52 protein-coding genes, 1 tRNA gene and 2 riboswitches (2 of these 55 cut by a window edge) are annotated in these 57,671 nt (G+C 42.2%); of the genes, 30 read left to right on the top strand and 23 right to left on the bottom strand.

Annotated features, from left to right (window positions below):
* The 7 genes from HC965_RS24685 to HC965_RS24655 form a co-directional block, all read left to right on the top strand.
* Positions 1-5, top strand: partial view of a GNAT family N-acetyltransferase gene (locus tag HC965_RS24685; RefSeq protein WP_191033989.1) — the 3' end only. The gene continues 466 nt to the left of window position 1, outside the view; only the last 5 of its 471 coding nucleotides appear in the window; its start codon lies off the left edge, out of view; its stop codon occupies positions 3-5.
* Positions 2-379 carry a DUF3795 domain-containing protein gene (locus HC965_RS24680; RefSeq protein WP_223855015.1) on the top strand — a complete coding sequence of 126 codons (378 nt, stop codon included), beginning with the start codon at positions 2-4 and terminating at the stop codon, positions 377-379. The genes HC965_RS24685 and HC965_RS24680 overlap by 4 nt, the downstream gene beginning before the upstream one ends.
* The gene (locus HC965_RS24675; protein WP_191033988.1) at positions 363-1,346 is read left to right on the top strand and encodes a hypothetical protein; all 984 of its coding nucleotides are present in this window, start codon (positions 363-365) and stop codon (positions 1,344-1,346) included. Before HC965_RS24680 ends, HC965_RS24675 begins: the two co-directional genes overlap by 17 nt.
* Positions 1,343-1,660 (top strand): hypothetical protein, encoded by a 318-nt coding sequence (locus HC965_RS24670; RefSeq protein WP_191033987.1) that lies wholly within the window; start codon positions 1,343-1,345, stop codon positions 1,658-1,660. Before HC965_RS24675 ends, HC965_RS24670 begins: the two co-directional genes overlap by 4 nt.
* Before the next feature lie 533 nt (positions 1,661-2,193).
* Positions 2,194-2,652 carry a DUF2262 domain-containing protein gene (locus tag HC965_RS24665; protein WP_191033986.1) on the top strand — a complete coding sequence of 153 codons (459 nt, stop codon included), beginning with the start codon at positions 2,194-2,196 and terminating at the stop codon, positions 2,650-2,652.
* A 63-nt stretch (positions 2,653-2,715) separates the two neighbouring features.
* Positions 2,716-3,300, top strand: a complete 585-nt coding sequence (locus tag HC965_RS24660) for a hypothetical protein (RefSeq protein ID WP_191033985.1) — start codon at positions 2,716-2,718, stop codon at positions 3,298-3,300.
* A gap of 24 nt (positions 3,301-3,324) precedes the next feature.
* Complete coding sequence (locus HC965_RS24655) at positions 3,325-3,726, top strand: DUF6578 domain-containing protein (RefSeq protein WP_223855014.1); 402 nt, start codon at positions 3,325-3,327, stop codon at positions 3,724-3,726.
* Positions 3,727-3,795: 69 nt separating this feature from the next.
* On the opposite strand, the gene HC965_RS24650 is transcribed toward HC965_RS24655, so the two are convergent.
* Complete coding sequence (locus HC965_RS24650; protein ID WP_191033984.1) at positions 3,796-4,959, bottom strand: exo-beta-N-acetylmuramidase NamZ domain-containing protein; 1,164 nt, start codon at positions 4,957-4,959, stop codon at positions 3,796-3,798.
* Positions 4,960-5,026: 67 nt separating this feature from the next.
* Here HC965_RS24650 and HC965_RS24645 point away from each other — a divergent pair, with 67 nt between their 5' ends.
* Both HC965_RS24645 and HC965_RS24640 read left to right on the top strand, forming a co-directional pair.
* Positions 5,027-5,563, top strand: coding sequence for an HDIG domain-containing metalloprotein (locus HC965_RS24645; protein WP_191033983.1), 537 nt, complete (start codon positions 5,027-5,029; stop codon positions 5,561-5,563).
* Between the two features lie 89 nt (positions 5,564-5,652).
* Positions 5,653-8,370, top strand: coding sequence for a putative LPS assembly protein LptD (locus HC965_RS24640; protein WP_191033982.1), 2,718 nt, complete (start codon positions 5,653-5,655; stop codon positions 8,368-8,370).
* A 100-nt stretch (positions 8,371-8,470) separates the two neighbouring features.
* Here the strand turns inward: HC965_RS24640 and ung are convergent, their stop codons facing one another.
* Together ung and asnA are read right to left on the bottom strand one after the other, a co-directional pair.
* A complete protein-coding gene (gene ung, locus HC965_RS24635; protein ID WP_191033981.1) occupies positions 8,471-9,133 on the bottom strand; it encodes a uracil-DNA glycosylase in 663 nt (220 codons plus the stop codon).
* A gap of 5 nt (positions 9,134-9,138) precedes the next feature.
* Complete coding sequence (gene asnA, locus HC965_RS24630; protein WP_191033980.1) at positions 9,139-10,176, bottom strand: aspartate--ammonia ligase; 1,038 nt, start codon at positions 10,174-10,176, stop codon at positions 9,139-9,141.
* A 275-nt stretch (positions 10,177-10,451) separates the two neighbouring features.
* On the opposite strand from asnA, the gene HC965_RS24625 reads away from it, so the two are divergent.
* A tRNA-Arg gene (locus HC965_RS24625) sits at positions 10,452-10,523 on the top strand.
* A gap of 91 nt (positions 10,524-10,614) precedes the next feature.
* Here the strand turns inward: HC965_RS24625 and HC965_RS24620 are convergent.
* From HC965_RS24620 to HC965_RS24600, 5 genes are all read right to left on the bottom strand, one after another.
* Positions 10,615-11,475 (bottom strand): Bro-N domain-containing protein, encoded by an 861-nt coding sequence (locus HC965_RS24620; protein ID WP_191033979.1) that lies wholly within the window; start codon positions 11,473-11,475, stop codon positions 10,615-10,617.
* A 25-nt stretch (positions 11,476-11,500) separates the two neighbouring features.
* The gene (locus HC965_RS24615) at positions 11,501-11,929 is read right to left on the bottom strand and encodes a hypothetical protein (protein WP_191033978.1); all 429 of its coding nucleotides are present in this window, start codon (positions 11,927-11,929) and stop codon (positions 11,501-11,503) included.
* Between the two features lie 601 nt (positions 11,930-12,530).
* Entirely contained in the window at positions 12,531-15,407 is a 2,877-nt protein-coding gene (locus HC965_RS24610; RefSeq protein WP_370539995.1) for a bifunctional fucokinase/fucose-1-phosphate guanylyltransferase, read from the bottom strand.
* Between the two features lie 26 nt (positions 15,408-15,433).
* The gene (locus tag HC965_RS24605; RefSeq protein WP_191033976.1) at positions 15,434-16,108 is read right to left on the bottom strand and encodes an HAD family hydrolase; all 675 of its coding nucleotides are present in this window, start codon (positions 16,106-16,108) and stop codon (positions 15,434-15,436) included.
* Positions 16,109-16,129: 21 nt separating this feature from the next.
* Positions 16,130-16,942 carry a hypothetical protein gene (locus HC965_RS24600; protein WP_191033975.1) on the bottom strand — a complete coding sequence of 271 codons (813 nt, stop codon included), beginning with the start codon at positions 16,940-16,942 and terminating at the stop codon, positions 16,130-16,132.
* 191 nt (positions 16,943-17,133) lie between these two features.
* On the opposite strand from HC965_RS24600, the gene HC965_RS24595 reads away from it, so the two are divergent.
* Positions 17,134-17,643 (top strand): DUF5035 domain-containing protein, encoded by a 510-nt coding sequence (locus HC965_RS24595; RefSeq protein ID WP_191033974.1) that lies wholly within the window; start codon positions 17,134-17,136, stop codon positions 17,641-17,643.
* 84 nt (positions 17,644-17,727) lie between these two features.
* Here the strand turns inward: HC965_RS24595 and HC965_RS24590 are convergent, their stop codons facing one another.
* From HC965_RS24590 to lysS, 3 genes are read right to left on the bottom strand one after another with little or no spacing between them, the layout of a single operon-like run.
* Positions 17,728-19,065, bottom strand: a complete 1,338-nt coding sequence (locus HC965_RS24590; protein ID WP_191033973.1) for a glucose-6-phosphate isomerase — start codon at positions 19,063-19,065, stop codon at positions 17,728-17,730.
* Between the two features lie 18 nt (positions 19,066-19,083).
* On the bottom strand, positions 19,084-20,079 hold the full coding sequence (locus HC965_RS24585) for an NAD(P)H-dependent glycerol-3-phosphate dehydrogenase (protein WP_191033972.1): 996 nt from the start codon (positions 20,077-20,079) through the stop codon (positions 19,084-19,086).
* Positions 20,080-20,102: 23 nt separating this feature from the next.
* Positions 20,103-21,833, bottom strand: a complete 1,731-nt coding sequence (gene lysS / locus HC965_RS24580; RefSeq protein WP_191033971.1) for a lysine--tRNA ligase — start codon at positions 21,831-21,833, stop codon at positions 20,103-20,105.
* A gap of 75 nt (positions 21,834-21,908) precedes the next feature.
* On the opposite strand from lysS, the gene HC965_RS24575 reads away from it, so the two are divergent.
* Positions 21,909-23,297 (top strand): MATE family efflux transporter, encoded by a 1,389-nt coding sequence (locus HC965_RS24575; RefSeq protein ID WP_191033970.1) that lies wholly within the window; start codon positions 21,909-21,911, stop codon positions 23,295-23,297.
* Positions 23,298-23,435: 138 nt separating this feature from the next.
* Here the strand turns inward: HC965_RS24575 and HC965_RS24570 are convergent, their stop codons facing one another.
* The 3 genes from HC965_RS24570 to HC965_RS24560 form a co-directional block, all read right to left on the bottom strand.
* A complete protein-coding gene (locus tag HC965_RS24570) occupies positions 23,436-23,678 on the bottom strand; it encodes a DUF4248 domain-containing protein (RefSeq protein ID WP_191033969.1) in 243 nt (80 codons plus the stop codon).
* A gap of 157 nt (positions 23,679-23,835) precedes the next feature.
* Positions 23,836-24,306 carry an HU family DNA-binding protein gene (locus tag HC965_RS24565; protein WP_191033968.1) on the bottom strand — a complete coding sequence of 157 codons (471 nt, stop codon included), beginning with the start codon at positions 24,304-24,306 and terminating at the stop codon, positions 23,836-23,838.
* Positions 24,307-24,548: 242 nt separating this feature from the next.
* Positions 24,549-25,148, bottom strand: coding sequence for a DNA-binding protein (locus tag HC965_RS24560; RefSeq protein ID WP_191033967.1), 600 nt, complete (start codon positions 25,146-25,148; stop codon positions 24,549-24,551).
* Positions 25,149-25,433: 285 nt separating this feature from the next.
* On the opposite strand from HC965_RS24560, the gene HC965_RS24555 reads away from it, so the two are divergent.
* The 3 genes from HC965_RS24555 to HC965_RS24545 all read left to right on the top strand — a co-directional run bounded on the left by HC965_RS24555 (position 25,434) and on the right by HC965_RS24545 (position 27,393).
* Positions 25,434-25,586 carry a hypothetical protein gene (locus tag HC965_RS24555; protein ID WP_191033966.1) on the top strand — a complete coding sequence of 51 codons (153 nt, stop codon included), beginning with the start codon at positions 25,434-25,436 and terminating at the stop codon, positions 25,584-25,586.
* 3 nt (positions 25,587-25,589) lie between these two features.
* Entirely contained in the window at positions 25,590-26,141 is a 552-nt protein-coding gene (locus HC965_RS24550) for a GNAT family N-acetyltransferase (RefSeq protein ID WP_191033965.1), read from the top strand.
* Between the two features lie 475 nt (positions 26,142-26,616).
* Positions 26,617-27,393, top strand: coding sequence for a hypothetical protein (locus HC965_RS24545; RefSeq protein WP_191033964.1), 777 nt, complete (start codon positions 26,617-26,619; stop codon positions 27,391-27,393).
* 3 nt (positions 27,394-27,396) lie between these two features.
* Here the strand turns inward: HC965_RS24545 and HC965_RS24540 are convergent, their stop codons facing one another.
* Positions 27,397-27,984 carry a Crp/Fnr family transcriptional regulator gene (locus HC965_RS24540; RefSeq protein ID WP_191033963.1) on the bottom strand — a complete coding sequence of 196 codons (588 nt, stop codon included), beginning with the start codon at positions 27,982-27,984 and terminating at the stop codon, positions 27,397-27,399.
* Between the two features lie 13 nt (positions 27,985-27,997).
* Positions 27,998-29,353: an MATE family efflux transporter gene (locus tag HC965_RS24535; protein WP_191033962.1), complete on the bottom strand. Its 1,356-nt coding sequence runs from the start codon at positions 29,351-29,353 to the stop codon at positions 27,998-28,000.
* Positions 29,354-29,506: 153 nt separating this feature from the next.
* On the opposite strand from HC965_RS24535, the gene HC965_RS24530 reads away from it, so the two are divergent.
* On the top strand, positions 29,507-30,214 hold the full coding sequence (locus HC965_RS24530) for an adenine nucleotide alpha hydrolase (RefSeq protein WP_191033961.1): 708 nt from the start codon (positions 29,507-29,509) through the stop codon (positions 30,212-30,214).
* On the opposite strand, the gene HC965_RS24525 is transcribed toward HC965_RS24530, so the two are convergent.
* The 6 genes from HC965_RS24525 to HC965_RS24500 form a co-directional block, all read right to left on the bottom strand.
* Positions 30,184-30,756: a DUF2284 domain-containing protein gene (locus HC965_RS24525; RefSeq protein WP_191033960.1), complete on the bottom strand. Its 573-nt coding sequence runs from the start codon at positions 30,754-30,756 to the stop codon at positions 30,184-30,186. The two genes, HC965_RS24530 and HC965_RS24525, sit on opposite strands and share 31 nt — an antisense overlap.
* A 63-nt stretch (positions 30,757-30,819) precedes the next feature.
* Positions 30,820-32,505 (bottom strand): putative transporter, encoded by a 1,686-nt coding sequence (locus tag HC965_RS24520; RefSeq protein ID WP_191033959.1) that lies wholly within the window; start codon positions 32,503-32,505, stop codon positions 30,820-30,822.
* 117 nt (positions 32,506-32,622) lie between these two features.
* On the bottom strand, positions 32,623-32,763 hold the full coding sequence (locus tag HC965_RS24515) for a hypothetical protein (RefSeq protein WP_191033958.1): 141 nt from the start codon (positions 32,761-32,763) through the stop codon (positions 32,623-32,625).
* A 52-nt stretch (positions 32,764-32,815) separates the two neighbouring features.
* Positions 32,816-33,026: riboswitch (cobalamin riboswitch) on the bottom strand.
* Between the two features lie 36 nt (positions 33,027-33,062).
* Positions 33,063-33,818, bottom strand: a complete 756-nt coding sequence (locus HC965_RS24510; protein WP_191033957.1) for an ABC transporter ATP-binding protein — start codon at positions 33,816-33,818, stop codon at positions 33,063-33,065.
* Positions 33,815-34,831: an iron ABC transporter permease gene (locus HC965_RS24505; protein ID WP_191033956.1), complete on the bottom strand. Its 1,017-nt coding sequence runs from the start codon at positions 34,829-34,831 to the stop codon at positions 33,815-33,817. Before HC965_RS24505 ends, HC965_RS24510 begins: the two co-directional genes overlap by 4 nt.
* A complete protein-coding gene (locus HC965_RS24500; protein ID WP_191033955.1) occupies positions 34,828-35,961 on the bottom strand; it encodes an ABC transporter substrate-binding protein in 1,134 nt (377 codons plus the stop codon). The genes HC965_RS24505 and HC965_RS24500 overlap by 4 nt, the downstream gene beginning before the upstream one ends.
* A 129-nt stretch (positions 35,962-36,090) precedes the next feature.
* A riboswitch (cobalamin riboswitch) is annotated at positions 36,091-36,303 on the top strand.
* 202 nt (positions 36,304-36,505) lie between these two features.
* Here HC965_RS24500 and HC965_RS24495 point away from each other — a divergent pair.
* From HC965_RS24495 to HC965_RS24460, 8 genes are all read left to right on the top strand, one after another.
* The gene (locus HC965_RS24495) at positions 36,506-38,566 is read left to right on the top strand and encodes a TonB-dependent receptor (RefSeq protein WP_191033954.1); all 2,061 of its coding nucleotides are present in this window, start codon (positions 36,506-36,508) and stop codon (positions 38,564-38,566) included.
* Positions 38,563-39,711: a DUF5074 domain-containing protein gene (locus HC965_RS24490; RefSeq protein WP_191033953.1), complete on the top strand. Its 1,149-nt coding sequence runs from the start codon at positions 38,563-38,565 to the stop codon at positions 39,709-39,711. Before HC965_RS24495 ends, HC965_RS24490 begins: the two co-directional genes overlap by 4 nt.
* Positions 39,712-39,965: 254 nt before the next feature.
* The gene (locus tag HC965_RS24485) at positions 39,966-40,370 is read left to right on the top strand and encodes a hypothetical protein (RefSeq protein ID WP_191033952.1); all 405 of its coding nucleotides are present in this window, start codon (positions 39,966-39,968) and stop codon (positions 40,368-40,370) included.
* A gap of 11 nt (positions 40,371-40,381) precedes the next feature.
* Complete coding sequence (locus tag HC965_RS24480) at positions 40,382-42,052, top strand: MAC/perforin domain-containing protein (protein WP_191033951.1); 1,671 nt, start codon at positions 40,382-40,384, stop codon at positions 42,050-42,052.
* 94 nt (positions 42,053-42,146) lie between these two features.
* The gene (locus HC965_RS24475; protein ID WP_191033950.1) at positions 42,147-43,148 is read left to right on the top strand and encodes a PKD domain-containing protein; all 1,002 of its coding nucleotides are present in this window, start codon (positions 42,147-42,149) and stop codon (positions 43,146-43,148) included.
* Between the two features lie 30 nt (positions 43,149-43,178).
* Entirely contained in the window at positions 43,179-44,582 is a 1,404-nt protein-coding gene (locus HC965_RS24470) for a DUF5074 domain-containing protein (RefSeq protein WP_191033949.1), read from the top strand.
* 242 nt (positions 44,583-44,824) lie between these two features.
* Positions 44,825-47,584: an outer membrane beta-barrel protein gene (locus HC965_RS24465; protein ID WP_191033948.1), complete on the top strand. Its 2,760-nt coding sequence runs from the start codon at positions 44,825-44,827 to the stop codon at positions 47,582-47,584.
* Positions 47,585-47,636: 52 nt separating this feature from the next.
* On the top strand, positions 47,637-48,272 hold the full coding sequence (locus tag HC965_RS24460; RefSeq protein ID WP_191033947.1) for an AAA family ATPase: 636 nt from the start codon (positions 47,637-47,639) through the stop codon (positions 48,270-48,272).
* A gap of 104 nt (positions 48,273-48,376) precedes the next feature.
* Here the strand turns inward: HC965_RS24460 and HC965_RS24455 are convergent, their stop codons facing one another.
* On the bottom strand, positions 48,377-50,041 hold the full coding sequence (locus tag HC965_RS24455; RefSeq protein ID WP_191033946.1) for a putative transporter: 1,665 nt from the start codon (positions 50,039-50,041) through the stop codon (positions 48,377-48,379).
* A gap of 256 nt (positions 50,042-50,297) precedes the next feature.
* On the opposite strand from HC965_RS24455, the gene mutA reads away from it, so the two are divergent.
* From mutA to HC965_RS24425, 6 genes are all read left to right on the top strand, one after another.
* Positions 50,298-52,199, top strand: coding sequence for a methylmalonyl-CoA mutase small subunit (mutA, locus tag HC965_RS24450; RefSeq protein WP_191033945.1), 1,902 nt, complete (start codon positions 50,298-50,300; stop codon positions 52,197-52,199).
* Between the two features lies 1 nt (position 52,200).
* The gene (gene scpA / locus HC965_RS24445) at positions 52,201-54,348 is read left to right on the top strand and encodes a methylmalonyl-CoA mutase (RefSeq protein WP_191033944.1); all 2,148 of its coding nucleotides are present in this window, start codon (positions 52,201-52,203) and stop codon (positions 54,346-54,348) included.
* Between the two features lie 216 nt (positions 54,349-54,564).
* A complete protein-coding gene (locus HC965_RS24440; RefSeq protein WP_191033943.1) occupies positions 54,565-55,185 on the top strand; it encodes an RNA polymerase sigma-70 factor in 621 nt (206 codons plus the stop codon).
* A gap of 118 nt (positions 55,186-55,303) precedes the next feature.
* On the top strand, positions 55,304-56,287 hold the full coding sequence (locus HC965_RS24435) for a FecR family protein (RefSeq protein ID WP_191033942.1): 984 nt from the start codon (positions 55,304-55,306) through the stop codon (positions 56,285-56,287).
* Between the two features lie 32 nt (positions 56,288-56,319).
* Positions 56,320-57,465 (top strand): peptidase M26, encoded by a 1,146-nt coding sequence (locus HC965_RS24430; protein WP_191033941.1) that lies wholly within the window; start codon positions 56,320-56,322, stop codon positions 57,463-57,465.
* 179 nt (positions 57,466-57,644) lie between these two features.
* A protein-coding gene (locus HC965_RS24425) for a SusC/RagA family TonB-linked outer membrane protein (RefSeq protein ID WP_191033940.1) crosses the window boundary here: on the top strand, positions 57,645-57,671 show its 5' end (the start). Its footprint extends 3,495 nt past the window's final position; only the first 27 of its 3,522 coding nucleotides appear in the window; the start codon lies at positions 57,645-57,647; its stop codon lies off the right edge, out of view.

Genomic DNA, 57,671 nt, shown 5'->3' with positions numbered 1-57,671 from the left:
TATGATAAAAGTATATAATGGTCGTATTCCCGCTTGTGGTGTGTTTTGTGGTGGATGTCCTACCTATACACGACAGAAAAATCCTTGTCCGGGAGCGCAATTAAATAGTGCCCGTTGTGAAAAATGCAAGACATTCCATTTGTGTTGTGTGGAAAAAGGGATAACGCATTGTTTTCAGTGCGATAAATTTCCCTGTGCTAAGTTTAAAGGTTTTGCTAAACGTTGGCTGAAGTATGGTCAGAACTTTATTGAGAATCAGAAACTCTTAAAGCAGGTAGGTGAAATCGAGTTTTTGAAAAAATATAATGATAAAGCTACGGACTTCTGCATAGTCTCAACACAGGATATTGAAAATGAAAACGATGGAAAGAATATTTGAAATAAAAGACCTGAAAGCTCTGGACGATTTTTTGCAATCCCAAACAGGAACAGAACAGTTGCGTGAACGCTTGTTTGCAGAGTTTCTGAAATATGCGAATTATAAAAATGCGGAAGATTGGAACAAGGCTGTTCGTCTTTGTGAGTGCCTGGCGATTATTGGTTGGGGAACTCATGAACCTCTCGAAGCATTGAGAGGGCAGTTCTTTAATGGAAATCCTATGACCTGTTTTTTTAATAAATTTGGAGAAGCTCGTTTTGTTGATGCCATTTGGTCGAAACGAATCAAGGGCTTCACTATGGAACAAGGAAGAACGGGGTATTGGTTCAGTCCTGACGCCCCGGAGCAAAAACAATCCGTATCTAGGGAATACGAGGTGAAAGAAGATATCCAAGATTTGAAACTTGAAAGCCAAAGAAACTGGATTCCTAAAAATCCAGTTTGGATTAATCGAACCATCAGTAATTGTTATGAAAACTCGAAGGCTGTGATTGAGAGTATTAAGAAGGAACTACAACCGGAACTGAACAGGAGGATGCGTCCCGAAAAGTACGGGCGAGCTATTAATCGAATTATAATAAACTGTTCGTATAGCTATTATGATCACGATCATTGCAAAACAAATTACATCATTGCGGATGAAAAGTTGAAGTTGAAACAAAAAGACTTCTATCCGACATTGCTCACCATGTTTACTAAGCAAGAGATTGAAAAGAATGGATATTATCTTCGAAATCGTTTTGAGTTCGGACCATTCAGGGCAGATACCGGAAAGATTAGGATAGGGCTGAAGCTTGAGAAAGAATTTAGTGAGTTAAGTCATGCACAGCAGAAATTGAAATTGAGCGAATATATTCTGTTTGCCTTAAATTATATAATCGGCAAATTGAAAAAGAAGAAGTTAGATTATGATTTTGATTTGATGCTTGAGGATTTCAATTCAATATTAACCGAATGGAAAGTATGAAAGACATTATAGAATTATTGCAAAACGAGAGAATAAAAACGGTCGATGCTTTAAAGCAGGGCGAACAGGATAAACTAGCTTATCTTCAGCAGATAGACAAGGCTTTAGGTTGGCTGAAAGTAATTGAAGATAATGACTTGGAAACAGTAGGCAAGTATAAAATTCATAGGTTGCCCGATCCTAACTTTGGCTTTTCTTATTACCATTTAATGGTAGATTACGAAAGTGGTGATCCGAAGGACTGGAGAGAGTATAAGCCCGATAACCAATCAATGGAGCTTTGCTTTGATGATATTATTATAACACGAAAATAGTAAATGTCAATCGTCAGAGCGTTTGAATTCATTTCTCACTAACTGTAACTATTGCTTCTATGTGCTATAATTATTCCGGGGTCATACTAAATATAATAACTTCGGATACACAGTTTTATTCGTCGGACTATAGTGCGACGAAAGAGAGACTATAGTCAACGTTTCGTAGCACTATAGTCCGACGAAAGAAAGAGTATAGTCCGACGAATTAATTTTTGCATATGAAGATGTTATTTTCTACAGGACTGGCATATAAATTTAGTAGTTGAATTCCTTGCTTGAAACTTTTGATTCATGTCCGTAGTAAATGGAGTTATTAACTGTATTGAAGAATGAGAATCGTAAATGAGAATTATCTCTTGTGGTTTAAGACGATTGAATTTGTTTGTATGTGTGAAAAGTGTAGTTAATAATTCATTGTATATTATACTTTTCTTATATTTGTATAGAATGTACAGGTAGAAAAAGAATAGTGGATACTTAATGTGTTGTTAGCTATATCTTATAAGCCACCGTAAAAAACAGCAAATACTATGAAAACGATAGAACAACTTACAATAACTGATTTGAATAACGTTACAGAAGATAAAACGGTATCTATTATTGTATGGGAAGAAGAATGTATCCTTAGCAGTGCTTATTTCTATAAAGAAAACAAACAAATTGCTCCTTTTTTCGATAAAATCAAAGAATTGTTGTCATGGTTTGATAAGAGTAAGGCGGAAATAGTTCAATCAATTAACGATAAATTCATAGGAACAGTACAGGAATGGGTGGCAGAAAATAATCTCCAGGATACTATTTCTGAGGATGATTTTTGTAATAGTCTTAGCTTGTCTGAAATAGATTTCTGCATCGGGGATATAGATGACGAACCTTTAATCAATATTTACTTAGTTTGTACTCCTGACTATTTTTTAGGACATGCCATTTGTTGTTACTTGAAAAAAGAAAACGATGAAATAAAGTGTAACTTCGTATTGGAAGGATGAAAGGGAGACTAATTATTTGGTAAATTGTACTCGAAGTGATTTTAGTTTAAAAACAATATAAATATGAAAACTGAAAAAATAAGTGATGTCCTGCAAGGGATGGATGTGAATACAGAAGATGCTATTGTTACTTTGTCGGATAAGATATGGGAGCTTGGTAATATTGGAACAATAAAGGAAAAAGTTTCTGATGTTGTATTTACATTTCATGTTGTAGCAAATGTGATTGGTAATTATAAAGGCGATGGCTGGCAAAGTATCATCGAAGAAAACAGGGAACTATTACCGTATATTTCCCAAGCTATGTATGAAATAGGCTTGCCAACTGTTGGTGAAGCTACGAAAAATATTGCATATATTTTCCCACTAAAAATGAATGTTTTGTCTCTTGATGAAAAGAAGTTTTGTGAGGTCGTAAACTTCTTGCGTGGCATAAGTGAAGGGAAGTATTTTACTATAACAATAGATGAGTTAAAAGGCTATACAGAGACAGAAAGAGAACATCTGACATCTTTATATTTGGCAGAACAGGAAAAAATAAATGCTGTTACTGAAAAAATGTGGAATTATGATAGCCCTGATAATGAGGGATGGGGTGTTGTCTGCAGATATTTGGAGAAGCACTTGCAGGATAATTTTTGGAAATAAATACGAAATTTCTTTATTATCATTATGAATGAATATACTGTGCTTTATGAGATTTGGCAAATGCAATGCTGTGGTCAGCCATTCCGTATAGGTGATGTCGTGGAATGGTCGGTTTTTGTTTTTGGGAAAGGTGTTGTCGGTACTGATAAAGAGATTGATTATATATACGACGCACACTATGAAACAGATGAAGGATTGTATATTCTTCGAGGAACTGTATGTCGAATAGAAGCACTTTTTACTATTTATAAACCATCTGCTGATAATCCCATAGTACAGATTCCCGATTCGGGTTTTCTAAGAAATATAGAAAAAGCAGATGGGCGGGAAAAAGTAATTGATGGAGCGATTGGCAGTGATTATTTAGTAGTATTGAAAGATGCTGATATTCAACAGTCTGCTAAGAATCTTATAAGAGAAAAGTAGGTTTATGAAATGGAAAATTAAAACATATTGTATCTTTTTGGTGGGCTAACATGAATAGTAAAACAGTGCTCAATAAAGCAGATACTTCGCTCTCATCTCCCGGTAAGCTTGCAACTCTTTTTGCCAGCTATTCCGTATCGTCTCTTCAGATTCACCTTTGAGGATAGCTTTACGCACGCTATCCGTTCCCATGAGCAAATCGAACCATCGGGGACGGGAAAAGAAAGCAGCACCCTCACCGGACAAGCGATAAAAACGCAAAAAATAACGAAGTGTGAAACCATTGACATCTGTAGTGTTTCGCAGGTCTTCTCCGTAGCAGGCTATTCCTTTATGCATCGGATTCTTGTCGAAGCCGGGTAAGGAGCGGGGAGTGAACGCGAAACTGCCATATTTCTTGTTGGGTGCACCCAATACCTGGAAAGGAGAAGTGGTTCCTCGTCCTACGCTGACGCAGGTTGCTTCGAATGGACAAAGAGACGCGTACAATCGGATGGACTGGTCATTCGGCAAGTTGGGAGAGGGCTTGATGGGAAGCGAGTAAGGCTCTCCATGTTTCCACCCCGTCATGGGTATGACTTTCAATGAACAGGCATTTTTCTTGTTGGCAATCCATCCTTCTCCATTTATCATTTGAGCCAGTTCGCCGATGGTGCATCCGTGAAGTACAGGAATGGGGAGCATGCCGACAAAACTCTTGTAACCCGGCTTGAGTATCGGGCCATCCACGTAGTCGCATGGATTAGGACGATCCAGTACAATCACTTCCTTCTTGTTTTCTGCGCAGGCTTCCATCATATAATACATCGTACTGATATAAGTATAAAAGCGTGCTCCTACGTCCTGGATATCAAAAAGAACTACATCAACGTCCTTCAGTTGGGCAGCAGTCGGTTTCTTATTGTTGCCATAAAGCGAGACGATAGGTGTACCGGTACGGGAATCCTTTCCGTCTTTCACTGTTTCGCCTGCATCCGCATTGCCACGGAAGCCATGTTCGGGGGCGAATACTTTGACTATCTGCACGTTCAGCTTTAGCAAAGTATCAAGTAGGTGGGTCTGCTCCATCCCTACAATGGAAGTGTGGTTGACTACCATTCCGACACGTTTGCCCTGAAGGAGTGGAAGATATTGTTCGATACGTTCAGCACCTGTGGTAACTTTGCCACCAGCGTGTGCGGAGAAGAATGTAGCGAACAGAAATAAAAGAATGAGGAAACTTCTAGCTTGCATGTCGGTAATTTTTAGTAATATTGCACAAAAATATTAATTTCTCCTCGAGAGAACAAAAAACAAGCACATGAATCCATACGAAATCATTGACAAGTATTATCCGGAGAACACAGAGCAGCGACAAATTTTAGTAATACACAGTCTTTCTGTATCCGGAAAGGCAATGAAAATACTGGATGCACATCCTGAATTACGCCTGAACCGTAGCTTTGTGAAAGAAGCTGCTCTCCTGCACGATATTGGTATCTTTCAGACGGATGCCCCGGCCATTCAGTGCTTTGGCCCGAATCCATATATCGCTCACGGATATTTGGGAGCTGAAATCTTGCGGGCGGAAGGTTTCCCACAACACGCACTTGTCTGCGAACGTCATACGGGAGCAGGACTTTCCTTACAGGATATTATCGCACAGCAGCTCCCTATCCCTCATTATGAGATGCTGCCTGTCACTATGGAAGAACAACTGATTTGTTTTGCCGATAAATTCTTTTCTAAAACTCATTTGGACGAAGAAAAGACAGTGGAAAAGGCGCGGAAAAGTATTGCAAAATATGGTGAAGAAGGCCTAAGCCGCTTTGATAGATGGTGCTCTCTCTTTTTATAGCACTAAAAAATAATTAAATAACGAAGATTCTAACTCATAATTGGTGAAGTTTGTGTACTTTTGCCACTTCAAGCGTAAACTATTAGTTAATGGCGCCATTGAAAGCAAAAATACTTATATCATTTATACTGCTGATTGTCTTACTGATGCTTCCCGATGAGGCTGTGTCTCAGCGTCGAAGACGAGGAATGATAACGTCCAATACTGCACAAAAGGACTCCCTGCAAGGGAATGATTCATTGAAAGCAGATACGGTTACGGTACGCATCGATTCCATCGCACCTGTTCAGAAGAAACAACCGCTTGATGCCCCGGTTGTATATGAATCTAACGACTCCACTGTATTCACTTTGGGCGGAGCTGCTACGCTTTATGGTAGCGGAAAGGTCAATTATCAGAATATCGAACTGGCTGCCGAGGTTATTTCGATGAACTTGGACAGCAGTACTGTTCATGCTTATGGTATCAAAGACTCCACCGGAGTGGAAAAAGGTAAGCCGGTATTTAAGGAAGGGGATACCTCTTATGATACGGAAACTATCCGTTATAACTTCAAAACCAAGAAGGCGGGAATCACGGACATCGTCACCCAGCAGGGAGAAGGATATGTGACCGGTAGTAAAGCAAAGAAAGGCGCGAATGATGAAATCTTTATGGAGCACGGACGTTATACGACCTGCGACCATCACGATCATCCTCACTTCTATATGCAGTTGACACGTGCGAAAGTGCGTCCCAAAAAGAATGTGGTAACGGGTCCTGCCTATTTGGTAGTGGAAGATGTTCCCTTGCCGTTGGCCGTTCCGTTCTTCTTCTTCCCGTTCTCCAGCAGCTATTCTTCCGGTTTTATTATGCCGACTTATATGGACGACTCTAGCCGTGGATTTGGTTTGGCCAACGGAGGATATTATTTCGCTATCAGTGATATCATGGACTTGAAGTTGACGGCGGATATTTTCACGAAAGGTTCATGGAGACTTTCCGGTTTGACAAACTATAATAAACGCTATAAATACTCCGGTACGCTGCAAGCAGACTATCAGGTCACCAAGACGGGTGATAAAGGTATGCCGGACTATGCAGTCGCCAAGGACTTCAAGGTGGTTTGGAATCATCGTCAGGATGCTAAAGCCAGCCCGAACAGCACTTTCTCTGCCAGCGTAAACTTTTCAACCAGTAGTTATGAACGCTCTAATATCAACAACCTTTACAATTCCCAGTTGTTGACTCAAAATACCAAGACATCAAGTATCAGTTATTCACGCAGTTTCCCCGACATCGGTCTGACATTATCAGGAACGACCAATATCGCCCAAACAATGCGTGATTCTTCTATCGCTGTTACATTGCCTGACCTTAATATCTCATTAAGCCGCCTGTATCCGTTCAAACGTAAGAAAGCGGCTGGTGCCGAGCGTTGGTATGAGAAGATTTCTCTCAGCTATACTGGGCGTCTGACGAACAGTATCCGTACGAAAGACGATCGTCTGTTTAAAGCTGGGCTAAGCGAATGGGAGAATGCGATGAATCATAATATTCCTATCAGTGCTACTTTTACGCTATTCAAGTATTTACAGGTTAATCCTTCAGTCAATTATACGGAACGTTGGTACACTCGTAAAATTAATCAGCAGTATAACGAAGATACTCACAAACTAGAAGCATTACCAGGTGATTCACTCAATGGTTTTTATCGTGTATCCAATTACTCGGCAAGTTTGAGTCTGAGCACAAAGTTATATGGTATGTATAAACCACTTTTTGCAAAGAAGAAGGAGATACAGATTCGTCACGTTTTCACTCCGCAAGTGAGTTTAAGTGGTGCTCCTGGATTTAGTAAATACTGGGAAGAATACACCGATTATAATGGTAATACACAATATTATTCTCCTTTCACCGGTCAGCCTTATGGCGTGCCTTCTCGTGAAGGATCTGGGACAGTAAGCTTTTCAATTGCTAATAACCTGGAGATGAAATATTATGATGCAAAGAAAGATACCGTTAAGAAAGTGAGCCTTATTGATGATTTAAGTGCGAATATGTCCTATAATATGGCTGCTAAAGAACGACCGTGGAGTGACTTGAGCATGAACCTGCGTCTGAAGTTGACCAAGAACTATACTTTCAATATGAACGCTTCGTTTGCTACGTATGCCTATACATTTGATAAGAGTGGTAATGTTGTGACAAGTAATCGCACTGAATGGTCTTACGGACGTTTTGGACGTTTCCAGGGTTATGGTTCTTCTTTCAATTATACCTTCAATAATGATACATGGAAGAAATGGTTCGGTCCGAAAGAGGATGCCGAACAGGGGAAGGATAAGAAGAAAGGAGACGGCGAAGACGATGATTCGGAAGGAACTGACGGAGAAGATGGCACTGTGACCAAAAAGGTCGAGAAGGCTGCGGCTGACGCGGACGGTTATCAAGTGTTCAAGATGCCGTGGTCATTGAGTCTTAGTTATTCGTTCAATATTCGTGAGGACAGGACGAAACCTATCAACCGCTATTCTATGAGATATCCTTATACGTATACGCATAATATCAACGCGAACGGAAATGTGAAGATTTCCAATAACTGGTCGTTGTCCTTCAATTCGGGTTATGACTTCCAAGCAAAAGAGATTACGCAGACTTCCTGTACTATCTCTCGTGATTTGCACTGTTTCAACTTGTCTGCCAGCCTTTCTCCTTTCGGACGTTGGAAATATTACAATGTAACTATCCGTGCGAATGCAAGTATCCTGCAAGACTTGAAGTATGAGCAGAGAAGTCAGACGCAAAGTAATATTCAATGGTACTAGGATAAATTGAGAATTAAAAATTGAGAAATGGCTGCGCTATCACTTCATTGAAGAAAGAATAGCGCAGCCATTTCTCAATTTTTAATTCTCAATTCTCAATTTACCAAACGATTTCCGTTTCTCCGTGTGCTTTCAGATAATCGTTTGCCCGGCTGAAATGTTTGTTTCCAAAGAAGCCGTTGTAGGCAGAAAGGGGAGATGGATGGGCGGAAGTAAGTACCAGGTGTTTGTTGCGGTCGATAAAAGCTCCTTTCTTTTGAGCATATGATCCCCACAGGATAAATACCAGGTTTTCTTTTCCTTCTGCCAATGCGCGGATGGCTGCGTCGGTAAATGCTTCCCAACCACGGTTTTGGTGTGAGCCTGCCTGGTGGGCACGTACGGTCAAGGTGGCGTTGAGTAACAATACTCCTTGTTCCGCCCAACGTGTCAGGTTTCCCGTTGTGGGGGCATCGACGCCTATGTCTGCTTTAATCTCTTTGAAGATGTTCACCAATGAAGGGGGAAAGGGGACTCCGTCGTTCACAGAAAAACAGAGACCGTGTGCTTGTCCCGGTCCATGATAAGGATCTTGTCCGATGATTACAACTTTCACTTTGTCGAAAGGGCAAAGATTGAAAGCATTGAATATCAGTTTTCCCGGAGGAAATATCTGATACTGGCTATATTCGCTTTTGACGAAATCGGTCAGTGTGCGAAAGTAGTCTTTTTCAAATTCTGGTTCTAAATGTGCTTTCCAGCTTTCTTCAATCTGTACGTTCATGGTAATTATATAAGGTGTATTTCAAGTTCCTCACATTCTTTGCGCATATCTTCGGGCCAGATGCTGGCTTGTATTTCTCCGATATGGGCTTTGCGAAGGTAGAACATACACAGGCGGGATTGTCCGATACCACCACCAATGGATAAGGGGAGAGTGTCGTTTATCAGTCGCTTGTGGAAATAAAGTTCCAGTCTTTTCTCTTCATTCTCTTCTTTCACCTGGCGTTGCAGGGCTTCTTTGTCTACACGGATGCCCATAGATGATAGTTCGATGGAGCGTTGCAGTACATCGTCCCATAGTAAGAGGTCGCCGTTCAGTCCGGGTAGGTCGTTCAGACCTTTGGTTGTATAGTCATCGTAGTCAGGTGCACGTCCGTCATGCTTCTTGCCGTCGCTTAATTTGCAACCTATACCAATGATAAATACAGCTCCGTATTTCTCACAGATAGCATGTTCGCGACATTTGGGTTCCAAGTCGGGATAAAGCTGGCGTAGCTCTTCGGAATGAATAAAATGTAGCTTTTGTGGCAAGCATGGCTTGATTTGGGGATACATTTCATATACCATATATTCCGTGCGGATCATGGCCGCATAGATGCGGTTTACAATTTCCTTCAGGAAGTTTACGTTTCTGTCTTCATTGGTGATGACACGTTCCCAGTCCCATTGGTCTACGTAGAGGGAGTGGAGATTACCCAGTTCTTCGTCCGAGCGGATGGCGTTCATATCCGTATAAATGCCATATCCGGGTTCGATACAATAATCAGCTAATGTCAGTCTTTTCCATTTAGCCAATGAATGAACCACTTCTGCTTGTGCGTCGCCCAGGTCTTTGATAGGGAAAGAAACAGGACGTTCTATTCCATTCAAGTCATCATTGATACCCATTCCTTTCAACACAAACAGGGGGGCAGTCACACGTCGGAGACGCAATTCGGATGATAAGTTTAACTGGAAGAACTCTTTTATTTGTTTGATTCCCAGCTCGGTCTGTTTGAGGTCGAGTAGTGGGTTATAGTTCTTAGGTTTTATCAAGTAACTCATAGGTTTGTTGAATGTTAATTGTCGGCAAAGATAGGAATAAAATTGATATATGTAACGGATATTCTCTAAAAGATTGTCAAATTGATAAAGTAAATGCTCTAAAGCATTTCAAAATAACAGAGCCCTTGTAAGGGTGACTACCTTAACAACTATAAAAAAAGAAGAATCATTAGGAAGATGAGAACTTTTTTTATACTTTTGCCATCGCATTCAGAAAGAATGGCTTTGTTATTGAATGAATAGAGCGTCTTTTCTGATTGAATTAAAACGTATATGCACCTGTAGTTCAATGGATAGAATGGAGGTTTCCGGTACCTCAGATAAGGGTTCGATTCCCTTCGGGTGTACTTTGAAGTCGTACTCTTAGAGGGTGCGACTTTTTTGTATCATTTGTACGTCTTTTAAATAGAAGAAAACTCTTCTGTATATTCTTCGGGTCTATTCATCGTCCTTTATGTTTTCTTCTTTCTTCTGATTATTGTCTATCTGTAAAATCCGTTTCGCATTGAGTGAAGATACTACTTTTTGTCCGGTTTCAGCTTCTAATTTTAGTCTGGCTTCACGGGCAACACCGCCACCACGTCGTGCGATGTCTTTGTGGTCGTCAAATGTTTCGGGTTGGCTTACTTCGGAGATTTCTTTGGTTGAGAGTTCGGCAAGCATGTTTAATACAAGCTCTTTGTTCGTCATATTATCCCGCAGGCTCTCCTTTTTCAAACCTTTTAATTGCTTATACTCTTTAGTCGTATTTCCCGACCAGGATTTCGTGATAATATCCGTAAGGGTAGCAAATTGAACACCTTCCTCCAGACCACGTGCTTTCCATTCATCGGTGAGTTCTTTCCGGATCTCGATGCTTTTTAATCGCTGATTTATCCAACTATCAGAGTAGCCAAGTGCTTTATATTCCATCATTGCCCGGTCGATAGTCAATTCAGGGTCTTGTATTTCGTCCAGGCGTTCTTTGGCAATGTGTGCCATCCAAAGCTTGAAAGGTTCAGCTTTTGGGGAAGGAATGGACTGAATGAGACGGAAGAGTTGTTCGGTAGTTGCTACATCGGTCTTATATAGTTTGCCGTCGGAGGAAGGTAATTTCAGTTGGTGACAATTTGTCACCAACTCACTTCCTTCGGCTTTGAGCCGTTGCTTTAACTTATTCCAATATTTACGTCCATCTACGCTATCGGTGAGTACGCTAACAACATCTACAATAGAGAAATACCACTCTTCTTTCATATCGTCCCATACGGCACGAATCTTTTTGTTCTCGAATATTTTTATAGCATCTTTTTTTGTCATGATATTTTGTGTCTTAAAATCTTTTTTATTTATTTTCTTCTTTTATACGTGATTTGCAAACTAATTTCTTGTCAGTGATTTCTGGATTATATGTATCATAATACTCCCAATTCCTTTCAAGTCTTTTAGCCACATCTATTTCTACTGTAAAGTAGAGAGGCTTATTCTTCGCTACATCAAAAATCGTATAAGTAAGAACTTCTTTTTCTTTTTGGTCTTTATCTTTGTATTTGCTTTTGGTCAGTAATATCTTATACTTACCATCTTCTCGAACACCATATTCTCTGTTATTTTCGAGAATATAAGTGCCAGTGACATCTGTTAAATTATTTGGCACATTAGTTTTTTCCATTTCTACGACAATTGGTTTGGGTTCTCCTGTTTCCTGAGTTTCTTTTGAATCATCACTGCAAGAGAATAGCAGAGCAACGAGTAATAATCTGAATAGTTTCATATTTGTATTTTATAGGTTTTATATTTTTTTTCTTAGATTAGTATTTGGGTCTGTTTTATTTAACAGACTTACAAATGTACTACTTTTACATAATATATCAACAGTAATCTGCTAAATAAATCTGTTTTATATTGTTGATATTTAGATTGATAATCAAATTGATGAATGGTGAAGTTTTTCGTATTATGCGACTAAAGTCCCAAGACATAGGTTTCTGTTTATAGTTGCATAATTTAGCCTAAATTGAATAAAAAGTTGTTCTGGATGGTTAGTTTTCCGTGGAAAATGATAACTTTGTAGGTGTGGGCAGGTGAATGAATGCTGATTGAGATTCTATGTTTATAACCTTGCGGAAGTAGACATTTGATGATAATTACATTAATCCCCTAACTAGAATCAGTATCATGGAAGAAGCAAGAAAGAAGAAATGGACTAGTGTTGTACTGGTTGTTGGCGCTATCGGCTTTATCATTGCTTTGATTTACTTTACGGTTATCTCAAGTATTAACATGTAAAAGCAATCATTATGGAGCTTGAAAATTAGAGCTTGGACATAGAATCAATTACGGTCATCTATGTCCAAGCTCGTTTTTTGAGGTTTTTAGCTTCTTGAAACCTGAAGCCCCTTGTCGGAAAGCGTCATGTCTACGAAGCGGGCACGCGGATTAGGAGCTTGCTCCGTCAGTATCCGGCGGATTTGTCCTGCGGCTTGCGGGTCTTTGGCTACCATGTATAAGTAACCGCCTCCACCTGCGCCGGGGAGTTTGTATCCTAGTGTGTAATCCTTAATTTTCTCGATAATAGCTGCTACTGCCGGTGGGTTCGTTCCGCAGTCCAATGCCTGGTTCTGTATCCAGGTCTTACCTACCAGATTGGCGAAACTATTGAAATTACTGCGTAGAATAGCTTCACTCATATCCATGGCATGCGCTTTCATCTCGGCCAATAAGCTTAGATGTGCCCCTGAATTGAGGAACATGGAACTTACAATTTCAGCCAAGATACCTTTCGCTGTGCGGGTGATTCCTGTGTAATATAACAGATGACAGTCACGATAATCAGGATGAACAAAGAGCTGGTCGGGTAACCAGCGTACCAACGGATTTTGCTCAAAGCCAGCTTCCGATTGAAGTAACTTGACACCGGAGAATACACCGCCGTATTGGTCCTGCCAACCGCCGCCGGTAGTCAGAAGCTGTTCCAGTACCAATGTATAACTGCAAATATCATTCTTATCCCAAGCCAGTCCGCAGAAGTCGTTGATAGCTCCGAGAACAGTAGATGCCAAAATAGAACTGGTACCCAAGCCGGAACCTGCCGGAATAGCAGCCAATAAAGTAAGCTCCAGTCCTGAACCGAATGCTTTTAGATGTTCTTCCAGTGAAGCGTAAGATTCGGCGGAGAATGACGGCCCAAAACCGGCAAGGGAGAGCGCTGCTTTTGGGATAGAGAACGGAGAACCGACTTTCTTGTAGTCTTGCAATTCCTCGTAGTTTCTGATAATTTCCATAGCACCCATATCAATAGAACGGAGCATGATATGATATTCTTTGCAAGGCTTCACATATACTTGTAATGGCGGCTGACCATTCAATTCGATAGCGAGATTAACGACACTTCCGCCTGAATAAAGAGAGTAGGGCGGAGTATCCGTCCATCCTCCAGCTACATCAATACGTACAGGGCTGCGCCCCCATACTATTTGGTCGGAAAAGACGCTGAGTACAGGACGATTTTTATGTTCTGCCATAGCTCCCAGTAAACCGTCACGAAGCAAATGGAAAGCTGCCTGTTCTTCCTTTTGGCAAGCATCCTCTCCGCGTAACTTCATAATCCGTGCACGAAGCATACGGTTATGTATCCGAACCATTGGCGCGGCATCCTCTTTCAAGGCATCGGGAGTCTCTAACCCTAAACGTGCAAATTCATTAGCCGCATCCTGCAAATCTAATTGATAGAATACACTCTTTTCATAGTTGGCAGCCAAGCCCTTCCAATTCTCCTTGCGGAAACTGCTGCGTTGTGCATAAAGCCGTTTCAGATTGGCACCTGCCGAAATCTCGTCAGCAGAAACTTTCTCAGCTTTCAGCCAAAGTTCTTTTCCTTTCTCCAATTGCGGTTCCGACGTCATCCAACGTACTAATATCCCTAATTCCTCTACGGAAGATACTTTAGGGAAAATAGAAGCCGCTTGCAAATCATCCGTGCGACCTTTTATATCATCCCACGTAATCCCTCTTTCTTCCATCCATTGTGAGAACGGGATATTGAGATAAGTAGTCGTAGCTTTTTCCAACGCTCCTTTGAATACATCATCCAAACCATACGGACGAGCTATAAAATCATGTTCACCAACAGGAATAATATCTATACAAATACCATCCGGCACACAGATGTCCCACTGATTTTCAGGAACTCCTGTAATAATTTGGCGGGAACCCAATTTCCAGCCCTTTCCTATATAACTGTTTTCTATCCAAAGATTAGCATTATCGGCAGAAAGAGCCACCTGCGTGATGGAATTTTGAATAAAAATAGCCGGATTCGGTTTTACTTTCCGGTGCATGATTTTTCTTTGGTCGCGTACCTTGTCCTGTATAGACAGCGTCGAAGAAATCAGTTCATGGCTTGTACCATAATGATAAAATTCTCCACCGGGCAAAGGCAATATGGCTACGGACAATTGGTTGATTTCTTCATCTTTAGTTTTAGGATGCTTTCCTAAAGCCAACCCATAGTCCGAATATAAATCATAATAATTAATATCGTCTGTTCCTTCTTTTAAAGAACGTTTCATCAATACTTCTACGGCACGGTCACTTAGAATCCAAATACCGATGTCCATCAAGAAAAGATGCGTCCTGGATAAACCCTCCAATTCCTCAAGCGAAGGCTTTTGTAACATAAAGTCGAGAACTTCCGGACTTTTCCGGTCGGACACAAACACGCCGTGGTGTGTTGCTAATGAAGGATTCACCCACAAACCGTAGCACACGACATCTACATTAGGAATATCCTGCAATGGCTTTTCCGAACGGATATACACATCCCCACTGGCTATCAGAGTATTCATTCCGGCAGGTGCCTGCTTCATAATTCTTTCGTATAGCGGAAGCTGCAATGACAACAGATTCTGTCCCAGCTTTTGTCCCCGTTCCCAACTAAAAATAGGAATAGGAGTTAATATCTTGCCGGAAGGCCCGTAACTTGGGAGACGGCGGCTTTGTCCGCCTGCATGAAGCAATATTCTCTTCTCACGCCCTATCCAATTGCTGAAACTATCTTGGGGCGCAAACTCCTGATGACAGGCTTGCAACAACCACGTTGTTCCGCCGCCGGAACCCAGCTTGCTTCCGATAGGGTCTGACGTACAAAACCAGTCGGCATGATTCACTTCTTCCAGTTCGTGAAAACAATGGATTAAGTTTGGTGGCAAGGATAATAACTTTTGCATAGTAGAATCGATGTTTTTAAAGATAAAAATAATTTGAATGAAACAGATGCCTATATATCCAATTTATCCCAGGCTTCGCAAAGCGCTTGCATGGAAGGGAACAGTAAATCAGCTCCCGCGTCCAGCAATACCTGTCCGTCCAGTGGCCCCGTGTTGACGGCAATGGTAAAGATGCCCGCCTTATGCCCGGCTTCCACTCCCAACGGAGCGTTTTCTATAACAACGGCTTCATCCGCTTTCAATCCGCCTTTTTTTAGCGCCATCAGATAAGGTTCAGGATGCGGTTTTCCGTATTTCACGTCAAAAGCCGTAACCATCAACTCCTTTTTGAACATTCCCGGAAAGTTGTGCTCCAACCGTTCGAGCAACGAAAGCTGTCCCGAGCCGGTCACGACCATCGGAACCAATCCTTCACTCTTTATTTTTTGCAATAACTCCCATGCGCCGGGCATACGCTCCGCTTCCGCATACGAATTGAACAGGACACTCTTCTCCTGATAAATACTTTCTATTTCTTCCTGGGTAGCTTCCTTGCCCAGTTCACGTTGAAATACGATATTGATAGTGGCAGCTCCCGTCCGTCCTTCGTGCATATACGCTTCTTCGCGGCTGAGAGTGAGCCCGTGAGATTTCATCACTTTATGCCAGGCTTCCGAATGATAGGGCATAGAGTTGAAAAGTACGCCGTCCATGTCGAACAGGACGGCTTTCAGTTTCTTTTTCATACTTAGTACGTCGTAGAATCTTTATTTCTTTTTTACAATCATTTTCTTCAGTTCGGGCAGGGTGATTACTACATCATACTGCGCGCCGGACTGCTTACCGGTATATCTGTAAGTAACATTCTTATCACAATTAATGCAAGTTTGCAGGAACAACTGCGTTGCAGCGTCAGTCTGTCCAGCCAATGTGGCTACGATTCCTTTTTTCACCTCTACGGCGTTTGCTTCAATCTGATTTACGGGGCATAAATCTTCGTCCACCACACACAGATAAGTCACTGCATCATCAATAATCTCTATTTTCTCTACAACGATTTCGTCACTGGCTTGCATCGGAAATTGCAGATTAGCCATTTTTACTTGCGCTTCGAGTTTGGCAGATTCGCTCTGTGACGGGTCAGCATCCGATTTGAGAGTTTCTTTCAACTCTTCGGTAGTAAGTCCGCAAACAGCCTGTTCACCCGAATCCTTCCCTACGAATCTCATTTCCAATCCTGCGTTGCATTCAGCTACCAGTTCAAGCAATTGTTTTACTTCCTTTGACGGATTTCCGAACATGATTTTTATTGACTCTTTCATGCTTTCCGGATTGTCCTTCAATACCGAAATATCCGTAAAGTTCTCATTCATATTGAGCGTGTACACTACGTTATCCCCGTCATAAGTGATACTGGTAACCGTTCCGACTTCTCCCATATCCATAGGACATTGTTTGTTTGCGACGGCAATTACCGCTTTGAGTTTGCTCTGCTGGCAACTGCTGACTAACACCATCAATAATGACAAGCTACATAGTAGCGCCAATTCGTAGGATTTCTTTACTAAATTCCGTTCCATTCTATTATCTTTTAAAGTTTGATTCGTATTGAATTACTACCATATACGAGACAAAGATAACGATAAAAAATGAGAGAAGAGACAGAATGGTAAGATAGTTGTAAACAATACTGTGGAACGATTAACTATACAAATATTTGCTGTTTAGAAGATTATGTGTATTTTTGTAGCATTATAAACTCGACGATAGCATGAAAAAGAGAGTATTATTGTTGCTACCATTGTTTTTAGGCGCTTGTTCCAATAGTGGGGAAAGTCCTGTGATTAAGATCGAAAAGCTATATGTAAAGGCTGATTCGGACACTGATAGCGCTAAGGAAGAAGATTATGCCAACAAGATGGACGAACTGCCGGCTCTGAAAGTAGGAGATAAGGTTAATGCATTTCTGCTACTGGACGGAAATGGGGCTGAACTGAAAACTTTTAAGCTTCAAAAGGATAACGATGAGACATTGGCTACCAAACTCGTCTATCAGAAAACTGAAGTTTCTACCGAAGGAAACCTGACGGATGAAGAAAAAGGTCAACTTCGTTTTAAGGATGGTGTGACGCAAACCAGAGTAATGGTGCACGCTACCATCGAGCACGTAGACAAAAACGGTGACGTAAGACTGGAATTCTATCTTTCCTCTAAAGCGGAATGTGAAGGAGCGCAGGAAGAAATCGGTCTGAAAACCAAAGTCGATGATGAAAAAGAATAAATCAAACTAAAACCTGAATACAGGGCATAAAAAAAGAAGCGGTTTACAGAAAACCGCTTCTTTTTTTATGTATAGATAAATCTATTACAATTTAGCACGAATCGCCTTAGACTCTTCTTCATAACCCGGTTTGTCAAGCAAAGCAAACATATTCTTCTTGTATGCTTCTACACCCGGCTGATTGAACGGATTCACGCCCAGCAGATAACCGCTGATACCGCAAGCCTTTTCAAAGAAATAAAGCAGGCCGCCGATGTTGTATTCGCTCAATTCGGGAAGAACAATGCGCATATTGGGTACACCACCGTCTACGTGAGCCAGTTGAGTTCCCAGTTCAGCCATCTTGTTCACTTCGTCCACACGCTTGCCGGCAAGGAAATTCAAGCCGTCCAAGTTAGCCTTGTCAGAAGGAACTTCCAGTTTGTGATTTACTTTCTCTACTGAAATTACAGTTTCGAAGATAGAACGTTCACCTTCCTGAATCCATTGACCCATAGAGTGAAGGTCGGTAGAGAAGTCTACTGATGCAGGGAAAATACCCTTATTGTCCTTACCTTCAGATTCACCGTAAAGCTGCTTCCACCATTCGCTTACATAGTGCAGTTTCGGGCAGAAGTTAACGAGGATTTCAATCTTCTTGCCATCCTTGTACAACTCATTACGGGTAGCAGCATAGATAGCAGCAGGATTTTCGGCAAACGCAACGTCAGAGCCACATATCTTTTCCATATCGGCAGCACCGGCTACCAATTTGTCAATGTCGAATCCGGCAACTGCAATCGGCAGCAAACCAACCGGAGTCAGTACAGAGAAACGTCCGCCTACATTATCAGGGATGATGAATGTCTTGTATCCCTCTTTGTCAGCAGTGACACGTGCAGCACCTTTCTTTGCGTCTGTAACGGCAACGATAACCTTCTTGGCAGTTTCCTTGCCACGTTGGTCTTCACATTGCTTTTTCAGCAAACGGAAAGCAAGCGCAGTTTCGGTAGTAGTTCCCGATTTAGAGATATTGATAACACCGAATTTCTTATCTTTCAGATATTCAGTGAGTTCATACAGATAATCTTCGCTGATATTGTGTCCGGCATAAATCATGACAGGAGCCGTTTTCTTTTCCTGCAACCAAGTGAAGCTGTTAGACAAAGCCTCGATAACAGCGCGTGCACCCAGATAGCTACCACCGATACCGGCAACGATTACCACTTCGCAATTATCTCTCAATACTTTTGCGGTAGCGTTCAAATCAGCCAGATGTTCTTTGGTGATGGAAGAAGGCAGGTGTAACCATCCTAAGAAGTCATTTCCTTTGCCCGTTCCTTTTTCAAGCATTTCCTGTGCGGCTTTTACTTCAGCCTCGTAGGCAAAAACCTTTTCTTTGGAGATGAATCCAAATGTTTTTTCAATGTTTAAGCTAATCATATCTTTCTTGTTTAAAGGTTATCTAAAAGAATCAGTTAGTAATTTAATCTCAATCATGGGCGAGATACGTTCATACAGGATGTTGTACACAGCGTCCAGTATCGGCATATTGACATGATGATGCTTGTTGATTTCCTTGATACACTTCGTACCATAGTAACCTTCGGCAATCATCTCCATTTCAATCTGCGCACTCTTTACGGAATATCCTTTTCCTATCATCGTGCCGAATGTCCGGTTACGGCTGAAGTTGGAGTAGCCCGTCACCAGCAAGTCACCGAGATAAACAGATTCATCTACGTTTCTGTTCAGCGGGTGTACCGTATTTAGGAAACGATTCATCTCCTGGATAGCATTGGAAATCAGCACAGCCTGGAAGTTATCGCCATATTTCAGTCCGCTGCAAATACCGGCGGCGATGGCATACACGTTTTTGAGTACCGAACTATATTCGATACCCGATACGTCGTCACTAACAGAGGTTTTGATAAAACTGCTTCCCAGCCGGCGCGCAAAGATGCGTGCTTTGTCTTTGTCCGGGCAAGCGATGGTCAGATAAGAGAGACGTTCCAGAGCTACTTCTTCCGCGTGGCAGGGACCTGCCAGTACGGCTATGTTTTCGGGTGGTACGCCATATTCCCTAGTAAAGTATTCTGATACAATAATATTATCGTCGGGTACGATTCCTTTGATAGCGGTGATGATGAACTTATCCTTTATCTTCGTTTTCAGCTTTTTCAGGTGAGCCTTCAGATAAGGGGAAGGAGTGACGAAAATCAGCGTATCCGATTCCTTCACAATATCATTGATATTGGAACTGAAAGAGATACGCCGTGTATCGAACTTCACTCCTGTCAGATAAGCCGGATTGTGTCCCAATCTCTTGAAATCAGCGATGCGGTCGTCGCGTCGCATATACCAATTGATAGAGTCTTCTTGAGCCAGACACATCTTCGCAATAGCCGTGGCCCAACTTCCACCGCCCATAATCGCTATCTTACCGGGTAATTTCATTTGTATGGTTTTGGATGAAGAACTTATTTAATTTTCTGTATCCATTCAGTTACGTCGTTTACCGACGGATTGGTCAGCTCTAATTTGTATTTCTTGTTGATGCCGCAGATATCCTGGTGTAGCTTCTGCGCGTTGACATCTTTCATATCCTCTACCGTATTGTAGCCGGCTTTCTGAATAACCGGAACCCAGTCTTCAGCGATTCCCAGTTCCATGTATTTAGCGGCTGCGTCTTTCTTCACCACCTTTTCCGGGCGCATTTGCGGGAAGAACAATACTTCCTGGATGGTAGTCTGTCCGGTCATTAACATAACCAGACGGTCGATACCGATGCCGATACCCGATGTAGGAGGCATACCATATTGCAAAGAACGCAGGAAATCCTGGTCGATAATCATTGCTTCGTCGTCTCCTTTGTCAGCCAGGCGCATTTGTTCCTTGAAACGTTCTTCCTGGTCGAGCGGGTCGTTCAATTCCGAGTAAGCGTTCGCCAACTCCTTACCGTTCACCATCAATTCAAAACGTTCGGTCAGTCCCGGCTTGGAACGATGCATCTTAGTCAGCGGAGACATTTCCACCGGATAATCGGTGATGAAAGTCGGCTGTATATAAGTACCTTCGCAGAATTCTCCGAAGATTTCATCAATCAGTTTGCCTTTACCCATCGTGTCGTCGATTTCTTCCATCTTCAGTTCCTTGCATACCTGGCGGATTTCTTCTTCGCTCTTGCCGTTCAGGTCGTATCCTGTCTTTTCCTTGATAGCGTCGAGGATAGGCAGACGGCGGTAAGGAGCCTTGAAACTGATAGTCTTTCCGTCAACAACGCTTTCCGTAGAGCCGTTCACAGCCATACAGATACGTTCCAATAACTGTTCGGTGAAGTTCATCATCCAGTTGTAATCCTTGTACTGAACATAAAGTTCCATACAGGTAAACTCAGGATTATGGGTTTTGTCCATACCTTCGTTGCGGAAGTTCTTACCTATTTCATATACACCTTCAAAACCACCTACAATCAGTCTCTTCAGATAAAGTTCTGTTGCGATGCGCAGATAAAGGTCGATATCCAGTGAGTTATGGTGAGTGATGAACGGACGTGCGCTTGCTCCGCCGGCAATGGATTGCAGGATAGGAGTTTCCACTTCCGTGTATCCGGCTTCATCGAGCACGCTGCGTATTGTCTTCACTACGGTGGCACGCTTTAGGAAAGTTTCTTTTACACCGTCGTTTACCACCAGGTCCACATAACGTTGGCGATAACGGAGTTCAGGGTCTTCAAAAGAGTCGTAGGCTACGCCGTCCTTATATTTTACGATAGGCAGCGGTTTGATAGACTTGGCAAGTACAGTCAGTTTCTTGGCATGGATACTGATTTCACCCATCTGTGTGCGGAACACGAAACCTTCGATACCTACAAAATCACCTAAGTCGAGCAGGCGTTTGAATACAGCGTTGTACAGTTCCTTATCTTCTCCCGGACAGATGTCATCGCGGGTGATGTACACCTGGATGCGACCTTTAGAGTCCTGCAATTCGATGAAAGAAGCTTTACCCATCACGCGGCGGCTCATGATACGACCCGCTACGGAAACCTGGCGCGGCTCGTCCTCGTCCTTGAATTCAGCTTTAATATCTGTAGAGAAAGCATTGGTTATATACTCTGCTGCAGGGTATGGGTCGATACCCATTTCACGAAGTTCATTCAGGCTGTTGCGTCGAATGATTTCCTGTTCACTTAGTTCTAATATATTCATTACGTTACGTATTAACTCAATTTTGTGGGCAAAAATACGAAACTTTTCTCATATATCCCGTAATCCGTCTCTTTTTTGTATCTTTGCCCCCTCAAACTAATAAGTATGACAGGACAAAAGACCCCCACTGCGCTGGGAACAGAAAAGATTGGAAAGCTTTTAATGCAGTATGCCATTCCGGCAATTATCGCCATGACGGCGTCTTCTCTTTATAATATGGTAGATAGTATCTTTATCGGTCACGGTGTGGGAGCAATGGCTATTTCGGGGTTGGCACTGACCTTCCCGCTGATGAATCTTGCCGCTGCTTTCGGCTCGCTGGTCGGTGTGGGAGCCGCTACATTGGTTTCGGTGAAGTTGGGACAAAAAGATTACGACACCGCGCAACGGGTACTCGGCAATGTTTTGGTATTGAATATTATCATCGGACTTGCCTTCACGGTGGTAACCTTGATATTTCTTGACCCGATTCTTTACTTTTTCGGCGGTAGCGACGCGACCGTAGGTTACGCCCGCGATTATATGGTCGTTATCTTAGGAGGTAATGTCGTCACCCACCTTTATCTCGGACTGAATGCCGTACTCCGTTCGGCAGGCCATCCGCAGAAAGCGATGGTTGCCACGATTGCCACTGTTATCATCAATACCATACTCGACCCTATCTTTATCTACGGTTTCGGCTGGGGTATTCAGGGAGCGGCTATCGCTACCATCGCGGCACAGGTCATCGCATTGGCATGGCAATTTAAATTATTCTCCAACAAAGAAGAGCTCCTGCACTTCCATAAAGGAATTTTCCGATTGAAAAAGAAAATCGTAGTCGATTCTCTGGCTATCGGTATGGCTCCTTTTCTGATGAACCTGGCAGCCTGCTTCATCGTTATCCTAATAAATCAAGGCTTGCAGCATCACGGCGGCGACCTGGCCATCGGAGCGTTCGGCATCGTCAACCGGCTCGTATTCCTTTTTGTAATGATTGTGATGGGGCTGAATCAGGGTATGCAGCCGATTGCCGGCTACAACTATGGTGCCCAGCAATATCCGCGTGTGACAAAAGTCCTGAAAATAACGATTTATGCCGCCACCATAGTGACTACCGTCGGCTTCCTAATGGGAATGTTGATTCCCAAACTGGCAGTTTCCATCTTTACGACCCACGAAGAACTGGTGGAAATCTCCGCCAAAGGTCTGCGTATCGTCGTGATGTTCTTCCCGATTGTCGGCTTTCAGATGGTGACTTCCAACTTCTTTCAGAGCATCGGCATGGCAAGCAAGGCAATCTTGCTGTCATTGTCCCGTCAGGTTCTTATCTTGATTCCTTGTCTGTTGATTCTGCCTCGTTATTATGGGCAATTGGGTGTGTGGATAAGCATGCCGATTTCCGACCTGATGGCTAGTCTGATAGCGGGAGCAATGCTTTGGTGGCAGTTCCGGCAGTTCTCAGTAGCACACAATAAAAAATAGTAAGAATAAAGATATGCAAACAACAAGGTGATTGAAGATTTTTCTCGAATGATAATAGACCTTGTAGAAAAGATAAGTAAGTAAACTGATAGCAATTATTCAGTAAAAAGAGCAAATAATGCAATATTCCGGGCATTCCTAAGGAATGTCCAGAATAGTAGTGATAATTCTTACTTGTCGGGGAGTGAATGTGCGAGTCCGTGGGTGATAGCCGGTTTCTGTCAATAAGCGGAATAACTCCTTGTTCATTTTAATCCATTTGGTGAATATGCGTATGGCACAACGGGGTGTAATATCAGGGCTGTACATACAAGCCAATTCTTTTTTTCTGTATGCCCTGAAAATAAACGGTTTTTCTTCTTCGTCAGCTAATGATTCCATTCTTTATTTTTTTGTTGTTAGAAGTTGTAAATATACGAAATTAAAAGGCGTTTGTCAAGTCTTTGACCGGAATATTTTAAGAAGCAGTATCCGCCCGTAGGCGGGTACTGTTTTCTATTGGCAAAGTGCTTTCCATTGGCAAAGGCAATGATTAATTTTATGCTGCCGGATCCGGAGTTTCTCCTTCACCCTCATCCGGGTTTGGAGTATCGGGATTTTCCGGCTTATTAGCGCCGTCATCGGAAACAACCATTTTCAGGACACTTACTTTACTCAGCATATCTTTGAATTTATACCCCGGTGTGAAAATGATTTTTACCCTGCGGATAGTATCGCTATCCACATCTTTTTCAGTCTCCTGACTCTCGCAATTCATACCCGGACGGAAACAACCGAAATCTCCCAATTGGACGGAAATACCTTTTCTAAGGTTGAGGTTCAGCGTATCAATCAACGCATCAAGCACAAACTTCACTGCTCCGCTGGGAACCATTCCCACTTTAGTGATTTCTTCGCACAGGTCTCTGAATTCCACCGTATTGGTGATTACATTTTGCGCTACATATTTTTCAGCTTTAGTTTTATCGAAGCCGAATGATCTTTTTTTAATGACGTATCTAAGTGCCATAGTTTTTAAGTTTTTAAATTAATTACTTTAATTATCAATTCTCTTTGTGATCACGATGCAAAGATACTATGGGCGCTTTCCGGGTAGGTGCTTTAATGGCGTTCAATGAACGTAGATTGATTTACTTTTATTTATTTAGTTTGTATACTACTGATTTATAGGATTTTATTTTTTTTTGTCTTGTCTATAAGATAAAATGATGAAATGAAATTCAGATTGTTGTCAGAGCCACTTCATGTAATCTATACCTTTATATATACAGTCAACTTTCCGACCCCTTCTTTTCGTATGATTTCGTCGGCAACGAAAGAGTTTAATTCTTCAATGGCGACTTTCTTGTTTCGTCCTGTCAGATGGCTGTAATCAGTCCGGCTGATGAACAGGTGATTTTCCATATATGTGTTGAGGCGGGAGAGACACGTCGCGCGGGAGATACTGTTTTTCTTGGGGCGTGTGAGGGATTCTCCACGCTGCAACCTCATTTTGTCGCCCACTTCTTTTTTGAACGGGCGGCTTGCACGAAAATTGATGTTTTTCATTCGGACAGACATGGCACGAATTTCTTTTTTATCTTTCACCGGCGGGCATTGCAGAGAGGTAGAGAAAAATCCGAAGTTTCCCATTTCTACATTCCATCCGTCGGCAAGTAAGTCCCGTGCTTCATTGGCGAAGGCTTCCATAGTTCCTGCCAATAAGCTTCTGCTGATACCGGTGAACTTATGGACACGATCCAGAAACTCTTCTTTATCTACGGTTCCTTTGGAAACAATGCGGGCGTGTAGCGGCTGCTTCTCTCCTTTGTTAGGGCTAGGAGTCTCAAATAAATCATATATTGCACTCATATACTAATGTTTAGTGATTTTATAGTTACTATTAATTCGTTCTATAGCTGTTAACTTTTAGTTCTACATCTGTTTCCCTTTAGTTCTACAACTGTTATTGTTTAGTTCCATATATGTGGAACGAATTGTTATTCGCTGCAAAAGTAATTAGTCTATGTAAGGGAGAAGTGCTTTAATTGCAATGAGGTTGTTTATATGAATAAGATAACCTTATAATAACTTGCACTTCCTGATTTATTAGATTACTTTTGTAGCGTATTAACCAAAGAAAGGAGTGGTGTAAGTATGGCAAGACCGATTAAGGAAACTCCGATACTTTTCGGAGAAGATGCTCGACGGTTCGAAGAACGAATGAAAGAAAAGCGCAGTGAAACATCGGAGCAACGGGCAAAAAGGTTGAAAGACTATGAGCTGGCAATGAAAATCTTTAAAAAATAAAATATGGATCGTCAGTTGATAGAAGCAGCATATGAGATGCGTAAATTAGATATCTCAGAAAAGATAAAATCGTTCGATTGCGGAGATAGCGATCTGAACGATTTTATTTTGAATGAATCTTTTCTTTATCGGGAAGCTTTGTTAGCTGTAAGTTATGTGCTTGAAAATAAAATGGGACAACAAACTGTAGCTTATTTTAGTCTTGCTAATGATCGTATTTCCTTGTCTGATTTTGAAAATAAAACAGATTTTAATCGTTTTCGGAAGCATCGGTTTGTGAATGAGAAACGTTTGAAAAGTTATCCTGCTGCTAAGATTTGTCGTTTGGGGGTTGATTTATCAGTGAAAGGTCAATCGATATGCTCATTCCTCTTGAATTTTATCAAAAGTTACTTTATTATTGAAAACAAAACGGGGTGTCGCTTTTTAACAGTAGATGCGTATGCGGTAGCTGTTCCTTTTTATGAGAAAAACGGTTTTGTTCCTTTGAATGATGAAGATGTGAACTCTGTTACACGTTTGCTTTATTTCGACTTGAATGATATTGTGAAATAATTAGTATCTTTTCATTAAACATTCTGATGTTTTTCTATAAATATTGTATCAGCTTTTTATTCTATATACGAAACAAAAAGCATATTTGAGCCTGTTTTTTTATAAACATGCCCTTTAACGATACAATCTTCATTTATTTCTGTCCTAAACATTTATAAGTATCTTTTGTTATTTTCCCAAAAGTATTTGTACCTTTGTCATTGAAACGTAGTATGCCGCTTTATGGTATACGATTGCGCGTTTCCTCGGCTAGCAGAAAATGTAGCGATTTTTAACATACGCCGGGAAGACGCCTGTGCTTCTATGACTTCTCATAGGGTACGGGCTGTCTGTCCCGTGTGTGTGGGGTGTTCGCTACAACCTTCTGCTAGCGGGATTAGATAGCTCCGTACTCTTTTATAATAAAAGGTACGGAACAAGTTAATTACTAACTTAGTTCCGTTTTTTTATGTCACACTGGCTCACAACAAAACAAATGTCCGAGAGACATGGCGTTCAGGAATCGACCCTTAAAAGCTGGGCGAATCTTGGATATATCACAAGTTCCCGAATCGGTGAACAACTTTTCCTGGATGATGAAAGTCTGGCTGCTTATCTGGAAGCTCACAAAAGGGTAGGATTGGAAATGGATTATCTATCTAAAATGATAGAGGAAAAGAAGTTGGAACGTGATTATATCATTTCCAAATACGATGATCTGCTCTATGTGTTGAGAACGCAAAAAACGTGTAAGCCTTTGTATGAGATGATTATTCGTGAACTTGCCGGATTAATTATCAATCCCGACGCCCGTGAAATTTTCTATTCCATTTCTATGGGAGAGTCCATAGCGAAAGTTGCCAATCGTCACCGAATTACCTATGCGCGTACATTGCAAACTTATAATTTTCTCCTTAAATCCTTGAATTTGAGGAAAGATATTTTCGCAACTTATCGAAAGCGCGCTATGGATTATCGTTTTCTTAGTTTGGCGGATAGTAGCAAGAATATCAATGTGAAACAAGACGCAAGAATACTGGAATTACCTATTGATAAGGTAGCCGATACCCGTTTGGCTAATATTTTGCAGAATCAGGATGTCCGTACAGTACGGGATTTATTTGAGATAGTATCGGGGAGAGGGTGGAAGAGCCTGTTAAGAATGGATGGAGTAGGAAAGATTTCCTACTATCATTTATTATCTAAACTTCAGCTGTTGGGAGTAGTTGATGAAAGTTTAGACCGTATTGTTAGTGCTCATTCGCACGAATGATAACTATCCTTCTGTACCACCTGTATTTGCTATTTCCGCCCGAATCCTGCTTAGCGATTGCGGCGTTATCCACAGGTAAGATGCGATATGTTTCAATGGTACATATTGCAATAATTCCGGCGTCTCTTTGATAAGAGTAAGATAACGCTCTTTCGCCCGCGGGCTTCCAGAACTGATAAGCCAGTTCTCTTGTAAGAGCATTTGGTGATTCATAAGACTAATTCCCAGGTTGGCAAGTCCGATGGAAGAAGCGAACAGTTGATTCAGGGCTATACGGGAAATGCAATAAGCTACGCTGTCACACATCGCTTCAATATTTATTAATGAGTAACCATTTTCCACATATCCCCAAACGGAGAAAGCGGCTTCTCCCTCAGAAGCAAACCAAAAAGTCGAATCCACTCCGTCTTTATGATAATATGCCCGCCAAATGCCTTCTTTGATAAAATAAAGATTACTATTCTTTGCTCCTTCGCGCACTATCAATGATTTCTTTTTGAAATGCACCTCTTCCATACAGTCCAATAAAGCCTGTATGTCCGACTCTGATATCTTATATTTATTACAAATTTTCTCAATGAATGCCTTCATGTTGCAAAGATACTCATCGTCGGCGGACGACAAAGCGATCTTTGAAATAAATTCCGATGATATAGAGCATTGTTAACAATTCCGCAAACGGTACGGCTAACCATATACCCGGTATGCCTAGTATTTTAGGAAGCACAAGAAAACCAATCAGCATAAATACCACCCCTCGAAGGAGAGTGATAATCGTAGCCCTCTGCCCCCGTTCAACGCTTTGATAATAACCGATTCCTACCATGTTGAAAGCAAAGAATATAAATCCGACACCAAAATATGGGATACCATTCACGGCTATGTCGAATGCCTCATAGCTCCGGTCGATAAACAGCGAAACGATATTCTGCCGGCATAGGACGGTGATAATGAAGAAGCTGATTCCACAAATCAATGCCGTCCGAATGGCGAGATGCAGAGTTTTCCTGACACGGTCGGGCTGTCCGGCTCCGAAATTATAGCTGATAATCGGTTGCGCGGATTGTGCAATGGCATTGTAAACCATGAAGATAATCGGGAAGAAGTAACAGGCGATACTGAATGCGGCTACCCCGTCCTCACCGAGATAATGGATGAAAACATAATTCCCTAAAAACATCATACAGGCGATGGATGCTTCGCTGATAAAGGCGGAACTTCCCAGCTTTATCATATAACCGACATTACGAAGAGTCAGCATCATGCTTTTGATACTTAACTTAATCCGGCACAGATGAAGGGAACGGGAGAATTTGAGGAGATAAACCAGTGTCATCAATCCGCCTACGACAGTTCCCAAACTGGTAGCGAACGCTGCTCCCATCATTCCCCAACCAAATTCAAAAATGAATATATAGTCTAAGATAATGTTGAGTATGGCCGCGACGGCATTACACATCATCGCATAGGTGGGCGAACCATCCAGGCGAATACAGAACATACCTATATTTAATATCTCATAGAATACAAGAAAAGGGAGATACCATGCCATATACTCCACCGCCAACGGCAATAATCTGTCCGAACTTCCTAATAATTTAGCCAATGGCTCTATGTAATAAAAACACAGAGCGGACATAATAAGTATAAGAAGAGTGGAAAACATGAGTGCTTGAGTAACATTGATACTTGCCACTTTGCGTTTTCCCTGTGATAAATGAATAGAAGCGACCACCGAAGCTCCGACTCCGAACATCAGGCCGATGCCGGCGGTAATCATAAAAAGTGGAGCCGTTATGTTAACGGCTGCCAGCGCATCACTACCAATCCCCTTTCCAACAAATATGCCGTCCGTAATAACGAATATAGCCGAGAAAATCATTCCTAGCACCGTAGGAATTAATAACTTACGGAACAATGTGGAAATCTCCATACTGCCGAAATCAATACTATCTTTCATATCTTTAATTTTAAAAATCTTAGAAAACGGCTGCAAAGGTAGAGCTATGAGAGGAGATAAAAATTACCATTTGGTAATTTCTATCATGGTTATTAACTTTAGTTCTTACTTGAAGAATGGATAAAAGTAATACTTTTGTAGCAAAAAAATATAATGGATAAAATAAGAGCTGTCTTCAATTGGAGTGGTGGTAAAGATTCCGCCCATGCCCTGCTGCGAGCTATGGAATCAGGATGTTATGAAATAGTCGCATTGCTGACAACCGTCAATCGTGATACACACCGCTCGACGATGCACGGAATTCCTTTATCCTTGCTTGAAACACAGGCAGCAAGTATCGGTCTTCCTCTCTATATTGTTGACTTGACCCCGAAAGGAAATATGGAAGATTATTCGTCAGCCATGTTGCAGGCGGTGCAGCATTTTAAGACATTGGGAGTAACACATTTCATCTTCGGAGATATATTCCTGCATGACGTACGGCAATATCGTGAACAACAACTTGCACCTCATGGCATCGAAGTAGTAGAACCCTTGTGGGGAAAAACTTCGGAGCAGGTGATGGAAGACTTTCTGTCATCCGGACTAGAAACCATCGTAGTCACTACAATGGACGATGGACTGGGAGCTGCCGCTATCGGAAAACTCATAGACCGTGATTTTGTAGCATCACTTCCCGCAGAAGCCGACCCTAATGGAGAAAACGGTGAATATCATACCCTTTGTTATGACGGACCGATTTTCCATTCTCCTGTTCCGTATAGTTTGGGAGAGCCTTTTTCACAAAGCTACGATATTCGTCTCGATGATGGCACGACTAAAACCTATACCTACTGGTTTGCCGATTTGAAAGAAGAATGACAGAATAAGCCACTCACCAATAACAGATATTCCGGCATTTTGCCGTGTTCTCCCCATTTAAGTTCTATGTGTAATAATTCGGAAGCAGTTTTTCCGATGTCGAACCCGCAGGCTTCCAGTGACGGACGAATCCTTTCCAGATGTACGCAGGGCTTGCCTTCCGCGCGGGTACACGACGGACAGAGCAGACAAGAGCCGGGAAAGAACGCACGCCCCTTATGAGACTTTTCCATATCCAATAATAATGCATCCGTCCGTATCCGTTCCGTTTCCATCATTTCCCTGCCGAAAGAAATATTATCCGTAATCTTTTCGGGGTGCAGAGGTGTGAGCTTAGTCCCGATGAGGAAAGCCGTACTATATTGCGACAGATACTCATCCACATTGAAAGAAAAAGGCGGGCATGCCCAGTACGTGCTATACCGCGTACATTGCTTGCAAAAACCGATAAACTTCTCCGCATCCCGGTAATGCTCCATATATTCGGCAACGGGGATGGTAGTCGTAAAGTCTTCGGCAATATAATCTTCTCCTGCTTTCATATCACAAAGATATAGATTCTTTAGTATTATTCCATCACCTGTATTTTCCTATCCCACATTTCTCTATCCCAGCGATAAAATCAACAACTGTGCCGTCAACACCCGCATAAACATCGTAAGCGGATACACCGTGGCATAACCCACCGCCGGCGCGTCGCAAGATGTCAGGTCATTTGAGTAAGCCAGTGCCGGCGGGTTGGTAGTAGAACCTGCCAAAACACCGATTAGTGTGAAATAATTCAACTTGCAATAGTATCGTCCTATCAATCCCACGATCAGGAGAGGCAGAACCGTGATAATGACTCCGTAACCTACCCATATATATCCGCCACCATGAATGACCGTCTCCACGAAACCTTCGCCCGCACCTAAGCCTACACAGGCGAGGAAGATGGAAATACCAATTTCGCGCAACATCAGATTGGCACTCATCGTCGTGTAAGTAATCAGCTTGTATTTTGGACCGAAGCGGCTGATAAGGATAGAGACGATAAGCGGGCCGCCCGCCAGTCCCAACTTCACCGGCTGCGGTATTCCGGGGAATGCAAAAGGAATACTACCCAGGATACAACCCAGGGCGATACCGATAAAGATAGGAATCAGATTCGGATGATTCAGACGCTTCATCGAGTTGCCAAGCACCTTCTCGGCATGCGCAACGGCAAGCTCCGTCCCGACGATTGTGACACGGTCGCCCATTTGCAACTGCAATTGCGGAGTAGCTACCAAGTCCACACCCGAACGGTTGACACGGGTAATGCTTGCGCCGAAGTTATTTCGTATTTTCAGTTGGGGGAGCGTCTTGCCGTTCAGTTCCGGTTTCGTAATCAGGATACGGCGTGAGATGAGCTGCTTGTTCAACTGATCCCACTCCATCTGAGTCTCCTTACCGAAAAAGACAGTAATCGCTTCCACATCAATCGGTGTGGAGATAACCAATATAATATCTCCCACATGTATGACTGTTTCAGAGTTTACCAGTTCAGTCTCGCCACCTTCGCGGTGCTTGATGCGTGAGATTACAAACTTGCGGTTCAGTAACGGCCCCAAATCCTTAATCTTGATACCGTCCACCGATTCGTTTCTCACCTCGATAGAGACAGGACGTACGGTTAGTTCCTGCAAATGCCCCAGTCCGATTTCCGCCTCTTTCTCTTCCTGCGCAGTGTTGATACGCAGAAGATACTTCAGGGCAAGCAATGAAAGAATGATACCCACCACGCCCAGCGGATAGCTGACCGCATATCCCAAAGCAATCTCGGGAGCATCTATACCATTTAGGTCGCTGTTGGCCTGTTGCGCGGCACCCAGTCCGGGTGTATTGGTGACAGCACCCGACAAGATACCCACCATCGTGGTAATCGGGGTGCCGGTGGTATAATGCAGGATAATGGTGATTCCTACGCCCAGTACCACCACCAGTACCGCCAGCATATTCAGCGTGAAACCACCTTTTTTGAATGCCGAGAAAAATCCCGGCCCTACTTGCAGACCGATTGAGTAAACAAACAGAATCAATCCGAATTCTTTAAGAAAGTGGAGCAGATGTTCGTCCAGATTCATGTTGAAATGACCGAACACGATTCCTACAAAGAGTATCCAGGTGACTCCCAACGATACTCCCCGCACTTTGATTTTAGCCAGAATGATTCCGAATGCTATGGTAAGCGACAGAATCAGCACGGAGTGTGCTACTCCGCCACCCCAAAGATTGGGGTATCCTTCGAACAAATTTCTTAGAACTTCCATTTTTGATTATTATATTATGATATTTTGAAGAGTTAAAAGTATCCCCGGAGAAATCACTTCTGCGGGGATACGCACACATTGAGCATGACGGCGTAATGCCGTCCTTTGGTATTTTAGCTAGAGAGGATTTAGTCTCCTGTTGTAACTTTCACGATATTCACGTGAAAAAGCCAGTTCATCAGTATTGAGCCATACATAGTTTCCATCCTTGCTGATTATAATAATATCAGCAATGTGATTTTCAATTTGCATTTCCATATTAGCAATTATTTTTTAGTCTGCCGCTTTCCTATCCCACGAGTAAAAACAGCTATTAAGACAATAAAATGGCAGGTCTTCTGACTGACTCCCTCCTTGATGCCTTCCCAACCTTTTTATAAAAAAAAGGCCAGTGGCAATAGTAACTATCAAGAAGTTGAATGGAGCTTCACAGCAGCGGGACTGTCCGGGATTTACACCCGATTCCCTTTTAATTCAGACAGTTGATGTTTCCATCTGAAACCAATTCTTGGACAAAGATAGTGAATTTATGAATAAACCAAATGAACATAGTGTATTTATTTTATACGCACCCTCATCTCCTGCGCGTCGAATGTCACTGACTCATTCCGAAACAACCTTTCGATATGTCCGCTGCTCACCATTTCCGGGGTGGGGAGGGTGTACATATGCGGATTGTCTATCAGCATGATGGAATTGCAGAGTGACAGGGCGATGTCGAGGTCGTGTGTGGAGAACAAGATACATTTGCCTTCTTCCTGCGCCAGTTTTTTCAAGAGTAGGCAGAGTTCGTAACGGTTGGGGAGGTCGAGAAAAGCAGTCGGTTCGTCGAGCAGAATGACGGGCGTGTCTTGTGCAAGGGCACGGGCAATCATGATTCGTTGACATTCACCATCGGACATCTTATCCATTGTTTTTTCCGCATAGCCGGACATTCCAACCAGCCGCATGGCATCATCTACGCGTTTCTCGTCTTCCGGTCGTAGCTGACCGATCCAGTTCGTATAAGGAGCACGTCCCATAGCCACTACATCCTTACAACGGAGATTGGCGATGCGTACTTTGTCCGTCGTTACAAAGCTGATGCTGCGGGCAAGCTTTTCCGGTTTCAGCGAAGCTATCTTCTTACCTTGCAGGATGATTTCTCCCGACTGTGGATGTTCCAGTCCCATCATGGCACGCAGTAAGGTACTTTTTCCTGTTCCGTTACGTCCCAGCAAGGCTACGAGTTGCCCGCCTACGATTCGGGCGTTTACCGTTTTCAACAGCGTACGCTGTCCGTATCCCAGTGTCAGTTCTTTAAGCTCGATCATTTGAATATACGCAAGTTTTTAACTATTACCCATAAAATAACCGGAACCCCCAATAAGGCGGTGATACAGTTGACCGGGAGCAGGAACTTTTTGGCTATGATGTCACAGATAAGCATGCTGATAAGTCCCGTCAACATAGTACCGGGTACGAGTATCCGGTGATCGGCGTTGTTGAACAGCAATCGTGTGACGTGCGGAACTGCCAGACCGATAAATCCTACCGGACCACAGAAAGCAGTAACAGTTCCTGTCAACAGTGCGGTAGAAATAAAGATAAAAGTGCGTGAACGCTTGATGTTCATTCCCATTGTCCGTGCGTAGTTCTCGCCGAGCAGTAGCAGGTTCAGTGACTTGATGCAGGCTACGGAGATCAGCAGACCTATACATAGCATGGGAATCATAATCCCCAGTTGTGTAGCTGTGATATGACCGAGTGACCCCATCGACCAAAGTGTGAACATTTTCAGTTGTTCGGCAGAACTTAGATATTGCAGGATTTGGATAATGGCACCTGCCACATAACCTATCATAACTCCCATAATCAGTACACCGAGAATATTTTTCACTTTCCGGCTGATGATGGCTACCCCCAATAAAATGACAGCCGTTCCTATCCATCCCGATCCGACAATACCCAATGATTGAAGCAGCGGAAAGTCTGACCATCCGAGTAGCGGAGCCCCCAGTATAAACAGGGCTACCCCCAACCCTGCGCCGGAACTGACTCCCAGTAGATAAGGGTCTGCCAATGGATTCTGAAAAACCGTTTGCATTTGCAGTCCGCTTACGGAGAGTGCCACGCCTATTAATGCCGCTACTACTACCCGTATGAACCGAATGGACAGGAGAATATTGCGCGTCATTTCGTCACATTCGCCGCCGGTGAGTACAGCCCATACCTTCGAAATAGGAATATAGGTATCCCCTGTTGCCATGTCTACCAGTAATAATAGCACGGCAACAATGCCTAATGCAATAAATAAAAGGGTGGTACGTTTACGGGGCTGTTTCATTCCAGGTGTCTGTAATAATAAAGTGAATCGGATACGAGTTCCGGGTGGAAGATATGAATCAGGTCGCGCAGTACAACGTCAGGACGTACTACTGCCGATTCCCAGTAATCATTGCCACCTGCGGGCGTCGACCGCAAGTTGTTATTATAGACACTCTTTTCATGTACTGCTTTTGCATCTGCGAATTTAGGATTGACGGCTTTCAGCTCATCCAATGTGTTCACTGAACCTACATTAATCCAATAGTCCGCTTTTTGTATCAGTCCATAAGCCGTTTCCAGTCCGATAGGAGTGGAACAGTTTGAATTGTTTTCTTTATAAATGTAATCAGCTCCCGAGTCGGCAATCAGCCGTGCCATGTAACTTTGGGTGGAAGGCATTACCCAACTGTCGTTCCACGGAGTATTGAACATGACAGTAGGGCGTTGTTTGACAGAGTCGGTAAGCGCTTTTAGTGCATAATAGCGTTCAGGAATTTCCCGGAATATTTCTATTCCTTTCTCCCTATTATCTGTCAGTTCCGAAAGAACGACCATCCATTCGGCTTTACCGAGTGGAGATTCTTCCAGATATTCTCCCATATATAAATAAGGTATGGAGAGTTCTTTTAGTTTATCCGTTACAGCGGTTTGGGCATCACCTATACCATATAATAATACTACGTCAGGCTTTAGCCCTATCAGCAACTCGTAGTTCATTTCCGGCCCCATATCTTTAATTGAATCTTTATGAGCGAGAATATAAGGATTTGCAATATAATCGATTCCTGACACTCCGACAATCCTGTTGATTTCTCCCAGTTCATCGAGCATGGCAATATAAGAAGAGGACATGCATACGATTTGTTTCGCTCCGGCAGGAATGACGGGACCGTTGAATCCGGCAGGTGCCTGTTCGCCGTTGCGTGAAATGAAATAGGACATTGTGACGTCTTTCGCTCCTTGCCATGGATTCGTTATTTGTATAAGGGTGCTGGCGGAATTTTCTGCACCTAGAATCTTAAATCCCGAAGCATATTCAGGGTTATATACATCTTGATTGAATGTTTCAATAGATGTCTTATTACGGGTGATGCAGCTTGCCAAAAAGAGAAGGCTAAGTAGCGCGACAGTCAAAATAGGAGATTTCACTTTTATAAGAATTTTAGTTAGAAAAAAAAATAATTAGTGTGTATTCTCGAGCGGCAAAGATAGGACTTATTATTAGTTTGTTTTTATTTTAATTAGAATTTTCTGCTAATTTGTTTCTATTTGTGTATCTTTGTCCCCAGAAATTTTGGTGTCATTCTTCCGATGCTACGGAAGAATGGTGAAAAGGGAATCAGGTGTAAGTCCTGAACAGACCCGCTGCTGTAAGCTCCGCCAAAAGTTTTCCTACAAAACTCAAAACCACTGTCTCACTTTGGAGGGGATGGGAAGGGCGTTAGGAAAATGGAGTAAGTCAGAAGACCTGCCAAAGTTGAGTTCTTGAAACTTTCCGGGATTAGAGTTTGAAGAGTGCAGTTTTTAATTCAATCATATTATAGTAGCTGTTGTAAAGACGTGCGACATGCGTGGTGTCTGCCTATGCAGAATACCGATCTATGCTCTGTTGAATGGGAGCAGACTGCCCTTTTCTATCTTTGAATGCCCTTTCCCCGGAAAGTTTATTGTTGTCGAAAAATAAACGGACGGAATGATAAGACAAGTAGTTTGGAAAATGGCATGGGTAGTGGCAGGTTGCCTGGGGCTTCCTTTATTGGTGGTGGCGCAAAGTCGGCTGGATAGTTTGCAGCACTTGAATGAGGTTGTGATTACGGCAAAGCCATATAAAGAAGTGATTCCCGCCCAAAGACTCAATGGATTGCAGTTGGAACGGTTGAATACGCATAATGTAGCCGATGCATTACGTTATTTTTCCGGTGTGCAGATTAAGGATTACGGCGGTATGGGTGGACTGAAAACGGTGGACGTGCGTAATATGGGTTCACACCATGTCGGAGTTTTCTATGATGGTATTCAGATAGGAAATGCACAAAACGGGGTGGTTGACTTGGGACGTTTCTCTTTGGATGATTTGGAAGAACTATCTTTGTATAATGGACAGAAAAGTGAAATATTTCAGTCTGCAAAAGACTTCGCTTCTGCTTCTGCAGTGTATTTGAAAACAAAGAAACCCAGGTTTGAGGGAGGGAAGAATACTAATCTGCTGGTGAGATACAAGGCGGGGAGTATTCAGTTAATCAATCCTTCCATACGTTTGGAACAGAAACTGAATGATAAGTTAAGTTTTAGTCTGAGCGGAGAATATATGAAATCCGACGGACAATATAAGTTCCGTTACAGACGTCTGAACCAGACAGGAGAAGTGGCTTATGACACGACTGCTACCCGTTGGAATAGCGACATAGAGGCTTATCGTATGGAGGCGGGTGTATATGGGACGGTGCGTAACGGCTATTGGCAGGCCAAGTTGTACTATTATGATTCGGACCGGGGGCTGCCCGGAGCTATCGTAAAGAATGTATGGCAGAATGGGGAGCGGCAAGGAGATAAGAACTTCTTTGCTCAAGCTACCTTTGTGAAAGACATAACTCCCAGGTATAAAATACAGTTGAACGGAAAGTTTGCCTATGATTACACGCATTATCTTTCGAGGGATACGGTTCAGTTTTTGCAGGAAAATGTGACTAAAAAGATGCAGTTCGACAATACTTATTATCAGCAGGACTGGTATATATCTATGGTGAACATGTATAGCATCCTTCCTGTGTGGGATGTCTCCCTTTCTGTTGATTTCCAATATAATAAACTGAATGCTGTAATGCGTGGAGTAGGGACTCCTTTTACTTTTCCACAGCGATATACTACTTGGGCAGCGTTTGCTACAGCCTTGAATTTGGGAAAGTGGAAACTGCAAGCTGATGTGTTGGGAACATTCGTAGTAGAGAAGGTGAGGAATAATGTAAAAGCACCGGACAAGTCGGAGTTTTCTCCGGCGCTCATCATTGGATATAAGCCTTTCGATAATCATGACTTCAACCTGCGTGCGTTTTATAAACGGATTTTTCGTTTGCCTACTTTCAATGACCTTTATTATGCACAAATCGGATTTAGTCAATTAAAACCGGAGTTTACAGATCAATTCAATATTGGAGGAAGTTATCAGAAGGCGTTCAAATCTGGATGGATTGACCGGGTTTCTGTGCAAGCTGACGCTTATTATGCCGCGATTACTGATAAAATTATAGCTGCTCCTACCGGTAGTAGTTTTCGTTGGATGATGACAAATATGGGAAAAGTGGAAAGTAAAGGTGTAGATGTTTCGGCTGCTGTGTCGGGACATGCCGGACCGGTCAAACTGCATACGAATCTTACCTACTCTTTTACGAAAGCACAGGACTTTACGAAAATAAACGGTAAGAAACTGTCTTCATATAGCGACCAGATTCCTTATACACCCTGGCATAGCGGTTCGGTGATTGCCGGTGCGGAATATGATACCTGGACATTGAATTACAGTTTTATCTATGTAGGCGAACGCTATAACGGTTCTGTAAATAACATACCTCGCAATTACGTAGAGCCTTGGTATACGCATGACTTCTCTCTGCAAAAAGAATTTCGGTTCTGTGACCGATATTTGTTGAAAGCCTCTGTGGAGATGAATAATGTATTCAATCAATATTACGATGTAGTACTTAATTATCCGATGCCCGGACGAAATTTCCGGTTTGTAATAAGCTTGAGTTTATGAGAAAATTATATTTAATCCCCCTGCTACTGTTTCTTTTATTCTTTTCGGCATGCCGGGAAGATGAGCAAATATTCCTTTCGGATAGCGTACAAGTGACGCTACCATTGGTAGGTACACGTATTAAAGGATTCTACCAACTGAATGAGGGAAATATGGGAACGAATGGTGCTTCGCTCGACTACTTTGATTATACCACGGGTTATTATACTCGGGATATTTTCTCAGAACGGAACCCTGACATTGTAAAAGAGTTGGGTGATGTGGGAAATGATATTCAGGTATATGGGCAGAAGGTATATGCGATTATTAATGTGTCCAATTTGGTGGTTGTCTTTGATGTGCGTACCGCACGGAAACTCAAGGAAATAGAAATACCTAATTGCCGTTATCTGGCTTTCCACAATGGAAAAGCCTATGTGAGTTCGTATGCAGGGCCTGTCCAGATTGACCCGAATGCGGAGAGAGGATTGGTGGCTGAAATAGATACGGTCACTTTGAAACTGACAAGGAAGGTTACGGTAGGGTATCAGCCGGAAGAAATGGTAGTGCATGAAGGTAAATTGTATGTGGCTAATTCAGGAGGATATCGGGCACCGAATTATGACCGTACGGTGTCTGTTGTGGATTTGGAGACTTTTGAAGAGAAAAAGAAAATAGAGGTCGCTATCAACCTGTACCGGATGGCTATTGACAAGCGTGGTGATATTTATGTAAGTTCGCGGGGAGATTATAAAAATATTTCTCCCAACCTGTATGTGATAGATAGCCGGACGGATGAAGTGAAGCAATGCTTGGATATTCCCGTAGGGGGAATGTGTATGAGTGGAGACTCACTTTACTATTACAGCGTGGCATATAGTATGACTTCGGGTGGAAACCGAGTGACGTATGGAATCCTGGATACCCGGACTAAAAAGGAATTAACCGACAGGATTATCACCGATGGAACGGAAAAAGAAATTATGATTCCCTATGGATTAGCCATCAATCCGGAAACGAAGGAAATATTGATGTCTGACGCCCAAAATTACGTAGTGTCTGGTTTTGTATACTGCTTTTCACCGGAAGGAAAGTTGAGATGGAAAACTCAGGGAGGAAATATCCCCGGACACTTTGCTTTTGTAACAGAAGGATTGGTGAAGTGAATAGAAATATGTTTAATACTTTATTTATATGAAATCAATAGTTCGTTAAGTTTTGAATCAACATAAAAGGTAGGTCAAGACCTATCAAAACATAAATTTAAAGCTGGTGCGGAATTGAGCAATAAGAATCAATAACTAGAATTTTATTAAGAGTTCTTGTATTTTCTTTTCTCTATAATGGATTATCAGTTTCCATTAGTTTTTGTGTGTATAAATATTTTTTTACAAATATAAAATTAATAAAGGAGAGAAAAATGAAAAGAATTTTTTTATTATTTATCATGGTGGGTTCACTATTTGTTTCTTGTTCTAAAGAATCTTCGGAAGAAGTTGCTTGGAATTCTAATGACTTGTCACGAACATTATGGGAAGGGAAAATAGTACTTGCTGGTGTAGAAAGTTTTATTGTTATTTCTTTTGATTCAGGAATTGAGGGATCTTGTTTTTCTAATTCGTCAAAGGATGAATCTTGTTTGTTTGAATATTCAATGGTAAACAAGGAGGTAAGATTCTATAATGTATATGGTGACAGTGATAAATTAGTTATCAATGGATTATGGCATTTTCTGATATCGGAGAAAAATAAGATAAAGTTAATAAGATTTGATTCAGAAGAAGAACGCAACTATATAATTCTAACAAGAATCATTAATAATTAAAATATACCATTATGAAACTTACTCATTTTTTATTAATCACAATTGTTCTTTGCTTATGTTCTTGTTCGAATGAACAAGAATTTTATAATCTTGATAATGTAAAAACAAAGGAATTTACTATCAGGAATAGAGATTCTCGATTTCCTTTAGAATTAAACTATAGTCCAGTTTATGATTCAAAAACGAGAAGTGATATAACACATCAATATCAATATTTGGGACATGGATTTAAACCTATCACATTACCATTAATTGATGCTGCTAATATAAGTTCGCCAATATTTGACATTGATAAAATAATTGAAGTAGGTAAAAATAACCAAGAATTGGATTTAAAATCTTCCAGATTAATAAATTCTTGGTTACCTGATATTACCACATTTACAAGTTTTGATAGTTATGCTAAATCTGAAAGTGTGACTAAAGCTGTTAAAGGAGGTTTTTCTCTGACTAATATTCCAATAGTTGGCAAGATTTTTGGATTTGGAAGTAGAAAGAAATACACAGAAGTTTTTAATTCTTTGATTATTGATACAACAAAATCTGTCTATGGAAAAATGGAAATCATTTATCGTGATTCCTTGCATCGCATTCATATGTCAGAGAGCACGTATAAAGACCTTTCAGGTCTTTATAATTTAAGATTCAAAAAAGATCTATATAATATGCATATGCTAGATATTCTCAACTCATATGGCTATTTTGTTATATCAGGAATAGAAACTGGTGGTATATTAACTGCTATGTATCAGGGTACATTTACTTCTCACGAAAATTATGAATACAGATCTAAAACGATGTCAGATAGCATCAATGCAACTATGTCATTTAAGGGTGTCAGTGGAAGTGCTGATATTTCAATACATAAAAGTAAAGCAAATGCTTCTGGCTCTGTGAAAAAATATTCTGCCATAAATATATCTTATAGAACTTTCGGTGGAGATTTTTCTTCATCAAGATTTACCCCTCCTGCAAACATTGACAATTTGTCGGACATAAGTTTTGATTCATGGGCACAATCTTTGAAAGATAAAAGTCTCTTAGTTGTTTCACAAATATCTGAAGAAGGTCTTGTACCTATTTATGATTTTTTATTAGAAGAGAACTTTAAAGAGCAAGCTAAAAGATACACAACTGTTGGCATTAACATCCCTCACATGGGGTTGATTGAGCCATACTTATATTTAGAAACTTATGGGACTATTGATATGAGATTTGCTTCTTTATTTTTAGTAACTAAATATGGTGATTATATTCGAATAGAATCAACTCAACTCCCAGGAATTTCTATAACAAACGCTTTTGTACAGTCTGTATTTGATTCAATGATAGGTAAGGGGAAATCGTTTTTTTCGGGATTAAAAGTCAAAGCCAAACATTATTATCTAACTGTTCCATCTCCTTATGATGATAAAAATATAACGGAAGTTGTTGCATCTTTACCTAAAAAAGAATTTCAATTTGATACATATAACATGACATCAAATATCTCTGATTATGAATATTGTACTTGTAAGGAAAATAACAACGTATATATGGTTTGCAAGAAAAGTAAGACAGCTTTTACTTTGGCTTATGCTCCTATTTGGATACAATATGGAATACAAAAACCTATTGATATTAATAATTTGAAACAAATATCATTACATGAGCTTGTCGGATATCATTTATTTGGATTATAAGTAATGAAGTCGTACTTAATAGAATCTAGTACAAAAATAAACAAATGGCGTGAAAAAATTATATTTGAAGTTCTATTTTTATATTTAATCATTCATGAAAAAGAAGAGTCTATTTTTAATGTTTGCTCTCTTTGGAGCTGTCTTGTTAAGTGGAAGTTTATTAACAGCCTGTACTGACGAGGATAATAAGGTTGATAATGGTAATGAAGGGGGACAAGAAGAAGGAGGAACTGAGCCCGATCCTGAATTGAATTTTGATGGTAGTCCCTATGTTACGAAGGTCATTGACTATCGTCCGGCACCGGGACAGTTTGTCAATACGATGCCGTCCTACGAGGAAGGTGATACACAGGAGACTATGAATGCGAAAGTACTGTCTACTATCGGAAACGGAAAGAACGGTTTTATTACCTTAGGAGCTTATGGAGGGTATGTAGTAGTTGGCTTCGACCATACTATTCAGAATGTGGAAGGAGAAAAGGATTTTCGGATAGTTGGAAATGCATTTATCGGTAATAGTGAACCGGCTATTGTGATGGTGGCTTATGACAAAAATCAGAATGGAAAACCGGACGCTGATGAATGGTATGAATTGGCTGGCAGTGAGTATAATAAAAAGCCTACGATTAAAGGGTATGAGATCACTTATTTCAGAAACGAAAAAGACCACGTATCTACTCCAGATCTTGAGAACTACTTGTCCGATGACACGTACTGCCCTTGGACTGATAACCAGGGTAGAAATGGCTATGTGTATAAAAACATATACCATGACCAAGATTATTTCCCGAAATGGATTACTGATAATCAGATAGTATTTAAAGGTACATTATTGGCTAATAATGGGGTTGATAATGGACCTGACGTCTATGCACGTTGGACATTGAATGCTTATGATTGGGGATATGCCGATAATACGAAAGATGGAGATGTATTTGATATTGGTTGGGCTGTCGATTTGAAAGGACAGGCTGTAAAATTGCCGGGAGTTGATTTTATAAAGATATATACAGGTGTTAATCAGTATTGCGGCTGGGTGGGAGAGGTTTCTACCGAGGTTGGCAAAATCGAAGACCTGCATATATCGGCAAAATAATTAGTTAAACACATAATTATAAAATAAGAAATGAAGAAGTTTTTTTTAGTGGCGTTTATCGCTTTAGGAATTGGCTTTACAGCCTGTGATGATAATGAAGATTTGGCGCGTGTCGGTGTAATAGAGGATTCGCAACCGTCCGCAGTGAATCAGGCAAAAGGTTTTTATGTGGCCAATGAGGATTGGTTCGGTCATGATTATGGTACGGTAAATTATTTCAAAGTAAACGGAAACGGTTATGATGTTGTGTATAGGGCTTACCGGGCAGCCAATGAAGATGAGATTCTGGGTACAACAACTCAATTCGGTACAACGTGGGGAGATAATATCTATTTAGTGTCCAAACAAAATAATCGTTTGGTTGTAGCAGATGCGAACACGCTAAAGAAAAAAGCAGTTTTCACAGATATAGGTGGAGACGGGCGCTCTTTTGTAGGGGTGGACGATAAGCTAGGCTATATTGGTCATAGTAATGGTATCCGTCAGTTCGATATCACTAATCTGCAATTAGGAGATCCTGTGGCTGGAATTGAAGGACAAATGGGAGCAATGTGTTATGCGGAAGGAAGGGTTTTTGCTTTGACCCAAGCGAAAGTATATGTGATTGATGTTGCAACCAATGCGGTTGAAAAGACATTGGATGGATCATTTAATACATTGACACGTAGTAAGGATGGTATCGTATGGATTGCCACAGTTGATAAATTCCTGAAAGTAAATCCGCTGACGCTGGAGGAAGAATTAATAGATTATCCCGGTGGAATGAAAGTGGGTAGCTCGTGGGGGGCGTGGAATGCAGGTAGTTTTTGTGCCAGTACACAAAAGAATGTACTTTATTGGGGAAAAGGTGGTGGCTGGAGTACTACAGGAATTGTAAAATACGATATAGATACTCAAGAAGTCAATACTGAATTTTATACACTGGGAAAACATGAGAATAAATCGCTGTCTTTTTATGGAGCCGGCTTTCGTGTAGATCCTATTACAGATTGTGTGGTTGCTACTGTAGCACGTGGATATGAGAATTATAACTGGATTTATATAATCAATCCGGATGGATCTTTAAAGAAAGAAATTGATGTACTGGGAGGCGGAGAGTCTAATACTGATGGATATTACTGGTTCCCGGCCGTACCTTTCTTTGAAGATGCCAATACACCGGAGATCTTGATAAATCAAATTTTGGTTGCTCCGGGAGAAACTAAAACATTTGATTTGAAGGAGAAGATTGTTGACGCGGATAATACGTCAGCTTCTATTATTCGGAAGGTGGAATTTGCGGAAAATAATTTGGTGACTTATTCATTGAAAGAGGGAATCTTATCTGTAACTGCTAAAGAAAATACAGGTAATACAGAATGTAAGGTTATCGCTATTTCTAATGGAAAAAAGGTGGAAAAGAAGGTGCGGGTTGACGTAGGATTTGATAAGTAACTTTTCCTTTAAATAAGAAAAGGCGGTTAGAAGCAAGGAGTAAAAAGAAATCTTCTTGTTTTTAATCGCCTTTTTTATTTTCTGTGAGTACTTGTTTCCGGGTGCGATAATTCTATATCTTGTGTGATTGATATGTAATTAGTTTTAATTAAATGAATAAAGTAGTATGCTTTCAAGAAAACTCTTTAATTTTACCCCGTAATTTCGACTGAAACAAGAATATAGACTTGACTACTGTTGACATGAAAATTAGCAGACTATGTGGACTTCTTTTGCTTATCTTTTGTGTACATACAATGACGTATGCACAGCAGATGAGAACTGTCAGAGGGATTGTGAAAACTGTGGAACCTGATAATAATAAAAAACAGCCCTTGCCTTCTGCAAGCATCGTTGTTTTGGAGAAGAATGACTCTTCGTTTGTGAAAGGTGCGACGAGCGACCGAAATGGTCGGTTTACTCTCAATTATCAGTCGCAGAAGAAAAAGCAGTATTTGATGAAGGTTTCTTTTATGGGGATGCAGTCGGTGTATCGTGCGCTGGGTGATTCCGCATCGGTGAATGTCGGCACGGTGGTGCTGAAGGATGAGGATATCCGGATTGATGAAGTGACCATCACGGGGAAACTGAAAGAGGTGGTGATGGAAGGGGATACGACCGTCATTAACGCTGCTGCTTATAAGACTCCCGAAGGGGCTTATCTGGAAGATTTGGTGAAGCGTGTGCCGGGACTGGAGTATAATAAGAAAGATAATTCGCTCACTTACAACGGTCAGCCTATCAGCGAAATCAATGTAAACGGTGAGTCTTTTTTCTCAGGAGATAAAAAGACGGCACTCGAAAACTTGCCGGCAAACTTGATTAGCAAACTGAAGGTGTATGACAAGAAATCAAAAGAGGAGGAGTTTACCGGCATTAGTTCCGGGGAAAAGAAGTATGTGCTCGACCTGCAAACTAAAGAGGAACTGAACAAGACGTGGCTGACGAATGCGACGGTAGGCTATGGCAACAACAAGAAGAAGGATTTGGAAGGACAAGTGAATTATTTCAGCAAGGACGGGCAGAATCTTTCTTTTATTGCACGTTCTACGAATCGTTATCAGAATAGTACATACAAGGATAATATCAATAATTCCGTCGGAATGAACATGACGCATAAGTTCGGTAAGAAGTTTACGCTGAACGGAAATGTGAATTATAATCTTAACCGGAACGGGAATATTAATTCCATGTATCAGGAACAGTATCTGAAGACGGGCAACCAGTATTCTGCGTCTGCCAATGAGGGATATTCTAAAGGTAGGTCGATAAATTCCAATTTTATGGGAAGCTGGGAAGTGGATAAGCGTACGCGCATACATTTCAACGGGAATTTCGGATTCTCTCCCAATAAGAATGTGAGTAATAGCGAGAGCGCTTCCTTCGACGCTCCGCCCAGTGTGAACCATGAACGCCTGTTTGAAGATTTTGAATCTATCCCTGAAGATATAAAGGTGAACCGTAGTGAGAACCGCTCGCTTTCGGATGGAAAGTCAACTCGGTATGATTTGGGAATGGGTATTATGCGACGTCTGAATGAGAAGGGAACGACTTTGGGTTTGAATATTATGAACTCGGATTCGTGGGGCGATAATGAAAGTTTTGCGCTGTCGCAGACTACATATTTCAAGCTGCAAGATAAGAATGGAAATGATTCGGTGCTTTATCGTAATCAATATCTGAAATCTCCCCAGCGGAATAATTCATGGCGGGTAGGGGTGAACTTCACTCAGCCTATCGGCAAAAAGATGCATTTCAGGGCGGCATATACTTGGAATACCCAATATGAACGGGATAATCGCTCTACTTATGAGTTGTCTTTATTGGAGCATCCGGGTGTGTTCGGTGAGTTACCTTCCGGTTATGAAGCCGGCTATGTGGATAGTCTGAGTAACCGGAGTCATAGCCGTAGCAACGGACACGACCTGAATGTAGGATTCAATTATTCGGATGACAGCTGGATGTTCAATGCGTCGGTGGCGGTCACTCCGCAAAGACGTACCATCGACCGGAAGGTGGGGACGCTTCATGGGGATACGGCCATGAATATCATTGACTATCAGCCTATGCTTTGGGTAGGGTGGCATAAGAAGGAGAAGATGCGCATCAACTTCAGTTATGACGGCAGGACGCGGCAGCCTTCCCTGTCGGATTTGATGCCGCTGACGGATAATAGTAATCCGTTGTATATCACGCGTGGAAATCCGGATTTGAAGCAGATGTTTATTCACAATATCCGTTTGAACTTTCAGTATCCTTCGAAGGGTATATCGGCCAATGCGGGATGGCAGACGGAGCAGAACAGTGTGACGCATGTGATGCTCTATGATGTCCAGACCGGTGGACGGGAGACGTATCCCGTGAATATCAACGGCAACTGGAATACGTATGGAAGTGCGAACTGGTGGAAGCGTTGGAGACATTTCTCTTTAAAGTTGAATTCGGCGGGAAGGTATAGCAATCATGTCAGTATGGTGAACGAGGACAGGAATGTGCAGCCGGAGAAGAGTACGACGCATGATACAGGATTGAATTGTGAGGTACAAGCAGGCTATCAGCCTGCATGGGGCGGACTTGAACTTGCCACTTCTTGGGATTATCAGTATTCGCTCAATTCTCTGAATGATAATGATAACTATACGCGTTATTATAATTTCCGTTTTGACGGTTATGTGGATTTCCCTTTCGGTTTGCAGTTGCGCACGGATGCGGCGTATCTGTTGCGTAGTGGTACGAATATCAAGAAAGGCGAAGATAATGAGATTGTGTGGAACGCGACTGCTACCTGGCGGTTCCTGAAGGAGAAAAAGGCGGAGTTGTCGGCTCATTGGTCGGATATTCTGGGGCGGAGGAAAAGTTTTGGGCGCATGACTACTTCCGATGGCTTTTATGAGTTCCGCACACAGGAAATTAAAGGATATTTCATCGTAACTTTCAAATATAACTTTCGTCTGATGATGTGAGTTTTCGAAAAAAGTCGTATGTTTGCTACCAAACCATAAAACAAAATGTACTATGAGCGGTAATTATGTAATTAACATCGGTCGACAATTGGGTAGCGGCGGCAGAGAAATCGGAGAGAAGTTGGCAGCTCGTTTAGGAATCGACTTCTACGATAAGGAACTGATTAATCTGGCTTCCGAAGAAAGCGGTCTGTGTAAGGAATTCTTTGAGAAAGCGGACGAGAAAGCTTCACAAGGCATTATTGGAGGATTGTTCGGTATGCGTTTCCCGTTTATCAGTGAAGGGGCGATGCCATGCACGAATTGTTTGAGCAATGATGCTCTGTTTAAGGTTCAGAGTGATGTGATTCGTCGTTTGGCGGCAGAGAAGTCCTGTGTGTTTGTGGGGCGTTGTGCGGATTATATCCTGCGCGAACATCCACGTTGTGCCAATGTCTTTATCTCGGCTTCCAAAGAAGACCGTATCGGAAGGATATGCAAGATTCACCAGGTGAATGAAGAGGCTGCGGAAGAAATTCTCGAGAAAGCAGACAAGAGACGTTCGGAATATTATAATTATTATAGTTATAAGACGTGGGGAGCAGCAGCTACTTATCATTTGTGTGTGGACTCTTCTTCACTGGGAGTGGAAGAAACCGTACGGTTTGTAGAAGAGTTTGTGGTGAAGAAATTGGAGTTGATACTATAAGACGATAGATAGTACAAGATAATACTGATATATGAAATGAATAAAGCCGGCGTAATTCTATAGAAGAATATAGCCGGCTTTACTGCTTATATGCTAAGCTCGATTTACATCATTGCCAATAATATCATCTGTCCCGTCAGAATACGGAGGAACATAGATAACGGATAGACAGTAGAGTATCCTACCGCAGGGGCATCGCTCGATGTCACCTGATTGGCATAAGCCAATGCGGGCGGGTCGGTGTTACTACCGGCTATCAATCCCATCAGGGTAAAGTAGTTGACTTTGCAATATAACTTGCCGATGATACCGATGATAAGTAATGGAATAACGGTAATAAGGAAACCGGAAGCTACGTACAACAGTCCGTCACCTTCGACCACCGTTTGCACGAAGTTGGCACCGGCATCTATACCGACACTGGCGAGGAAGAGCACAATACCGATTTCACGAAGCATCAGATTGGCACTCATAGTTGTATAAGTCACCAGGTGTAGTTTATGCCCGAAGCGTCCGATAAGGATAGCCACCACCAACGGGCCACCGGCCAATCCTAATTTCAAAGGAGTCGGCATACCGGGGAATGCAATAGGAAGGCTACCCAAAAGGATACCTAAGAAAATACCAACAAAGATAGTCACAATATTCGGTGTGTCCAGACGCTTCAACTGATTACCCAGTACACCTGCCACACGTTCCACCGCATCTTGCTGACCTACCACCATCACGCGGTCACCCACCTGAAGAATCAGATTCGGGTCGGCAAACAAGTCCATACCGGAACGGTTGATACGAGTTACATTTACACCATACATACTGCGGAAGTGCATAGAACCCAGCGTCTTTCCGTTGATTTCCGGTTTGGTAACCAGGATACGGCGCGAAACCATCGGAAGGTCTTGTTTCTCCCAGTCGAGTTCCACTTCCTTACCTATAAATACAGTGATGGCGGGAGCATCCTCTTCCGAGCAGACGATGAATAACTGGTCGTCTACATTGAATATAGTCTCATGGTCAGGAATACTGACGTGACCTTCGTGGCGGATACGGGAGCAAACGAATTTACGTCCCAGGAATTGTTTGATTTCAATCAGCGTCTTTCCGCTGATAGATTCATTGCGTACCTCAAGACTCATCATGTGAGGTTTGTGATGCGCGTCTCCGCTCTGAACTTTCAGGCTTTCTTCTTCCTTCGTCATATTGATACGGAAGATGTAGCGGATAGCGATGATAGAACCGATGATACCTACCACGCCAAGCGGATATGCGCACGCATAACCAAGCGCAATCTGCGGCCCGTTGTAGCTCAACTGGTTCAGTGCCTCATTGGCAGCACCGAGTCCCGGAGTGTTCGTCACAGCTCCGTAGAGGATACCTACCATCATCGGCAGTTCTATACGACCGTTCCACAGGAAGTAAAGTCCCAGCGCAACGGCAATATTTAACACTACGATGCCTACAGCCAACAGGTTCAGTGTCATTCCCCCTTTTTTGAAAGAAGAGAAGAAAGACGGCCCCACCTGCAGACCGATACAGAATACGAACAAAATCAATCCGAACTCGCGGATGAAATGTAGGATGTGTGTATCGGCCGTGAAGCCGAAATGTCCCATTAGGATGCCGGCAAACAAAACAAACGTGACGCCCAAAGATACTCCGAATATCTTTATCTTGCCGAGATACACGCCCGCTGCCACTACAAAAGCGTAGAGGAACACGATATGTGCCACGGAACTGGGGTCCCACAATAAACTTTGTAACCAATCCATAATATAGCAGTTTTTATAATGTCTTTTTCAAAACGGGTGCAAAATTACTTATAACATTGATGTAAATCAAGTTTTTTCCTCTTTTATTTTCTTTATCAAATGTCCGACATTCTGCAAGCGGACTGTGCGAATTTTCTCTAAAAAAGAGCTTTATTTTAACTTATTAGTTATATTTGCAAGTCGAACAACGGACATTTAGAAAGAGATAGATAAAAATAAAGACAATATTAATTCTTGTTTTAATTTTAGATAAACTATGGCAGACAAAAAAGAAAAACTCTTCTCAGACTTTTCTCCTGTCTCCACCGAACAATGGATGGAGAAGGTTACAGCCGACTTGAAAGGTGCTGATTTTGAGAAGAAGCTCGTTTGGAAAACAAACGAAGGGTTCAAAGTGAAACCTTTCTACCGGATGGAAGACTTGGAAGGTTTGAAAACGACTGATGCACTTCCCGGAGAATTCCCTTATCTGAGAGGAACTAAAAAAGACAACAATGAGTGGCTGGTTCGCCAGGAAATCAAGGTCGAATGTCCGAAAGAAGCCAATGCGAAAGCACTGGATATTCTGAACAAGGGTGTCGACTCACTTTCTTTCCATGTGAAGGCGAAAGAACTCAGTGCGGAATATCTTGAGACTCTGTTGAATGATATTCAGGCTGAGTGTGTAGAGCTTAACTTCTCTACTTGCCAGGGACATGTTGTTGAACTGGCTAATCTGCTGGTAGCTTATTTCCAGAAGAAAGATTATGATGTGAAGAAACTGAAAGGTTCCATCAACTATGATTTCTTCAACAAGATGCTGACCCGCGGTAAGGAAAAGGGTGATATGGTGCAAACCGCCAAAGCTCTGATTGAAGCTATCCAACCACTTCCTTTCTATCGTGTACTGAATGTAAACGCTCTATCCCTGAATAACGCAGGTGCTTATATTTCCCAAGAACTGGGTTATGCATTGGCTTGGGGTAACGAATACATGAGCCAACTGACCGATACCGGTGTTCCTGCCGCTATCGTAGCCAAGAAAATCAAATTCAATTTTGGTATCAGTTCCAACTACTTCCTTGAAATTGCAAAATTCCGTGCCGCACGTCTGCTTTGGGCGAACATCGTAGCTTCTTACAACCCCGAATGTGTGCGCGATTGTGATAACAAAGGTGCTAACGGTGAATGCCGTTGTGCAGCCAAAATGGCGGTTCATGCCGAAACTTCCACTTTCAATCTGACTTTGTTTGATGCACACGTGAACCTGCTTCGTACACAAACCGAAGCGATGAGCGCTGCATTAGGTGGTGTAGATTCTATGACAGTGACTCCGTTTGACAAGACATACGAAACTCCGGATGAATTTTCCGAACGTCTTGCCCGTAACCAACAACTGTTGTTGAAAGAAGAATCTCATTTTGATAAAGTGATCGACCCGGCTGCCGGTTCCTATTATATTGAAAACTTGACTGTATCTATCGCTAAGCAAGCCTGGGATTTGTTCTTATCAGTAGAAGAAGCCGGTGGTTTCTATGCTGCATTGAAAGCGGGAACCGTTCAGGCTGCCGTGAACGAAAGCAATAAGGCTCGTCATAAAGCAGTTGCTCAGCGTCGTGAAGTGTTGTTGGGTACCAACCAGTTCCCGAATTTCAACGAGAAAGCAGGTGACAAGCAACCGGCAGAAGCGAAATGCTGCTGCGGTGGTGATTCTCATACTTGCGAAAAAGATGTGGATACATTGGTATTCGACCGTGCCGCCAGCGAATTTGAAGCATTGCGTCTCGAAACGGAAGCATCGGGTAAACGTCCGAAGGCATTCATGCTGACTATCGGTAATTTGGCAATGCGTCAGGCACGTGCACAATACTCTTGCAACTTCCTGGCTTGTGCTGGTTATGAAGTTGTCGATAATCTTGGATTTGAAACAGTGGAAGCCGGAGTGGAAGCTGCTATGGCTGCGAAAGCTGACATTGTTGTTATCTGTTCCAGTGACGATGAATATGCAGAATATGCAGTGCCTGCATTCAAAGCCTTGAATGGTCGTGCTATGTTTATTGTTGCCGGTGCTCCTGCCTGCATGGACGAACTGAAAGCCGCAGGTATCGAAAACTTCATCCATGTTCGTGTCAACGTGCTGGATACCTTGAAAGAGTTTAACGCCAAACTATTGAAGTAAGATGAGAAAAGATTTTAAAAACTTAGATATATATGCCGCATTTCAGCCTGCCAACGGTGCTGAATGGCAAAAGGCTAACGGTATCTCCGCTGACTGGAAAACACCGGAACACATTGAAGTGAAGCCTGTTTATACAAAAGAAGACCTTGAAGGAATGGAACATCTCGGCTATGCTGCCGGACTTCCGCCTTACCTGCGTGGCCCGTATTCAGTAATGTACACCCTTCGTCCCTGGACAATCCGCCAGTATGCCGGCTTCTCTACTGCCGAAGAATCAAATGCATTCTATCGCCGTAACCTGGCTTCCGGTCAGAAAGGTTTGTCGGTTGCATTCGACTTGGCTACTCACCGCGGTTATGACCCCGACCACGAACGTGTTGTGGGTGATGTAGGTAAGGCAGGTGTGTCTATCTGTTCCTTGGAAAACATGAAAGTATTGTTCGATGGTATTCCTTTGAACAAGATGTCCGTATCTATGACAATGAACGGTGCGGTGCTTCCGATTATGGCATTCTACATCAATGCCGGACTGGAACAAGGTGCCAAACTGGAAGAAATGGCAGGTACTATTCAGAACGATATTCTGAAAGAATTCATGGTGCGTAATACCTATATTTATCCGCCTGCATTCTCAATGAAGATTATTTCCGACATCTTCGAATATACTTCACAGAAGATGCCGAAGTTCAACTCTATCTCTATCTCCGGTTACCATATGCAGGAAGCAGGTGCTACGGCAGATATCGAGTTGGCTTACACACTGGCTGACGGTCTCGAATATCTTCGTGCCGGAACTGCCGCAGGTATTGATATTGACGCGTTTGCTCCCCGTCTGTCTTTCTTCTGGGCGATTGGTACAAACCACTTCATGGAAATCGCCAAGATGCGTGCTGCACGTATGTTGTGGGCAAAGATTGTGAAACAATTCAATCCGAAGAACCCGAAATCACTGGCATTGCGTACTCACTCTCAGACTTCCGGCTGGTCACTGACCGAACAAGACCCGTTCAACAATGTGGGACGTACTTGTATCGAAGCTATGGCTGCCGCTTTGGGACATACACAATCCCTGCATACCAATGCACTGGATGAGGCCATCGCCCTGCCGACGGACTTCTCCGCACGTATTGCCCGTAATACACAAATTTATATCCAGGAGGAAACTTATGTTTGTAAGAACGTTGACCCATGGGGTGGTTCTTATTATGTAGAATCTCTGACTAACGAACTGGCACACAAGGCTTGGGAACTTATCGAGGAAGTAGAAAAACTGGGTGGTATGGCGAAAGCTATTGAAACCGGTATTCCTAAGATGCGTATCGAAGAGGCTGCCGCACGTACGCAGGCTCGTATCGACAGTGGTCAGCAGACTATTGTCGGCGTGAACAAGTATCGTTTGGAAAAAGAAGCCCCGATTGACATTCTTGAAATTGATAATACAGCGGTTCGTCTTGAACAGATTGACAACCTGAACCGTTTGAAAGAAGGACGCAATCAGGCAGAGGTGGACAAGGCATTGGCTGCTATTACCGAATGTGTGAAGACCGGCAAGGGGAACTTGTTGGAACTGGCTGTGGAAGCGGCTCATGTTCGCGCTACATTGGGTGAGATTTCATCTGCTTGCGAACAGATTGTAGGACGTTATAAAGCAATAATTAGAACTATATCAGGCGTGTATTCATCAGAAAGTAAAAACGATAGCGACTTCAAACGTGCTTGTGAACTGGCTGAGAAGTTTGCGAAGAAAGAGGGACGTCAACCTCGTATTATGGTTGCCAAAATGGGACAGGACGGTCATGACCGTGGTGCCAAAGTGGTAGCGACCGGTTATGCGGATTGTGGTTTCGACGTGGATATGGGACCTTTGTTCCAGACTCCTGCGGAAGCAGCCCGCGAAGCAGTAGAAAACGACGTTCACGTAGTAGGTGTTTCTTCACTGGCTGCCGGACACAAGACATTGGTTCCGCAGATTATCGAAGAATTGAAGAAACTGGGTCGTGAAGACATCGTTGTGATCGCCGGTGGTGTTATTCCTGCACAGGATTATGACTTCCTGTACAAAGCAGGTGTAGCTGCTATCTTCGGCCCTGGTACTCCGGTTGCGAAAGCTGCTTGTCAGATTTTGGAAATCCTGATGGATGAAGAATAGACAATCGATGGATTATATGTGGTTGTATAAACCATGAATAGATAATTTAAAAAAGGGTCAGTTGCTGACCCTTTTTTTGTATCCTATTATTGAAATCTTTCTTTTTAGGAGTTTAGAAAAAAGTACCTCAAATTTGATTTATTGAAAAAATATTCATAATATTGTCATCACTTTGTTAATTGTTGGCCCTTACCTTTGCGCATAAATTTCTAAACTATGGTAGATTTCATGGATGATAAACAATTGTTGGGAGAGCTGAAAAGAGGCAATAATGCAGCTTTTGAGTTTCTGTTCAAGAGTTATTATCCTCGTTTGCGAGGGTATGCTATTCGTTTTATAGAAGATGAAGAAACGGTTCGCGATATTATTCAGGAGTGTTTCTTGCGATTTTGGGAACGTCGCGAAATGTTATCTGCCATCTCACTTACTTCCCTTCTTTTTTCTATGGTCCGCAATGGATGTCTGAATTATCTGAAGCATCGCTCGATTGTTGAAAAGTACCGGGTGGAATACCTGGCAAAGGTGGATGGGGAAGAAAGGCTCTACTACGCAGACTTTATGCAGGATGCGGAACATAAGTTATTATACAAAGAATTGCAGGAGCAGATTGCCCTTGTGCTCAATCAGTTGCCGGACAGGTCGCGTGAGATTTTTTTGTTAAGCCGTTTCAGGGGATTGAAGAACAGGGAAATCGCGGAAAAACTACAAATATCTACCACGGCAGTCGAGAAGCATATCGCAAGGGCTTTGCAATATTTCTCCCGGCATTTCAGCGAACACTATCCAGTGGATTTGTATATGGTGATATTAGCATGGCTGATGATGGAGCAGAAATAATCAATGCGCTCTTCGGTTATATAAAGAATAGAAAGCAGGAAAGTTTTTTCTGCTTTTTTTGTTTCAGGGGTTGGGTAAAAGAAATATGGGTTGTTACATCTTATAGAAAGTGAATATAATGAAGCAAGAAGAAAATATCCGTGAATTGGCTATTCAGTATTTTGAAGGATGCATATCAAGATCTGACGAAAAGAATCTGTTCGAATATATCGACCGGGTGGAAGGCGGCTATGGCAGGTTCCGTCAATGGGAAAAAGAATGGATGAATCACCGGGATACCGATTCGGAGACAGATGCCGAATGGGAAGCTTTGAAGCATAAAATGTATACACAGGAAGCTATTGTTCCGTTATTGAAAAAGCCGAGACCGGGTATATGGAAGATTGCCCGCATCGCTGCTGTTATAGCTTTGATTGTCGGTACTACGCTGGGTATTCAGCAAGCCATTTACTTGTTTACGCCAAAGACTTTCTTTGTTTGCGAAGCTCCGTTGGGAGATAAGAGTAAGATACAGCTTTCGGATGGTACGGTCGTATGGTTGAATGCAGGTTCCGTGCTAAGATATTCGAATCATTTCAATACAGCCGACCGGGTAGTGGAACTGGAAGGAGAAGGCTATTTTGAAGTGACCAAACAGAATGGAAAGCTATTCACAGTAAAGACGCATGAATATGATGTGGTGGTGAAAGGTACGAAGTTTAATGTATCTGCCTATTCGGAAGATTCATATATAACAACCACCTTGCTGGAAGGAGCGGTAGAGTTGAATTATAAAGAAGACCGGATAAGGATGTCGCCGGGAGAATCCATCTCGTTGGATTTGGCGACAGGACAGTTGAAAGGAAAGAAAGTAAATGCACGTCAGGCAATGGCATGGGCGGAAGACAGGATAGAATATGACGACATTACGTTAGGAGAGATGGTGAAGAAACTTTCCCGTCAGTATGATGTACGTATTCAGTTGGAGTCGGAGAAGTTGGGTGATATGAAGTTCCGTGTTTCGTTGCGTAATAAAGAGACGATCGTAGATGTAATGGACGCATTGAAAGAAATCATACCTATCAAAGTAGAATATAAGGAAAAGGATATATATATAAGATAAGAACTCAATGTTTAATTGTAAAGAAATCAAGTATGAATATTACTCAAATAGGTAGATTTGGGATGCTGTTGATGATGGCATCTGTTGCAATCTCGTGTTCTGACCCTAATCCTTTGGACTCATATACCCGTGTCCCGTTTGAAAAGGCGGAAACGGATGACGGAAACAGTGATGGTGACGGAGACGGTGCCGGCGGTTTGTTCGAGAAAGGAAACGGAACGGACAGCAAACCATATATGATAATGAATGCGACGCAGATTAGGAATATGCGTAGTGTGTTGAAATCGGGAATAAAAGTTTATTTCCAGTTGGGTGCTGATATTGATATGGCAGGCGTTGATGACTGGCAGGCGCTGAATGCTTCAGGGGATTTTCCTTATGAAATAGATTTTGACGGAGACAGCCATGTCATAAAGAACTTCAAATGTTCTGCCGGTGATTATCCGAGTTTCTTCGGAGTATTGTGCGGTGATTGCCGTAATGTGGGCTTTGTGAATGCTTCTGTATCGTCAGCGCGGCAGGGGATTGGAATAATCACCGGTTACCTTGGACTTAAAGATAAGGGTAACGGCAATAAGACAGGAAGAATAGTGAACTGCTATACGACCGGTGAAGTGATTGGCTCCGGTGCGGCGGGTGGAATAGCCGGCGTGCTGGCAAACAGCTATGATGGGCAAGAAAGTTATATAAAGAACTGCTATTCAAGTGCAACGGTCAGCGACCAGGCGGCAAGTGGTGGAAAAGCAGGCGGCATTGCCGGAAGGAAAGTGGGTGTCGGCGGATTTATAGAGAACTGCTATGCATACGGAACAGTCAGCGCGACTAAAGGAGGCGTAGGCGGCATTTTGGGACAAATCGACAAAAATAGTGACATTGCCATCAAGAACAGCGTGGCGTGGAGCAACTTGACCGGAGTAGATGCTTCGTCAACCGTAGGACGCATTGTTGGTGTCTCTGCTTCGTTGGGCAGTTATGAGAATTGTTACGCCTGTGAGAGTATTGTACTCAAGGTGAATGAAAATACGATTACCGCATCAGACGAATCGTCAGCCACGGGAACTACTTTTCACGGAGTGGCGAAGTCAGCGGAAGAACTGGGGAATATCATCGTAGCCTGGAATCCGAATCTTTGGAAAAAAGGAACGAACGGTTATCCGATATTCAAGTGGTCTGAATAAATAGAGCCAGTCGATACAAAAAAGCAGAAATAATCTGCTTTTTTGCTTTTATAGGGGTTGGGCAGATGAATGATGAGTTGTTTTATCTTATAGAAGCGATTCAGAGAAATACTACAATCGAATATATATATCCTTAAATATAAATCACTTTAAATTGTAACAACTTAATTGATAAAATTATGAATGACCGAAGAAACTCATTTTTT

Origin of the sequence: Bacteroides sp. GM023 (assembly GCF_014750685.1) — a bacterium.
GTDB lineage: Bacteria > Bacteroidota > Bacteroidia > Bacteroidales > Bacteroidaceae > Bacteroides.
This window is presented reverse-complemented; position numbering and strand designations above follow the sequence as displayed.

Excerpts from the sequence above, each read along its gene's own strand:
- HC965_RS24680 (WP_223855015.1), top strand. The coding sequence starts at position 2 with ATGATAAAAGTATATAATGGTCGTATTCCCGCTTGTGGTGTGTTTTGT.
- HC965_RS24675 (WP_191033988.1), top strand. The coding sequence starts at position 363 with ATGGAAAGAATATTTGAAATAAAAGACCTGAAAGCTCTGGACGATTTT.
- HC965_RS24670 (WP_191033987.1), top strand. The coding sequence starts at position 1,343 with ATGAAAGACATTATAGAATTATTGCAAAACGAGAGAATAAAAACGGTC.
- HC965_RS24665 (WP_191033986.1), top strand. The coding sequence starts at position 2,194 with ATGAAAACGATAGAACAACTTACAATAACTGATTTGAATAACGTTACA.
- HC965_RS24660 (WP_191033985.1), top strand. The coding sequence starts at position 2,716 with ATGAAAACTGAAAAAATAAGTGATGTCCTGCAAGGGATGGATGTGAAT.
- HC965_RS24655 (WP_223855014.1), top strand. The coding sequence starts at position 3,325 with ATGAATGAATATACTGTGCTTTATGAGATTTGGCAAATGCAATGCTGT.
- HC965_RS24650 (WP_191033984.1), bottom strand. The coding sequence starts at position 4,959 with ATGCAAGCTAGAAGTTTCCTCATTCTTTTATTTCTGTTCGCTACATTC.
- HC965_RS24645 (WP_191033983.1), top strand. The coding sequence starts at position 5,027 with ATGAATCCATACGAAATCATTGACAAGTATTATCCGGAGAACACAGAG.
- HC965_RS24640 (WP_191033982.1), top strand. The coding sequence starts at position 5,653 with ATGGCGCCATTGAAAGCAAAAATACTTATATCATTTATACTGCTGATT.
- ung (WP_191033981.1), bottom strand. The coding sequence starts at position 9,133 with ATGAACGTACAGATTGAAGAAAGCTGGAAAGCACATTTAGAACCAGAA.
- asnA (WP_191033980.1), bottom strand. The coding sequence starts at position 10,176 with ATGAGTTACTTGATAAAACCTAAGAACTATAACCCACTACTCGACCTC.
- HC965_RS24620 (WP_191033979.1), bottom strand. The coding sequence starts at position 11,475 with ATGACAAAAAAAGATGCTATAAAAATATTCGAGAACAAAAAGATTCGT.
- HC965_RS24615 (WP_191033978.1), bottom strand. The coding sequence starts at position 11,929 with ATGAAACTATTCAGATTATTACTCGTTGCTCTGCTATTCTCTTGCAGT.
- HC965_RS24605 (WP_191033976.1), bottom strand. The coding sequence starts at position 16,108 with ATGAAAAAGAAACTGAAAGCCGTCCTGTTCGACATGGACGGCGTACTT.
- HC965_RS24600 (WP_191033975.1), bottom strand. The coding sequence starts at position 16,942 with ATGGAACGGAATTTAGTAAAGAAATCCTACGAATTGGCGCTACTATGT.
- HC965_RS24595 (WP_191033974.1), top strand. The coding sequence starts at position 17,134 with ATGAAAAAGAGAGTATTATTGTTGCTACCATTGTTTTTAGGCGCTTGT.
- HC965_RS24590 (WP_191033973.1), bottom strand. The coding sequence starts at position 19,065 with ATGATTAGCTTAAACATTGAAAAAACATTTGGATTCATCTCCAAAGAA.
- HC965_RS24585 (WP_191033972.1), bottom strand. The coding sequence starts at position 20,079 with ATGAAATTACCCGGTAAGATAGCGATTATGGGCGGTGGAAGTTGGGCC.
- lysS (WP_191033971.1), bottom strand. The coding sequence starts at position 21,833 with ATGAATATATTAGAACTAAGTGAACAGGAAATCATTCGACGCAACAGC.
- HC965_RS24570 (WP_191033969.1), bottom strand. The coding sequence starts at position 23,678 with ATGGAATCATTAGCTGACGAAGAAGAAAAACCGTTTATTTTCAGGGCA.
- HC965_RS24565 (WP_191033968.1), bottom strand. The coding sequence starts at position 24,306 with ATGGCACTTAGATACGTCATTAAAAAAAGATCATTCGGCTTCGATAAA.
- HC965_RS24560 (WP_191033967.1), bottom strand. The coding sequence starts at position 25,148 with ATGAGTGCAATATATGATTTATTTGAGACTCCTAGCCCTAACAAAGGA.
- HC965_RS24555 (WP_191033966.1), top strand. The coding sequence starts at position 25,434 with ATGGCAAGACCGATTAAGGAAACTCCGATACTTTTCGGAGAAGATGCT.
- HC965_RS24550 (WP_191033965.1), top strand. The coding sequence starts at position 25,590 with ATGGATCGTCAGTTGATAGAAGCAGCATATGAGATGCGTAAATTAGAT.
- HC965_RS24545 (WP_191033964.1), top strand. The coding sequence starts at position 26,617 with ATGTCCGAGAGACATGGCGTTCAGGAATCGACCCTTAAAAGCTGGGCG.
- HC965_RS24540 (WP_191033963.1), bottom strand. The coding sequence starts at position 27,984 with ATGAAGGCATTCATTGAGAAAATTTGTAATAAATATAAGATATCAGAG.
- HC965_RS24535 (WP_191033962.1), bottom strand. The coding sequence starts at position 29,353 with ATGAAAGATAGTATTGATTTCGGCAGTATGGAGATTTCCACATTGTTC.
- HC965_RS24530 (WP_191033961.1), top strand. The coding sequence starts at position 29,507 with ATGGATAAAATAAGAGCTGTCTTCAATTGGAGTGGTGGTAAAGATTCC.
- HC965_RS24525 (WP_191033960.1), bottom strand. The coding sequence starts at position 30,756 with ATGAAAGCAGGAGAAGATTATATTGCCGAAGACTTTACGACTACCATC.
- HC965_RS24520 (WP_191033959.1), bottom strand. The coding sequence starts at position 32,505 with ATGGAAGTTCTAAGAAATTTGTTCGAAGGATACCCCAATCTTTGGGGT.
- HC965_RS24515 (WP_191033958.1), bottom strand. The coding sequence starts at position 32,763 with ATGGAAATGCAAATTGAAAATCACATTGCTGATATTATTATAATCAGC.
- HC965_RS24510 (WP_191033957.1), bottom strand. The coding sequence starts at position 33,818 with ATGATCGAGCTTAAAGAACTGACACTGGGATACGGACAGCGTACGCTG.
- HC965_RS24505 (WP_191033956.1), bottom strand. The coding sequence starts at position 34,831 with ATGAAACAGCCCCGTAAACGTACCACCCTTTTATTTATTGCATTAGGC.
- HC965_RS24495 (WP_191033954.1), top strand. The coding sequence starts at position 36,506 with ATGATAAGACAAGTAGTTTGGAAAATGGCATGGGTAGTGGCAGGTTGC.
- HC965_RS24490 (WP_191033953.1), top strand. The coding sequence starts at position 38,563 with ATGAGAAAATTATATTTAATCCCCCTGCTACTGTTTCTTTTATTCTTT.
- HC965_RS24485 (WP_191033952.1), top strand. The coding sequence starts at position 39,966 with ATGAAAAGAATTTTTTTATTATTTATCATGGTGGGTTCACTATTTGTT.
- HC965_RS24480 (WP_191033951.1), top strand. The coding sequence starts at position 40,382 with ATGAAACTTACTCATTTTTTATTAATCACAATTGTTCTTTGCTTATGT.
- HC965_RS24475 (WP_191033950.1), top strand. The coding sequence starts at position 42,147 with ATGAAAAAGAAGAGTCTATTTTTAATGTTTGCTCTCTTTGGAGCTGTC.
- HC965_RS24470 (WP_191033949.1), top strand. The coding sequence starts at position 43,179 with ATGAAGAAGTTTTTTTTAGTGGCGTTTATCGCTTTAGGAATTGGCTTT.
- HC965_RS24465 (WP_191033948.1), top strand. The coding sequence starts at position 44,825 with ATGAAAATTAGCAGACTATGTGGACTTCTTTTGCTTATCTTTTGTGTA.
- HC965_RS24460 (WP_191033947.1), top strand. The coding sequence starts at position 47,637 with ATGAGCGGTAATTATGTAATTAACATCGGTCGACAATTGGGTAGCGGC.
- HC965_RS24455 (WP_191033946.1), bottom strand. The coding sequence starts at position 50,041 with ATGGATTGGTTACAAAGTTTATTGTGGGACCCCAGTTCCGTGGCACAT.
- mutA (WP_191033945.1), top strand. The coding sequence starts at position 50,298 with ATGGCAGACAAAAAAGAAAAACTCTTCTCAGACTTTTCTCCTGTCTCC.
- scpA (WP_191033944.1), top strand. The coding sequence starts at position 52,201 with ATGAGAAAAGATTTTAAAAACTTAGATATATATGCCGCATTTCAGCCT.
- HC965_RS24440 (WP_191033943.1), top strand. The coding sequence starts at position 54,565 with ATGGTAGATTTCATGGATGATAAACAATTGTTGGGAGAGCTGAAAAGA.
- HC965_RS24435 (WP_191033942.1), top strand. The coding sequence starts at position 55,304 with ATGAAGCAAGAAGAAAATATCCGTGAATTGGCTATTCAGTATTTTGAA.
- HC965_RS24430 (WP_191033941.1), top strand. The coding sequence starts at position 56,320 with ATGAATATTACTCAAATAGGTAGATTTGGGATGCTGTTGATGATGGCA.